Source organism: Microvirgula curvata, assembly GCF_054781615.1.
In genome coordinates this window covers 115,344-169,166 of sequence record NZ_BAAGUB010000013.1, presented here as the reverse complement: position 1 = coordinate 169,166, position 53,823 = coordinate 115,344, and the positions used below count along the sequence as shown (strand labels likewise).

Annotated in this window: 60 protein-coding genes and 1 pseudogene (2 of these 61 running past the window's edge); 31 read left to right on the top strand and 30 right to left on the bottom strand. The window is 62.7% G+C overall.

Going from position 1 to position 53,823, the window contains the following annotated elements; genetic code table 11:
• The 5 genes from ACYVG8_RS08000 to ACYVG8_RS07980 all read left to right on the top strand — a co-directional run.
• Positions 1-388 carry the 3' portion of a nucleotide-binding protein gene (locus tag ACYVG8_RS08000; protein WP_460745339.1) on the top strand. 359 nt of this gene lie to the left of the window's left edge, so 388 of the gene's 747 nt are visible here — the last part of the coding sequence; its start codon lies beyond the left edge, outside the window; its stop codon occupies positions 386-388.
• Positions 385-678 (top strand): hypothetical protein, encoded by a 294-nt coding sequence (locus tag ACYVG8_RS07995; RefSeq protein WP_460745338.1) that lies wholly within the window; start codon positions 385-387, stop codon positions 676-678. The genes ACYVG8_RS08000 and ACYVG8_RS07995 overlap by 4 nt, the downstream gene beginning before the upstream one ends.
• 34 nt (positions 679-712) lie before the next feature.
• Positions 713-886 (top strand): hypothetical protein, encoded by a 174-nt coding sequence (locus ACYVG8_RS07990; protein WP_460745337.1) that lies wholly within the window; start codon positions 713-715, stop codon positions 884-886.
• A gap of 2 nt (positions 887-888) precedes the next feature.
• A complete protein-coding gene (locus ACYVG8_RS07985; protein WP_460745336.1) occupies positions 889-1,548 on the top strand; it encodes a 3'-5' exonuclease in 660 nt (219 codons plus the stop codon).
• 62 nt (positions 1,549-1,610) lie between these two features.
• Positions 1,611-1,874: a hypothetical protein gene (locus ACYVG8_RS07980; RefSeq protein ID WP_460745335.1), complete on the top strand. Its 264-nt coding sequence runs from the start codon at positions 1,611-1,613 to the stop codon at positions 1,872-1,874.
• Positions 1,875-2,551: 677 nt separating this feature from the next.
• Here the strand turns inward: ACYVG8_RS07980 and ACYVG8_RS07975 are convergent.
• Positions 2,552-3,754, bottom strand: coding sequence for a hypothetical protein (locus ACYVG8_RS07975; RefSeq protein ID WP_460745334.1), 1,203 nt, complete (start codon positions 3,752-3,754; stop codon positions 2,552-2,554).
• Positions 3,755-4,184: 430 nt separating this feature from the next.
• Between ACYVG8_RS07975 and ACYVG8_RS07970 the strand changes: the two genes are divergently transcribed.
• The 3 genes from ACYVG8_RS07970 (at position 4,185) to ACYVG8_RS07960 (ending at position 6,436) form a co-directional block, all read left to right on the top strand.
• Complete coding sequence (locus ACYVG8_RS07970) at positions 4,185-4,454, top strand: hypothetical protein (protein ID WP_460745333.1); 270 nt, start codon at positions 4,185-4,187, stop codon at positions 4,452-4,454.
• Between the two features lie 667 nt (positions 4,455-5,121).
• On the top strand, positions 5,122-5,964 hold the full coding sequence (locus ACYVG8_RS07965; RefSeq protein WP_460745332.1) for a DNA adenine methylase: 843 nt from the start codon (positions 5,122-5,124) through the stop codon (positions 5,962-5,964).
• A 241-nt stretch (positions 5,965-6,205) separates the two neighbouring features.
• A complete protein-coding gene (locus ACYVG8_RS07960; RefSeq protein ID WP_460745331.1) occupies positions 6,206-6,436 on the top strand; it encodes a helix-turn-helix transcriptional regulator in 231 nt (76 codons plus the stop codon).
• Positions 6,437-6,680: 244 nt separating this feature from the next.
• Here the strand turns inward: ACYVG8_RS07960 and ACYVG8_RS07955 are convergent, their stop codons facing one another.
• Both ACYVG8_RS07955 and ACYVG8_RS07950 read right to left on the bottom strand, forming a co-directional pair.
• Positions 6,681-7,865, bottom strand: a complete 1,185-nt coding sequence (locus ACYVG8_RS07955) for a hypothetical protein (RefSeq protein WP_460745330.1) — start codon at positions 7,863-7,865, stop codon at positions 6,681-6,683.
• A gap of 347 nt (positions 7,866-8,212) precedes the next feature.
• Positions 8,213-8,650: a hypothetical protein gene (locus ACYVG8_RS07950; protein WP_460745329.1), complete on the bottom strand. Its 438-nt coding sequence runs from the start codon at positions 8,648-8,650 to the stop codon at positions 8,213-8,215.
• Between the two features lie 164 nt (positions 8,651-8,814).
• On the opposite strand from ACYVG8_RS07950, the gene ACYVG8_RS07945 reads away from it, so the two are divergent.
• Both ACYVG8_RS07945 and ACYVG8_RS07940 read left to right on the top strand, forming a co-directional pair.
• Positions 8,815-9,201 carry a VOC family protein gene (locus tag ACYVG8_RS07945; protein ID WP_028499175.1) on the top strand — a complete coding sequence of 129 codons (387 nt, stop codon included), beginning with the start codon at positions 8,815-8,817 and terminating at the stop codon, positions 9,199-9,201.
• A 343-nt stretch (positions 9,202-9,544) separates the two neighbouring features.
• A complete protein-coding gene (locus ACYVG8_RS07940) occupies positions 9,545-9,775 on the top strand; it encodes a hypothetical protein (RefSeq protein ID WP_146745059.1) in 231 nt (76 codons plus the stop codon).
• On the opposite strand, the gene ACYVG8_RS07935 is transcribed toward ACYVG8_RS07940, so the two are convergent.
• A complete protein-coding gene (locus tag ACYVG8_RS07935; protein WP_460745328.1) occupies positions 9,769-10,335 on the bottom strand; it encodes a hypothetical protein in 567 nt (188 codons plus the stop codon). The two genes, ACYVG8_RS07940 and ACYVG8_RS07935, sit on opposite strands and share 7 nt — an antisense overlap.
• 173 nt (positions 10,336-10,508) lie before the next feature.
• Here ACYVG8_RS07935 and ACYVG8_RS07930 point away from each other — a divergent pair, with 173 nt between their 5' ends.
• Positions 10,509-11,552, top strand: a complete 1,044-nt coding sequence (locus ACYVG8_RS07930) for an HD-GYP domain-containing protein (protein ID WP_460745327.1) — start codon at positions 10,509-10,511, stop codon at positions 11,550-11,552.
• 37 nt (positions 11,553-11,589) lie between these two features.
• Here ACYVG8_RS07930 and ACYVG8_RS07925 read toward each other — a convergent pair whose 3' ends face one another.
• Together ACYVG8_RS07925 and ACYVG8_RS07920 are read right to left on the bottom strand one after the other, a co-directional pair.
• Entirely contained in the window at positions 11,590-12,114 is a 525-nt protein-coding gene (locus ACYVG8_RS07925) for a DUF4376 domain-containing protein (RefSeq protein WP_460745326.1), read from the bottom strand.
• Positions 12,114-13,472, bottom strand: coding sequence for a phage tail protein (locus ACYVG8_RS07920; protein ID WP_460745325.1), 1,359 nt, complete (start codon positions 13,470-13,472; stop codon positions 12,114-12,116). The genes ACYVG8_RS07925 and ACYVG8_RS07920 overlap by 1 nt, the downstream gene beginning before the upstream one ends.
• Positions 13,473-13,795: 323 nt before the next feature.
• Here ACYVG8_RS07920 and ACYVG8_RS07915 point away from each other — a divergent pair.
• The 3 genes and pseudogenes from ACYVG8_RS07915 to ACYVG8_RS07905 form a co-directional block, all read left to right on the top strand.
• Positions 13,796-15,409 (top strand): annotated as a pseudogene (locus ACYVG8_RS07915) (methyl-accepting chemotaxis protein); the annotation flags it as partial.
• Positions 15,410-15,653: 244 nt separating this feature from the next.
• Complete coding sequence (locus tag ACYVG8_RS07910) at positions 15,654-16,274, top strand: LexA family protein (protein WP_028499173.1); 621 nt, start codon at positions 15,654-15,656, stop codon at positions 16,272-16,274.
• Between the two features lie 2 nt (positions 16,275-16,276).
• Positions 16,277-17,536 (top strand): Y-family DNA polymerase, encoded by a 1,260-nt coding sequence (locus tag ACYVG8_RS07905; protein WP_107889845.1) that lies wholly within the window; start codon positions 16,277-16,279, stop codon positions 17,534-17,536.
• A gap of 7 nt (positions 17,537-17,543) precedes the next feature.
• Here the strand turns inward: ACYVG8_RS07905 and rlmF are convergent, their stop codons facing one another.
• On the bottom strand, positions 17,544-18,515 hold the full coding sequence (gene rlmF, locus ACYVG8_RS07900; protein ID WP_028499171.1) for a 23S rRNA (adenine(1618)-N(6))-methyltransferase RlmF: 972 nt from the start codon (positions 18,513-18,515) through the stop codon (positions 17,544-17,546).
• An 8-nt stretch (positions 18,516-18,523) separates the two neighbouring features.
• Positions 18,524-19,096 carry a GNAT family N-acetyltransferase gene (locus tag ACYVG8_RS07895; protein ID WP_460745324.1) on the bottom strand — a complete coding sequence of 191 codons (573 nt, stop codon included), beginning with the start codon at positions 19,094-19,096 and terminating at the stop codon, positions 18,524-18,526.
• A 125-nt stretch (positions 19,097-19,221) separates the two neighbouring features.
• On the opposite strand from ACYVG8_RS07895, the gene ACYVG8_RS07890 reads away from it, so the two are divergent.
• Both ACYVG8_RS07890 and ACYVG8_RS07885 read left to right on the top strand, forming a co-directional pair.
• Complete coding sequence (locus ACYVG8_RS07890; RefSeq protein WP_199489811.1) at positions 19,222-19,773, top strand: DUF1003 domain-containing protein; 552 nt, start codon at positions 19,222-19,224, stop codon at positions 19,771-19,773.
• 96 nt (positions 19,774-19,869) lie between these two features.
• The gene (locus ACYVG8_RS07885; protein ID WP_028499168.1) at positions 19,870-20,598 is read left to right on the top strand and encodes a Crp/Fnr family transcriptional regulator; all 729 of its coding nucleotides are present in this window, start codon (positions 19,870-19,872) and stop codon (positions 20,596-20,598) included.
• Between the two features lie 86 nt (positions 20,599-20,684).
• Here ACYVG8_RS07885 and ACYVG8_RS07880 read toward each other — a convergent pair whose 3' ends face one another.
• Complete coding sequence (locus tag ACYVG8_RS07880) at positions 20,685-20,897, bottom strand: CsbD family protein (RefSeq protein WP_028499167.1); 213 nt, start codon at positions 20,895-20,897, stop codon at positions 20,685-20,687.
• Positions 20,894-21,151: a hypothetical protein gene (locus ACYVG8_RS07875; RefSeq protein WP_028499166.1), complete on the bottom strand. Its 258-nt coding sequence runs from the start codon at positions 21,149-21,151 to the stop codon at positions 20,894-20,896. The genes ACYVG8_RS07880 and ACYVG8_RS07875 overlap by 4 nt, the downstream gene beginning before the upstream one ends.
• 182 nt (positions 21,152-21,333) lie before the next feature.
• Between ACYVG8_RS07875 and ACYVG8_RS07870 the strand changes: the two genes are divergently transcribed.
• Complete coding sequence (locus ACYVG8_RS07870; RefSeq protein WP_156952517.1) at positions 21,334-21,630, top strand: hypothetical protein; 297 nt, start codon at positions 21,334-21,336, stop codon at positions 21,628-21,630.
• A 385-nt stretch (positions 21,631-22,015) separates the two neighbouring features.
• The gene (locus tag ACYVG8_RS07865; protein ID WP_107889844.1) at positions 22,016-22,375 is read left to right on the top strand and encodes a COG4315 family predicted lipoprotein; all 360 of its coding nucleotides are present in this window, start codon (positions 22,016-22,018) and stop codon (positions 22,373-22,375) included.
• 54 nt (positions 22,376-22,429) lie between these two features.
• Here ACYVG8_RS07865 and phnF read toward each other — a convergent pair whose 3' ends face one another.
• The 7 genes from phnF to ACYVG8_RS07830 form a co-directional block, all read right to left on the bottom strand.
• Complete coding sequence (phnF, locus tag ACYVG8_RS07860; protein ID WP_051528825.1) at positions 22,430-23,233, bottom strand: phosphonate metabolism transcriptional regulator PhnF; 804 nt, start codon at positions 23,231-23,233, stop codon at positions 22,430-22,432.
• The gene (gene phnX, locus ACYVG8_RS07855) at positions 23,230-24,078 is read right to left on the bottom strand and encodes a phosphonoacetaldehyde hydrolase (protein ID WP_460745323.1); all 849 of its coding nucleotides are present in this window, start codon (positions 24,076-24,078) and stop codon (positions 23,230-23,232) included. Before phnX ends, phnF begins: the two co-directional genes overlap by 4 nt.
• Before the next feature lie 27 nt (positions 24,079-24,105).
• Positions 24,106-25,206, bottom strand: a complete 1,101-nt coding sequence (locus tag ACYVG8_RS07850; RefSeq protein ID WP_460745322.1) for a 2-aminoethylphosphonate--pyruvate transaminase — start codon at positions 25,204-25,206, stop codon at positions 24,106-24,108.
• A gap of 39 nt (positions 25,207-25,245) precedes the next feature.
• Positions 25,246-26,937: a putative 2-aminoethylphosphonate ABC transporter permease subunit gene (locus ACYVG8_RS07845; RefSeq protein ID WP_460745321.1), complete on the bottom strand. Its 1,692-nt coding sequence runs from the start codon at positions 26,935-26,937 to the stop codon at positions 25,246-25,248.
• On the bottom strand, positions 26,934-28,028 hold the full coding sequence (locus ACYVG8_RS07840) for a putative 2-aminoethylphosphonate ABC transporter ATP-binding protein (RefSeq protein ID WP_460745320.1): 1,095 nt from the start codon (positions 28,026-28,028) through the stop codon (positions 26,934-26,936). The genes ACYVG8_RS07845 and ACYVG8_RS07840 overlap by 4 nt, the downstream gene beginning before the upstream one ends.
• Before the next feature lie 64 nt (positions 28,029-28,092).
• Positions 28,093-29,115, bottom strand: coding sequence for a putative 2-aminoethylphosphonate ABC transporter substrate-binding protein (locus tag ACYVG8_RS07835; protein ID WP_107889840.1), 1,023 nt, complete (start codon positions 29,113-29,115; stop codon positions 28,093-28,095).
• 119 nt (positions 29,116-29,234) lie between these two features.
• Positions 29,235-29,696, bottom strand: a complete 462-nt coding sequence (locus ACYVG8_RS07830) for a MaoC family dehydratase (protein WP_028499159.1) — start codon at positions 29,694-29,696, stop codon at positions 29,235-29,237.
• A 120-nt stretch (positions 29,697-29,816) separates the two neighbouring features.
• Here ACYVG8_RS07830 and ACYVG8_RS07825 point away from each other — a divergent pair, with 120 nt between their 5' ends.
• Together ACYVG8_RS07825 and ACYVG8_RS07820 are read left to right on the top strand one after the other, a co-directional pair.
• Positions 29,817-30,155 (top strand): zinc ribbon domain-containing protein YjdM, encoded by a 339-nt coding sequence (locus ACYVG8_RS07825; protein ID WP_028499158.1) that lies wholly within the window; start codon positions 29,817-29,819, stop codon positions 30,153-30,155.
• A 214-nt stretch (positions 30,156-30,369) separates the two neighbouring features.
• Complete coding sequence (locus tag ACYVG8_RS07820; protein WP_028499157.1) at positions 30,370-32,004, top strand: methyl-accepting chemotaxis protein; 1,635 nt, start codon at positions 30,370-30,372, stop codon at positions 32,002-32,004.
• A gap of 20 nt (positions 32,005-32,024) precedes the next feature.
• Here ACYVG8_RS07820 and ACYVG8_RS07815 read toward each other — a convergent pair whose 3' ends face one another.
• Together ACYVG8_RS07815 and ACYVG8_RS07810 are read right to left on the bottom strand one after the other, a co-directional pair.
• Complete coding sequence (locus ACYVG8_RS07815; protein ID WP_028499156.1) at positions 32,025-32,390, bottom strand: VOC family protein; 366 nt, start codon at positions 32,388-32,390, stop codon at positions 32,025-32,027.
• A 103-nt stretch (positions 32,391-32,493) separates the two neighbouring features.
• Complete coding sequence (locus tag ACYVG8_RS07810; RefSeq protein WP_028499155.1) at positions 32,494-33,183, bottom strand: helix-turn-helix transcriptional regulator; 690 nt, start codon at positions 33,181-33,183, stop codon at positions 32,494-32,496.
• Between the two features lie 314 nt (positions 33,184-33,497).
• On the opposite strand from ACYVG8_RS07810, the gene ACYVG8_RS07805 reads away from it, so the two are divergent.
• Positions 33,498-34,478, top strand: a complete 981-nt coding sequence (locus ACYVG8_RS07805) for a pepsin/retropepsin-like aspartic protease family protein (protein WP_460745319.1) — start codon at positions 33,498-33,500, stop codon at positions 34,476-34,478.
• A gap of 52 nt (positions 34,479-34,530) precedes the next feature.
• On the top strand, positions 34,531-34,725 hold the full coding sequence (locus ACYVG8_RS07800; protein WP_028499153.1) for a hypothetical protein: 195 nt from the start codon (positions 34,531-34,533) through the stop codon (positions 34,723-34,725).
• 16 nt (positions 34,726-34,741) lie between these two features.
• On the opposite strand, the gene ACYVG8_RS07795 is transcribed toward ACYVG8_RS07800, so the two are convergent.
• Together ACYVG8_RS07795 and ACYVG8_RS07790 are read right to left on the bottom strand one after the other, a co-directional pair.
• Positions 34,742-35,089 carry a nucleotide pyrophosphohydrolase gene (locus tag ACYVG8_RS07795; RefSeq protein ID WP_028499152.1) on the bottom strand — a complete coding sequence of 116 codons (348 nt, stop codon included), beginning with the start codon at positions 35,087-35,089 and terminating at the stop codon, positions 34,742-34,744.
• Positions 35,090-35,123: 34 nt separating this feature from the next.
• Entirely contained in the window at positions 35,124-35,405 is a 282-nt protein-coding gene (locus ACYVG8_RS07790; protein ID WP_028499151.1) for a DUF1883 domain-containing protein, read from the bottom strand.
• Positions 35,406-35,656: 251 nt separating this feature from the next.
• Between ACYVG8_RS07790 and ACYVG8_RS07785 the strand changes: the two genes are divergently transcribed.
• Complete coding sequence (locus ACYVG8_RS07785; RefSeq protein ID WP_028499150.1) at positions 35,657-35,917, top strand: hypothetical protein; 261 nt, start codon at positions 35,657-35,659, stop codon at positions 35,915-35,917.
• A 9-nt stretch (positions 35,918-35,926) separates the two neighbouring features.
• Here the strand turns inward: ACYVG8_RS07785 and ACYVG8_RS07780 are convergent, their stop codons facing one another.
• On the bottom strand, positions 35,927-36,388 hold the full coding sequence (locus ACYVG8_RS07780; protein ID WP_028499149.1) for a YaiI/YqxD family protein: 462 nt from the start codon (positions 36,386-36,388) through the stop codon (positions 35,927-35,929).
• 348 nt (positions 36,389-36,736) lie between these two features.
• Between ACYVG8_RS07780 and ACYVG8_RS07775 the strand changes: the two genes are divergently transcribed.
• The 3 genes from ACYVG8_RS07775 to ACYVG8_RS07765 all read left to right on the top strand — a co-directional run bounded on the left by ACYVG8_RS07775 (position 36,737) and on the right by ACYVG8_RS07765 (position 40,196).
• Positions 36,737-37,936, top strand: a complete 1,200-nt coding sequence (locus ACYVG8_RS07775; RefSeq protein WP_028499148.1) for a branched-chain amino acid ABC transporter substrate-binding protein — start codon at positions 36,737-36,739, stop codon at positions 37,934-37,936.
• Positions 37,937-38,165: 229 nt separating this feature from the next.
• Positions 38,166-39,362 carry a branched-chain amino acid ABC transporter substrate-binding protein gene (locus tag ACYVG8_RS07770; protein WP_460745318.1) on the top strand — a complete coding sequence of 399 codons (1,197 nt, stop codon included), beginning with the start codon at positions 38,166-38,168 and terminating at the stop codon, positions 39,360-39,362.
• A gap of 156 nt (positions 39,363-39,518) precedes the next feature.
• Positions 39,519-40,196 (top strand): alpha/beta hydrolase, encoded by a 678-nt coding sequence (locus tag ACYVG8_RS07765; RefSeq protein ID WP_199905475.1) that lies wholly within the window; start codon positions 39,519-39,521, stop codon positions 40,194-40,196.
• A 100-nt stretch (positions 40,197-40,296) separates the two neighbouring features.
• Here the strand turns inward: ACYVG8_RS07765 and typA are convergent, their stop codons facing one another.
• The 4 genes from typA to ACYVG8_RS07745 all read right to left on the bottom strand — a co-directional run bounded on the left by typA (position 40,297) and on the right by ACYVG8_RS07745 (position 47,482).
• Positions 40,297-42,114, bottom strand: coding sequence for a translational GTPase TypA (typA, locus tag ACYVG8_RS07760; RefSeq protein ID WP_028499145.1), 1,818 nt, complete (start codon positions 42,112-42,114; stop codon positions 40,297-40,299).
• A 146-nt stretch (positions 42,115-42,260) separates the two neighbouring features.
• On the bottom strand, positions 42,261-43,958 hold the full coding sequence (locus tag ACYVG8_RS07755) for a glutamine--tRNA ligase/YqeY domain fusion protein (protein ID WP_028499144.1): 1,698 nt from the start codon (positions 43,956-43,958) through the stop codon (positions 42,261-42,263).
• Between the two features lie 116 nt (positions 43,959-44,074).
• Positions 44,075-45,781 carry a SulP family inorganic anion transporter gene (locus ACYVG8_RS07750; protein WP_460745317.1) on the bottom strand — a complete coding sequence of 569 codons (1,707 nt, stop codon included), beginning with the start codon at positions 45,779-45,781 and terminating at the stop codon, positions 44,075-44,077.
• A 12-nt stretch (positions 45,782-45,793) separates the two neighbouring features.
• A complete protein-coding gene (locus tag ACYVG8_RS07745) occupies positions 45,794-47,482 on the bottom strand; it encodes a SulP family inorganic anion transporter (RefSeq protein ID WP_460745316.1) in 1,689 nt (562 codons plus the stop codon).
• A 237-nt stretch (positions 47,483-47,719) separates the two neighbouring features.
• On the opposite strand from ACYVG8_RS07745, the gene ACYVG8_RS07740 reads away from it, so the two are divergent.
• From ACYVG8_RS07740 to ACYVG8_RS07730, 3 genes are read left to right on the top strand one after another with little or no spacing between them, the layout of a single operon-like run.
• Positions 47,720-48,280 carry an undecaprenyl-diphosphatase gene (locus ACYVG8_RS07740; protein ID WP_036385850.1) on the top strand — a complete coding sequence of 187 codons (561 nt, stop codon included), beginning with the start codon at positions 47,720-47,722 and terminating at the stop codon, positions 48,278-48,280.
• A gap of 20 nt (positions 48,281-48,300) precedes the next feature.
• The gene (locus ACYVG8_RS07735; protein ID WP_028499142.1) at positions 48,301-48,960 is read left to right on the top strand and encodes a response regulator; all 660 of its coding nucleotides are present in this window, start codon (positions 48,301-48,303) and stop codon (positions 48,958-48,960) included.
• A gap of 1 nt (position 48,961) precedes the next feature.
• Positions 48,962-50,296 (top strand): sensor histidine kinase, encoded by a 1,335-nt coding sequence (locus ACYVG8_RS07730; protein ID WP_028499141.1) that lies wholly within the window; start codon positions 48,962-48,964, stop codon positions 50,294-50,296.
• On the opposite strand, the gene ACYVG8_RS07725 is transcribed toward ACYVG8_RS07730, so the two are convergent.
• The gene (locus tag ACYVG8_RS07725) at positions 50,297-50,761 is read right to left on the bottom strand and encodes an HIT family protein (RefSeq protein ID WP_028499140.1); all 465 of its coding nucleotides are present in this window, start codon (positions 50,759-50,761) and stop codon (positions 50,297-50,299) included.
• Between the two features lie 95 nt (positions 50,762-50,856).
• On the bottom strand, positions 50,857-51,510 hold the full coding sequence (locus ACYVG8_RS07720; RefSeq protein WP_460745315.1) for an ureidoglycolate lyase: 654 nt from the start codon (positions 51,508-51,510) through the stop codon (positions 50,857-50,859).
• 305 nt (positions 51,511-51,815) lie between these two features.
• Between ACYVG8_RS07720 and ACYVG8_RS07715 the strand changes: the two genes are divergently transcribed.
• Together ACYVG8_RS07715 and ACYVG8_RS07710 are read left to right on the top strand one after the other, a co-directional pair.
• Positions 51,816-52,214: a DUF488 domain-containing protein gene (locus ACYVG8_RS07715; RefSeq protein ID WP_028499139.1), complete on the top strand. Its 399-nt coding sequence runs from the start codon at positions 51,816-51,818 to the stop codon at positions 52,212-52,214.
• Complete coding sequence (locus ACYVG8_RS07710; RefSeq protein ID WP_028499138.1) at positions 52,211-52,666, top strand: MarR family transcriptional regulator; 456 nt, start codon at positions 52,211-52,213, stop codon at positions 52,664-52,666. The genes ACYVG8_RS07715 and ACYVG8_RS07710 overlap by 4 nt, the downstream gene beginning before the upstream one ends.
• 13 nt (positions 52,667-52,679) lie before the next feature.
• Here the strand turns inward: ACYVG8_RS07710 and ACYVG8_RS07705 are convergent, their stop codons facing one another.
• Both ACYVG8_RS07705 and ACYVG8_RS07700 read right to left on the bottom strand, forming a co-directional pair.
• The gene (locus ACYVG8_RS07705) at positions 52,680-53,381 is read right to left on the bottom strand and encodes a response regulator transcription factor (RefSeq protein WP_051528823.1); all 702 of its coding nucleotides are present in this window, start codon (positions 53,379-53,381) and stop codon (positions 52,680-52,682) included.
• Between the two features lie 243 nt (positions 53,382-53,624).
• Positions 53,625-53,823, bottom strand: partial view of a CS1-pili formation C-terminal domain-containing protein gene (locus tag ACYVG8_RS07700; RefSeq protein ID WP_460745314.1) — the 3' portion only. 2,288 nt of this gene lie beyond the right edge of the window; the window shows 199 of its 2,487 coding nt (coding positions 2,289-2,487); the start codon falls outside the window, past its right edge; it ends in the stop codon at positions 53,625-53,627.

Below are 53,823 nucleotides of genomic sequence, written 5' to 3'. Positions count from 1 at the left end.
GCATGTGCCGATCATCGGCGGCGAATCGCTGGACGACACCGCCAACGGCTTTACCGCCCTGATGGAAGAGACCGACGCCGATGCCGTGGTGTGGCTGAACCCGTTTTTTGGCCCGGTCGAGCGCGACGGCAAGCGCTTCGTCGACAGCCCGATCTATACCGATGTCGCCCACCGCGTACGCGGCGTGGTCAACCTGCAGGACTGGGACCGGGCCACCTACGGCCAAGACCTGGCCGACATGCGTGCCGCCGGGCTGACCTTTGCCGAGGCGCTGGCGCCGAACAGCACGCTGGGCGCCATGCCCCGCCATCGCCTGCACAAGGTGTGGAACGACATCGCCGGCCAGTTGGCCGGCATCCGGCTGGATCATCAGGGAGCAGCAGCATGACCCGTCTCGAAATCCACAGCAGCCACGAACTGCCCGCCACCGAACGCAAGATCGTCGCCGACATCGGCCTGGCGTTGATTGCGATGCATGAAGCCGGCGTGGACAAACCGGGCGAACTGCCACGGCCTGCCGACGTCGCCCGGCAATTGATCGGCGCGCTGGCCGCCTGCAAGCCTGACAGCAAGATCGACGACATCTACAAGGACCTGATCATCGCCATCACGGCGTTGATGCTGGGGGATGGCGGCATCATCCAGACGCCGGCCCCGCCCACGCAGTCCATGCACTAACGCCGCCAACCGCGGCTTTTTTTACGGACGCATAATGCTCACCACCCGCATTCAACCCAGCCGGCGCCTGATGATCCACAGCCCATCGCCAGCGGTAGAACTGGCAAAGGACATGGCCACCTGGGCGCTGCGCGGCTTCGCCGGCGCCAGCGGCGTGTTCACCTTCCTGTTCCTGTTCGACTTCCTTTATTCCCTTATTGGACATTGACCATGAGTGCCCTGATTTTTGACACCGAAACCACCGGCCTGCGCGAACCGCAGGTCATTGAGGCCGCCTGGCTGCGCATCACCTGCCTGACGCCGCTGGCCACCAGCGACGCCTACGAGCAGCGCTTTCGCCCGAGCAAACCGATCGACTTCGGCGCCATGGCCACCCACCACATCACCGACGAGGATCTGGCCCACTGCCAGCCGTCGAACAGCTTCCGCCTGCCGGACGGTGTGCAGTACCTGATCGGCCACAATATCGACTACGACTGGGGTGTCATCGGCCAGCCGGACGTGCGCCGCATCGACACCCTGGTGCTGAGCCGCCTGCTGTGGCCCGAGACTGACTCGCACAAACAAACCGCGATGCTATACATGCTCGACCGGCCGTTCGCCAAACAGCACGCCCCTGCAGCGCACAGCGCCGCCGCCGACGTGTTCATGCTGGCGCATCTGCTGACCCACATCCTGGACCGCCTCGGCAACCCGACGACGCTCGACGAGCTGTGGCGCCACTCCGAAGCCGCCCGCCTGCCGCGCACCATGACCTTCGGCAAGCACAAGGGCGAGCTGCTCGGCGATGTGCCGGTCGACTACCGGCGCTGGCTGCTGGGTCAGCCCGATCTGGACCCGTATCTGCGCCGAGCGCTGGAAGCGCTGTAGGCCGCGCCCTTACTGACATGACAAACCGCCCACCTGGGCGGTTTCGCCTTTCTGGAGTCACCATGCTCACCATGTTCTATCGCGTCGGCCAGCGCGCCGAGTGCCATTCATTCACCCCGCTGGTCGACGATGCCGCCACCGACCTGGCCGAGCAAGCTGCCGCCGACTACTGGCAGCGTACCAGCATCGCCAACAGCCGCAGGCCACTGCACATTTCCCTGTTCGACGAGCGCGGTCAGCTCTACGGCACATTTAGCGTCGCCGTCGAGCAACCGCCGATCTACCGCGCCACGCCGACCACGGCCATGCAGCGAGCTGCTGCATGATCCTGACCGCTGACCAGGTCCGCCCCGGACCGCACTGGGTGCGGTTGAGCCCTGCGTCAGGGTGGGTGCTGATAGTCATAGAAAACCCATCGGCATTGCTGTACGGACTGGCTGGCGCAGATTTCTACCCGATCGCGATGCCTACTGACTCCAATGGAGATTCGCAATGACTGATCCTGCAGACCTTGTCGGCTGCCAGTTCGGCCGGCTGACTGTATCTGGACCGTCAGACGTCAGGATATTCGGCGGGCGCACTGTTCTCTGCCGGTGTCGCTGCGGCGGCTCCATCAGCGTCCGTCCCGGAGACCTGCGCAAAGGGAAGGTGAAGTCGTGCGGCTGCTACCGGCGCGAATTGGCGCTTGCAGCGCTTCAGCGGGCGAACCAGCCCGAGGCCAGGTCAAGGCAACTGGTTTCAGCCAACAGGACGCGGCATCGAAAACAGATTTTGGCGCTGGGGGCTGTCACCACCATCCGCCAATACATCGATGGTCAACCAGCTCCGCGATGGGCGGGGCGATTCATTTTATCACGATGCAGGACAAAAACAGCCAGCATAACGGTACGTTCGACGTCGCCGTTGCTCGGGCACCGATCGACTGCACCACGCCAGTGACTGTTATCAACCCGAAGCGGACCGTCAAATAATTATGAAATTAGCTCTAAGAAACTAGCCTTTCTCACCGTTGTTTAACCTTCCACCATTCAACCACAGAGCTTATTTCTGTGAACAAAACTCGATTCAAATAGCTCTGTGCTAACGTTACGATCTCAGCTTCCTTATGTGTCAAGCCTGACGAAACGCCGTGTACTATCTTTGAGCGGAGCCGGTATATTCCCTTCATTGCCTCGCGTGTCTTTTTTCTATCTTCTGTTGTTTTGTTTAGTATAAATGCACACCTATCGGCTAGCTGCTCTGTAATTCCTAAATTTTGACTTTGCTCTGCCAAAACGGCTTCTAAGCCGATGCAAGTTTTTACGAAACTCGTAGTCGCATCTTCATCGACTGCTGCATCAAAGGACCACTCTAATGCTCGCCGAATTGATTTTACATTTTCCTCAACTTCCGGGTTATCCATTAAATAAATCGCAAGCTTGATTTGCTGGATTTTTTCTGAAAACTCTGGAGCATCAACCAGAAAGCATAAAAAAAGATTATTTAAATAATTTGAGATTCCAAGTCCAAGCTCAAAATCACCAACCTTCGTTGAGTTTGTTTTGGATTCTACAATTTTGACTAAAAAAATCGACTTTGTTTGAATTCCAAAGAGATCAAAAGCCATCGGAGTGCGTCCAGGTCTACTGCTGAATAGGCCGAAAAGTTGTCCTATTATACAAACCACTTTGAGTTTTGCTAAGGCGTTCCGAGCAGCAGAGTTATGTTGCGAACCATGCGCATAGCCACACGCTTCAACGCTGATCTTTGGCGCTGTGTCCTTTGATTTAAAATTTTCGATATTAATTTCTTTTCCTGGCATCAGACGGACTGAAACACCCAGCTCTAAAATTTTTGAAAGTCCTTCAAGACTCGGCGCTGGAAATTCAAATAAATAGGAACGGGGTAGACTCTCAAGCTTTTCAATAATGCGATTTGTGATCTCCCGAACAACATCTTCATTAAGTATTGTGTCGAGTGCTTTATTATTTTTTCTAAATACATCATCGGACCCCAAGAATTCTACGGTTTGAAAATATATAATTTCCCTTAAATCATCTTCACTGACCCACTCACTTAGTGCTTTCGACGCATTTTTATAAAATATATCTAGATGATTCGAACGCAGATTCAATTGGCCACTTCCCTTTGCGCAATTTCTTAGCGCACCATTTAACTTGTTTGATAGGGATTTTTTCAGATCCGCGTTATTAAGATGTTGATTCATATACCTAACTGCAATTCGCGATTTATGGTTGTTTAGCAAACCTGCAAATGCCGTGGTCTTTGCTGCAATTATTTCTAAATCACGACACTCAGCAATGCTGAGGCAAGTCATAGACGAGGAGGCAAATCAAACCGCAACATATGAACTATAGCGAACTCTGATCAATAATTACGAAAAGTAATTGGTAGTGGCATGAAGTTTCTGCCAAAAGCAACTCGGATGATGTAATTGGACCGTCTGCTTCTGGCCGGCAGCAGCTATCGCATACCTATTTTTGACATTTGCATATCCCACTCTACCACAACGAATTACCAGCTTCCCACCCCGAACCCGCCACCGATGGCGGGTTCGTCGTTTTCGACACCCCGCTGACGCCCGGCACGCTCCCGGCGTGCGGCTGGGAGCCGGCTGAACATATGGAGGTTATTGCATGATCCGCGATCAATTCCTGCTCGGCATGGACAACGAAATCATCGTCGACCTGTTTGCCGGTGGCGGCGGCATGTCCACCGCAATCGAGCAGGCCCTCGGCCGGCACGTCGACATCGCCATTAACCACGACATGGACGCCATCAGCATGCACTGCGCAGGCGCCGATCTACCACGCCACGCCGACCACGGCCACGCAGCGAGCCGTTGCATGATCCTTACAGCAGACAAGGTCCGCCCCGGACCGCACTGGGTGCGGCTGTTGAGATAATTACTGGCACTCACTAACAAACTTAATCCATTGGCCACCAGATGTGGCTTGCACATAAAGTCGAGATTCAGTTCCTGCCCCTGTTGTTGATACATCAACGATGATTAGACGAATTGGTGACCCCGGATCTCCATAGCTAATTGATGTTGCACCACTGTTTCTTTGGGACACATCGATGAATTTACGGGGATAATTATCTTCAAAAGTTTCTCGAATACATGCGGCTACGGTACTTTGATTTTTGGTGCTTTTAAATTTTGCAACCGCGCCCTTCTCTCTCAGCACCCCCGAAGTGGCACAGGCTGTTAGTATAACTGCTACGCATAAAACAAATAATATCTTCATTAAAAAACCCAATTAATTTTCCCGAAAGCAGAGCAAAAAAGGCCAAACGTAGCGACAAATTCAGAATGCATTCAAACACTGCTCGGTAGATTTACGTGACAACCAATAGCTAGATTGCTGGCATTTTAATGGGGGACTTCTGACCAACAGCCGTCGCATACCTACTATTGACATTTGCATAAAGACTCTATCACAACAGATCCACAGCTTTCCACCCCGAACCCGCCCCCGATGGCGGGTTCGTCGTTTTCGACACCCCGCTGACACCCGGCACGCTCCCGGCGTGCGGCTGGGTGCCGGCTGAACATATGGAGGTCATTGCATGAACCGACCCGTCCTGCGCTACCACGGCGGCAAGTTCCGCCTGGCGCCGTGGATTCTTGAATTCTTCCCGCCTCATCAGATCTACGTCGAGCCGTTCGGCGGTGCCGCCGGTGTGCTGATCCAGAAGCCACGCAGCCATGGCGAGGTTTACAACGACCTCGACGGTGACATCGTCAACCTGTTCCGTGTACTGCGATCCCCGGAGCAACGCCAGTTGCTGCTGGAACAACTGGTGTTGACGCCCTACGCACGCGCCGAATTTGATCTGGCCTATGAGGACAGCACAGACCCGGTTGAGCGCGCACGTCGCACCTGCATCCGCGCCACGATGGGATTCGGGTCGGCCGGCGCCACGCGTGGCAAAACCGGATTTCGCCTCGATTGCCAGCGCAAATACGCCACAGCCCAGCAATTGTGGGCGAGTTACCCGGACGGGCTGAGCACCATCGGCTCGCGCCTGGCTGGCGTGCTGATTGAGAACCGGGATGCACTCGACTGCATGCGGGACCACGACACGCCAGACACCCTGCACTACGTTGATCCGCCTTATGTGCTCGACACCCGTTCCACTGGCGGAAACCGCTACTACCGGCACGAAATGACGAACGCCGATCACCAAACGCTGCTGGCCGGCATTCTCGATCTGACCGGGATGGTTGTCGTCAGCGGCTATGCCCACCCCATCTACGACGAGATGCTGGCCAGTTGGGAAACCCACAGCACCAGCTCGCGAATCTCTGCCGGTCGCGGCGGCGCCACGCGCACGGAAACCGTTTGGCTCAACCCCGCCTGCAGCCGAGCACTGCATGCGCAGGGACTTTTCGAGGAATGCACCACATGACCCAATGCCACGACTACGGTCACTACCACCAGGTAATCGCCCTCGATGAGGAACCTGCCGCGCCGCAGGACAGCAGAGGAAGCCAGACCATCATCAACACGCCGCCACATGGCACAGACGAAGAACCGTGCTGGTACTGCAGTGGAACCGGAGAGGACCAGCGGCGACCCTGCCCCTGCTGCCAGCACAACGAACGCCACGCCGCCCACCCGGGCGGCCTTGTTTTTAAGAAGGGACCGCAATGCGTCTGATCAGCATGAAAGAGGTCACGAAGAAGGTCGGCCTGAGCAATGTGACCATCTACAAACGGATGAAGGAAGGGGCTTTTCCACTTCCTCGCCGCGACCGCCGTCGTGTAGCATGGGTCGAGTCGGAGGTTGACCAGTGGATCGCAAGCATCCCGGTTGCGACCTACCCGAACAAGGGCCAAAAAAATCTTGATGGTACGAGTGATGGTATGCCGCGCTGCTAGCGCAATGAATTATTTTTAAAATCATTACACTACATCACACATTCGAATCTCACCGCCTCCGCCAGAGCACAGCGAAAAAGCCCTGATTTTTCAGGGCTTTTTTGTTTTCTCACCTTCTGATATGCCACGCAGCCTGCCATTTGCGCCTGGCTTCCATTAGAGCCTGCTGGACGAGGTTCATGCATGACGTATGCCTGGCATGCCTGCAGGGGGAAGGTCAAAACGTGGCCAGTAATGAAATTCCCTATTTTTTAAATTGAGTTTGAATCCAGAACAGACCAATACCGCTGCCACGGTTATCGGACACAGTTGCATTCAGTTGCCCAGCAGCTAAAAATTCCCCTGGGGTTTTGGTCGGAACGGCAGCATCAAGCCAGATCACCTCTGGTTTATCAATTCTCAATTCCTGGTAGGTGCCATTTTTATCCAGCCGCAATACGTGCTTCTGATAACCAAACAGAGATTTTCGCCCCCCGAACGCCAAAAGTGAATGGTTATTCGCATAAATGAAATTGGCACGACGGTTCTCATGGCCAACATCTAGCGGCCTAAAAGTGACCGGCTCAAGTTGCTTGTTAGCTGTTCTCAATGTATTTAGGGTTGAGTCACCGGGGCGACTTATCCAGAGTGACGCAGCGCTAGTGTCCAGGGCATGAACCCATCGCCATTGACCTGACCAAGTGCGCTGGGCAATCACTTTGCCCGTGGGCTCAATATGGGTCACTTCTGTTTGGTTCTCTGTCGGATAGATAGCCGTAATCATCAGACCACCATCATTAGTGACAGCTGCCTGCAGAAAAATATCAGCATCGTCAAGGTGATAGGGCACAAGCTTTTCCCACTGCTTATGGCCTTGTCTATCCATAAACAGGATCCAGTAATACGATGGACCTGTCCTCGATGCAGGCTGGCCCATGTTGACTTCCCCGACTACGGCGATGCCACCATTCCAGTCCACACAGCGGGCAAAAAACGATCTGAATGGGGCAGACAAGCTCTCTGGTGTCAGACGAAGCTCCGCAAGCACCTTTCCGGATGCATCGATATGCGTCAAGCCGGCAGGTTGTCGGAATTCTGTCCTGGTCGGGGGATAAATAGGTGCTCCGCAAAGCCAGACACTGCCGTTTTCGCCCGCGACTGCGCCAGAAATACGACCATAGGGACGGTCGATGCCATAGTCAGGCTCGACATAGCGCCACAGCTCGCGACCATCGGCATCCACCTTGCTGGCCCAGCCTCGCTGACTGCGCTGTCCGGCCAGTACGAAGCCCTGGTCGGGCATGGCCACGATCTCGTTGACCGTATACCCGGCGAACCCTCCCATCTTCGCGGTCTTCACGATGCGCATGCCATCATCTGCTGCGCATCCTGCTGCCAACAGCACTGGCAGGGTAGCGGCAAGGGCGCTCGCCACACGTTTCAGCTTCATGATCCAGGGGAGCACGGGGCATGCCCTTCTGCGCAATGGTGAAGACACCAGATTATGACAAACACGTACCCAATGTCAGCAAAAATTGATGCCCATGCGACCAATAACCCTTTGCTCCCTGGCCCAGCTGGCAGAGTGTTCTACCCCGGCTACTGGCAGTCTGCAGCCAACGGACCTGCACAATGCTGACGCATTGTCACGGCATGAATTTCAAAGACATGCGAATCAAGGGCACCACATGCCTGCTTTCGATCCGCCACCCGTGCCAGCCCCCCGCTCTCATTCGATTTTCAGGCGATGTGGCCTGCGTCGCCTTGCGTGACTGACACAAGCCTCTGCTTCAGTCATTACAGATTGGCAGGGATGCTGAACGCGCCGTCACCGTCGGTATTGTTTTCCTCGTAGGTAAGACTGCGGAATGTGCCGTTCGCGTTTATTTCAAAACCATCCCAGGCATCGCAAGTAATGGCGACGGTTCCATTCACCCACGCTGCGATGCCATCGCGAATGGCTATTGAAGAGAAGTCCCCGAAATTGCCAATGACATGCACACTCTGTGCCCCACAGGGGCCAAGCAATTGCTGCAGTCGATTCCTGGTGCAAGTGGCAACCCGTGCCCACACAGGGTCTTTTCTGGTCTTGACGGTTGCCCTGCTTTCGATGTGCGCAATAAACCATTTGCCATGATAGATTGCGACGCCGATGCACGGCGCCAGTCCGTTGGTGCCACAGACGGGGTCGGCCGCCATGAGATAACGACCTGGTTTGACAAGCAGTTGGGGCATTTTTCTGGTCCAGGTTCTCAGACAGGAATTCAAATGTCATTTAACGATAGCTCATCTGCCCACCAATTCAATATGACATTGACCTGTCTCGCCGCTGTCAGGCATGCTCCGCCGCAGACATCCCGTCCCACCTGAACGCTTGTCGTTGACCCGATGGAGAAAACATGATCGACCACACCGGTATCGTTTCCAGCGATTTCAAGACCAGCAAGGCGTTTTACACTGCCGCGCTGGCCACCATTGGCTATCGACTGCTTGTCGAGCTGCCCGCCGCGGTCACGGGTCACACTGACGTGGCAGGTTTCGGTGAACCGCCGAAGCCCGATTTCTGGATCAGCCAGGGGACGCCCAACACCCCGCCCGTTCACATTGCATTCCGTGCCCGTTCGCGAGCGGAAGTCGATGACTTTTACGCGGCAGCCGTTGCGGCGGGTGGGCGTGACAACGGGGCACCCGGCTTGCGCCCCCACTACCACCCGGACTATTACGGCGCATTCGTTCTTGATCCGGATGGCCACAATATCGAGGCCGTCTGTCACGACCCGATATAACACGGCCGGATTTTGTCGCAGCCGGAATGCAGCACGGGGGTTTTGAGGATGAACGGCCCTTCAGCGGATTCCGGCAAAAAAATCCGGTAGCGCAATTTGAGAGGAGATCGGCGCTACCGGTGCTGAGATCCCACGGTAGCGGGTGGAAAGCCCGGGCATCTGCCCCTCCGATGGGCGGTGGCGCTTTTGCCCGGCCTGACTTTGCACTTGTCATATCTATTTATGACAAAATCATTAATCGCATGAATCAGTTCACGCCATCCGTATAACTACGAATGGGCGCGACCTTGCCCTGCCGTTATGCTCCCGTTCTGGTAAAAGCCATCCATAAACGGGGAAGGTCATGAAAACCGAGACATCGACACCAAATTTCGCCTGCCCGACCTGCGGCACGAAAATGGAAATGACGATGAAACGCCTGCTCGAAGAAGGCATCACCTGCCCGGCCTGTTCGCAGCAGATTGCACTGCGGGAAGATATCAGCCCGCGCATCCTGGAGCGGCTGCGTGCTCATGTTGCCAGGATGGCGGCGAGGCAAGCAGGACAATCCCGACCGTGGCATCAAGATCAATAGCAGTTTGGCAGGCTGCCAATCCGGTACAGGCTGAAGCGCTTTTCCTGCAATTTGCTTGACAAGTCAGGGTAGTATTGCGTGATGAATTTTCTGGCTGCGTCAAAGTCATAATCGTAATTCAGGAACAGCGACTCTCCCTTCATGTTGGCATTGATATTTCCGCCATAGATTACTTCCCCTGCCTTCACTTCCAGCGAAGGCAGTCTCATGCCTGAACAGTACTTGAAATATTTGTTGCCCACATAACTGAAAACACTCGGTCCAAATCGCGTTCCTGCCGACGTGCTGCCAACCTTCATTACAATAAAGCCATTACTTGGCGGGCTGACATTGGTCGTGAAAAAGAACGCGCTCCCAACAATCGAATTCACTTTTCCATCAGAATAAGCCCATTTGCCCCAACGGCTGGGCAACGGGGAATTCATCCCCACCACCACAATCCCGGCATCTGAGAGATCTTCCAGTTTGACATGCTCACCCGGGCGCATGTTTGCCGACTGACAGCCAGAAACGAGCATTGAAATGCTGCCGAAAACGGCAGCAATATAATATTTTTTCATTTTCTACTTTTTAATATCCGCTTTGCATGGTATTGCATATGAATATGCATTTTAATCCTGCTCAATTGACCAATTGACTTGCCGTACAGCAGTCATGCCGGCCAGATTCTTCACCAAAGGCGCCACGCATTCCTCTACACTTGCTCATCCACCGATCACTGGGCCCACCGCAGATGCCCTCGACATTAGCCAGCGACCTGTTTACCCAGAATCGGATCGTCGAATCCGGCTCGAACCGCTATGCCCTGCCGCAGGCACAGTTGCAGGCACTGCGCACGGCAGCGATCGGCCCGATGCCGCGCCTGGCCGGGCTGGATGCGGGAAACCCGTTCATCTGGTTCGACAGCGCGGCACACCGCCTGGCCGGGTTGTACCGGTGCGCACCCTTTGCCGAAAATTTCACGGCCCAGATCCGCAATATCGCGCTGGCACTGGACAACTGGGTCACCCGGTCGACCGATGCCTGCCTGGCTGCGGCCATGCAGCTGCCGCTCAAGCCCTACACGGCAGCACGCGCCCTGCAGACCGCCACGGTACTGGCGGCGCTGCGCCCGCTGGTACCATGGGACGACCAGCAGCATCAGACGCTGCTGTGTGCCGCCCTGAGCATGAATGTGGCGATATGGGCCTTCCAGGATGCACTCGGCAGTCAGTCAGTACCGCTGAGCAGCGGACAGCAGCGGGAGCTGCACCTGCACCCGCTGCTGTCCAGCGCCTGGCTGTCGGAAATGGGGGTCGACGACGACGACTGGCATGCGCTGGTCCAGCAACAGCATGAACGGCCGGATGGCACCGGTTATCCGTTCCATCTGCGCGGCAACGAGGTCGAGCCGCTGGCGCACCAGTTGCAACTGGTGGACGAAGTGATGGCAAAGCTCAGTCCCCGCGGAGCACGGCGGGCCATGTCCACCGACCATGTGCTGCGCGAGCTGTTCTTCCAGTGCGACGATCCTGACGACGCGCGGCTGAACGCGGCGCTGATCAAGACGCTGGGGTTCTATCCGCCGGGGATGTTTGTCCGGCTGGCCAACAGGCAACTGGCCATCGTGGTGCGACGAAGCGAGCATATCTCGCATCCGTACGTTGCCTGGCTCGACCGGGACGGGTCATTTACCGAACGCAGCTGCCTGGAACCCGGCTACGAGGTGGCCGAAGTGGCCGAACTGCGCGCCAGGGACGACCGGTTTACCGATCTGGCCCGGGCGTGGGGGTATTAGGAGGCAACGAACCAAGAGCTTCGCACCTCCCTCCGCCTTACTGGTCGTGATCCCGCACTGGCGAAAATGCCGCCAGCTGTTCTGCATCCATCTCTGCGACTTCCCTTTCCATGGCCAGCCGCTGCTGCCTGACCAACGCCACGCGTGCAGTGATTGCCTGCCACAGCATCTGCAGCTCCGCGAGCGTCATGGGGACGGCCTGCCGGGCAGCAGTCACCCATACCCCGCCAGGCACAGCCCCGGCCAGCAGCACATCGCGCAAGTCCTGCAGCGCATCGGCCGTGGTCAGCCAGTGCTGCCCGGCATGATCGATGCCCGCATCGCGCTCCCTCTGTTCCCACACCGACAGCAGGGCTGAAGCACGGGCCTGCAAGGCTTCGATCGGCGGCAGGACAGGCCGGAGCGGATCATCGATCAATTGCCCACCGGCCAGCCGCAGATCGAATCGTCGCCGCCACTGATCCGCATCCAGCTCGAATGCCCCATCCGGCAGCGTGCCAACCGTGTCGTCATTATGGGCTTCTGCCACCCGGCCATTCAGATCAAAAAATGCGTATTGCATTACAGCTCCTTGATGATTTCAACCGACACATAAATTTCCGAACCACCATTGCCCACGGCCGTCCCCAACCCGGTACCTGCAAGTGTCAGCTCGGTGTAATGCCGCAATTCAAAGCTCCGGGGGCCAGGCAGCGTGATCCGCCCGAGCAAATGACTGATGGTGCTGATGGCATCGCCCGTGATGCTGCCCGTTGCATTGAGCCCCATCCCCTGAATGGCCAGCGCGCTGTCGGTCACGTTGTAGAACGAGGCCCGATGGCAGTTGACATTCCCTGCCTGCGCCCAGGCATTGATGCGATAGATCCCTGCCGGCAGCGTGATCTGGTTGTTGCTCAATCCCGCGCCAGGAATCGTGTTGGCAACCACGGTGTTCAGGGTGCGCGTCACCGTGGCGCCGCCGGTCGAGGCACCACCATCAGTGCCTTTCGCCTTTTCATCGCGAACCAGCAGGTAGCCGGCCCCCAGCACGTCCTGGCGCTCGGCCTTGCTCGCACGCAGCACCGCAACCTCGGTCGCCAGTTGTGCGGCATCGGCCGCACCGGGATTGACCGCCGCACCAAACAGTTTGATGACCCAGCAGCCGGTGACGTTGAGAGGGCGGGTTTCAGCTCCACCAGCCTCATATGTCCGAGATCCTCCCCCGAGCGCACCAGCACCACCAGCCTGATTCAACAGCCCGATCCGAGTGGTAACAGAGCCAGCCGCAGCATTGACCGGATGGTCATGAGCCCTAATCTCATCGGTCTGAATCACCCCGGCTATGCCGGCACTACTGGCTCCATCCCCCCGCAGAAACACCGCCCCGGGGCTCCCCGCCGACTTGCCGTTGTAATCCGGCAACCGGAACGTGCTCGCTCCATCCCCGGCCGTGTACTTGCCACGCTCGCTTGCGGCCGACAGCCATGCGGCTTCACTGGTGATGGGCACATTGCCGGCCGAGATGGCCGTCCACGCATCCGGGTACAGTCCGCGCGACAGCCACTGCCCGTCCGCCGGCGCATAACCGGCAGGGATGGTGGCGCGGTTCGGGCACCACAGCGGAAACAGAAGCGGCAGGCCACCGGACTGCTCGCCGGCTTTCGCAAAGTACGATGCCGGGTGACCATCCAGCGCAGCGCTGTCACGCGCCTTGCCATCCCGGCTCAGGAACAGGGCGGTCAGGGCTTGCAGCCACTGATCCTTCCGTGCCGGCTCCGGTTGCAGGCCGGCAGCAGCCAGCATGGCAACCGCTTCGGCCTGCAGGTCGAGGATGCTCGACTGCACGGCATTCAGGTGAGTGGCCGTCACGAGGGTGCCCGCTTCGCCGGTCGCGGGGTTACCGTCGTGAAACAGGCCGTCCGGGGTGTCGATCGTGGACATGGGGGGGTGCATGGTCATTCTCCTGTCAGTGAACAAGTGGTTCCGTGACAGAAGTCTGCTATTGCTCGTCCCTCGCAGCCATGGGCGGGATTTCAGTGGTTTTCCACTTCGGCGACGCAGGCGGCTGCAGTCATGGGCCGGGTGAACAGCCTGCCCGGCAGGCTTTCCGGCGACCGCCCGTCATGTCATCCAGATACGAAAAAGCATGAAAAAAACCCATGCACTATGCTGCAGAGGCGTGTCCGGCCTGCGGAGCCCCCCGGGCGGCACATCGATTCCAGTCCCAACTTGTTCTGTGGAAGGTGTCAGGCATGAAAATTTCGACCAAGTTGTACGGCATGGCCCTGGTCAGCCTGATCGGGCTGCTGGCCATGCTGTTTACGCTGAACACCCAGCTCGACGTGATCAAGGACAAGGTCGCCGACGTCACCGGGAACACCATCCCGTCGATCATCATGGTCGGCAAGGTCAAGGCCCTGTTCATCGAAGCACGCCGGCAGACGCTGATGCACGCGGCAGCGACGACGGCGGAGGAGAAGCGTGTCACCCAGACGGCAATGGAGGACGCGCTGGAGCAAACCCGGCAGGGGCTGGCCAATTACAAGACCGCGCTGATATCGAACGATGAAGACCGCCGCCTTGCCGCGGACACCATTGCTGCGGTCGACAAGTGGAAGGCGCTGGTCCCCGGCTTCCTGGCACTGTCCAATCTCAATACGCCGGAAGGCAATATCGAGGCGCAGAAATACGTCAGGGACGTCAATCTGCCGGCGTCGAACCTGGCCATCGAGCAAATGGACAAGATGGTCGCCTTCAATAACCGGCTCGGCGACGAAACCGGTTCCAGTGCCCTGAAAACCGCGGAGCGCACCAAGTGGATCCTGGTCGGGCTGGACCTGACCCTGCTGGTCATCGTCGGCGGCTCGAGCCTGTGGGTGCTGCTGAGTGTGCGCCGCTCGCTGACGCGGCTGGATCAGGGCATCGGCGGCATCACCAGCAACCGGAACCTGACACAGCGGGTCGATGAGGGAGGCCGGGACGAAATTGCCGTGATTGCCCGGCGCTTCAACCAGTTGCTGGAAATGCTGCAATCCAGCTTTGTCGAGCTGAAGCAGATCGGCGAAGCCGTCGGCGGCCATGCCACCGAAGTCTCGGAATCCTCGAAACAGATGTCGCTGGCGGTCGAGCAGGTCAGCGAATCGACCGCCAATATGTCGGCAGCCGTCGAACAGATGACGGTCAGCGTCAACCACGTGGCCGATCGTTCCGAGCAGGCCGACCAGAGTGGCCGGGCGGCCGGCGAGGAGGCCACGGCCGGCGCCGCCGTCATCAACGACACCATCGACATGATTCGCCGGACCTCGGACAGCGTAAAGCGCGCCGCAACCCAGGTCGAACAGCTGAAGGAAAAGACGTCGTCGATCGGCGCCGTGGTCGACGTGATCAAGGATATTGCCGACCAGACCAACCTGCTGGCGCTGAATGCCGCCATCGAGGCGGCGCGGGCCGGCGAAACCGGCCGTGGCTTCGCCGTGGTCGCCGACGAGGTGCGCAAGCTGGCCGAGCGCACCGCGCAATCGACACAGGAAATCACCGGCACCGTCTCGTCGATGCAGCAGGACGCCAGCCAGACCATGGTCTCGATGCAGGGCGTGGTCGAGCAGGTCGAAAGCGGCATGCAGTCGGCCGGTCAGGCCACGCAGGCCATGCAGCGCATTCTGGAACGCACGGGTGGAGCCGTTGACCAGATTGCCGACATCTCGCATGCCATGCGCGAGCAGTCGCGCGCCAGCACCAGCATCGCCCAGCAGATCGAACGCGTGGCGCAGATGGCGGAGCAGAGCCATTCCAGCTCGCAGAGCAACTCCGCCACAGCGGAGAGTCTGGATCTGCAGGCGCAGAAGATGCTGGGCACCATCGCCCGGTTCCAGGTGTGACCCCCTGTCCCGCAACGAGGCCGGCCCCGGACACTGCAGTGTCCGGGGCCGGCGGGAATTGGTGCAGGGCATTTCGGACTCAGCCCCGCGCAAGTCATCCGTTCAGTGGATGGGGGCATCATAGCCAGCGCTTGTGACAGCGCGGTTAAACGGGTAACGGCTCGCCCACCGACGCCGGCAGTCATTTCCTGCTCCACGATTTGATTATTGATGCAATAATCAACACAACGATCAGGAGTCCCACATGACACACCCCACGCACGGCGGCAAGCGCGACGGCGCCGGCCGCCCGGCCGGCAGCGGCCGCATCGATACGTCCGAACCGCTGACGCAGACCCGCATACCGGTGGCGGACAAGGAAGCGGTCATCGACTTCGTCATCCAGCGCCAGGCACGGCGTCTGGCCAGAACGCCTTCGCCGGCCGAACTGGCCCGGCGCTATCCCGGCACGGTCATGCTGCCGGCCGCCGATGCCCCGCGCATCGGCGTACCGCTGTTCGGCTCCGGCGTGCGCGCCGGTTTTCCGTCTCCGGCCGATGATTACGTCGATGTCGTGCTCGACCTGAACAGTTACATGGTCGACGACGCCCCGTCGACCTTCATGGTCCGCGCCAATGGCGACTCGATGACCGGTGCCCATATCTTCAACAACGACGTACTGGTGGTCGACAAGGGCCGCTCGCCCTCCAGCGGCGACATTGTTGTCGCGTCGGTCGAGGGCGAATTCACCGTCAAGCGCCTGCAGATGGACCGGGGCCGTCCGGTCCTCCGTGCCGAAAATCCCGCCTACCCCGACATCGTGCCGACCTATGACCAGGAAATGGTGATCTGGGGCGTCGTGACCGGGTCGCTGCGCAAGTTCTGAGCATGACCACTTTTGCGCTGGTCGACGGCAACACCTTCTACGCCAGCTGCGAGCGCGTGTTCCGGCCCGACCTGGCCGGACGGCCGATCGTGGTGCTGTCGAACAACGATGGCTGCGTGGTCGCCCGCTCGGCCGAGGCCCGCGCGCTGGGCATCAAGGGCTTCGTGCCGTATTTCGAGGTGGCCGGACTGTGCCGCCGGCATGGCGTCGAAGTGTTCTCCAGCAACTATGCACTCTATGGCGACATGAGCCGGCGCATGATGGCCATCCTCGCCGAACACGTGCCGGCGCAGGACGTGTACTCGATCGACGAATGCTTTCTCGACCTGAGCGGCCTCCCGGACCGGGATGTGCTGACCCGCCGCCTGCGCAGCGATGTCTGGCGCCGCATCGGCATTCCGACCTGCGTCGGCGTCGGTGCCAGCAAGACCCTGGCCAAGCTGGCCAACCATATTGCCAAGAGCCGGCCCGAATGGGACGGCGTATTCGATTGGGACTGGGCCGGCACCGCCGAGCGCGAACGACTGCTGGCCGGTATCGAAGCACGCCGGATCTGGGGCGTCGGCCGCCATCTCGGCACGCGACTGGCCGACATGGGCATCCACTCCGCGCTCGATCTGGCCCGCGCCGACCCGCACCGGATCAAGCGCGCGTTCAATGTCGTGGTCGAACGCATTGTCGCCGAACTTGGCGGCGTGTCCTGTCTGGACATGGAAGACGTGGCGCCGCCCCGGCAGCAGATCATCAGCAGCCGCTCGTTCGCCCGTCCGCTCAACGACTACACCGCCGTTCACGCCAGCGTGTCCCACCACGTGGCCCGCGCCGCCGAGAAATTGCGCCGGCAGGGCTCGGTGGCCGGGTCGATCGGCGTGTCGATCCGGAGCAGCCCGTTTCGTGACGCGCCCTGTCATGGCTGGCGCGTCATGCCGCTGATCTATCCGAGTGACGACACCCTGACCCTGGCCGATGCGGCGGCGCGCGCGCTGCGCACCATCTGGCGCGATGGACCGCTCTACCAGAAAGCCGGGGTGGTCCTGATGGACCTCGGCCCGCGCACGGTACAGCAGCAGGACCTGCTGCTCGCCCCGCCGGACCCGCGCCGCGCCCGGCTGATGGCGGCACTGGATGCCGTCAACCGCCAGTTCGGCCGCGACACGCTGCGGCTGGCCGCCGAACAGGCCAGCGAGCAGTGGCACATGCGCCAGCAGTGGCGCTCGCCACGCTATACGACACGCTGGGATGAGTTGCTGGTGGTGCGCTGACGGATGCTTACCCGCGTCGCCACCACGCGGCCCGCTGCGCCGGGTCGAGATAGGTCCACGCCACCAGCCGGCTCTGCTTCTGCCCCTGTGCCATGGTGATGGTGCGGCTGTCGTACACGCCGGCCTGCCTGAGAGCGCGATACACCGCGGGCAGGCTGGCCGAGCGGGAAATCAGACTGCTGAACCACAGGCAGTGCCCGGGGATATGCGCACTCTCGGCGATCATGCGGCCGACAAAGGCTTCCTCGCCGCCGGGATACCACAGCTCGGCCTGCTGCCCGCCGAAATTCAGCGTCGGCGCCCGCCCGCCCCGCGCGGCCTTGCCGAGGTTCTGCCATTTCCGCCGCGAACCGGCGCTGGCGTCGGCTTCGGAGGCATGGAATGGCGGATTGCACAGCGTCAGTCCGAATCGCTCACCGGCCTGCACGACATGCTCGAACATGGCATCGTCCGCCGGCTGGCGGCGCAGTGTGATCGCCTGCGCCAGCCCGGGATTGGCATCGATGATCGCCTGGGCACAGGTCAGCGCCCTCCGGTCGACATCCGTGCCGACAAAACGCCAGCCATACTCGGCATGGCCGATCAGCGGGTAGACGCAATTCGCTCCCACGCCGATATCCAGCGCACGCACCGCCGGTCCGCGCGGAATCTCCCCCCCGTTGTCGGTCGCCAGCAGATCAGCCAGACAGTGCAGGTAGTCGGCGCGGCCGGGGATGGGCGGACACAGGTAGCCGGGCGGGATATCCCAGTTGCCGATCCCGTAGACCTGCTTCAGCAAGGCACGATTCAGTGCCTTGACCGCAACCGGATCGGCAAAGTCGATCGACTCGTCGCCATGGGCATTGCGCGAGACAAAAGCCGCCAGTTCGGGACTGGACGCCACCAGCGCCGGGAAGTCATAACGGCCCTGGTGCCGGTTGCGCGGGTGCAGGCGGGCGACCGGGCTGGCCGGCGCGGCAGGGTGCGGCTTGGCGCGCATGAAAACTCCTAACGGGTAACGGGGGGGGCGGCGCGCCATGACTCGCGCGACAGCCGGTACAGGCAATGCTCGCGCAGCGGGCTGTCGGCAGGCACGGCCGGGTGGAGGAAGGTGTCGGCCGACGGTTCCATGCCAAGACGCGTCATGACCGCACGCGAGCGGGTGTTGCCAATGGCGGTAAACGCCACGATCCCGGTCAGGTCCAGATGTTCGAAGCCGACATGCAGCGCAGCGGTGGCGGCCTCGGTGGCCAGGCCCTGGCCCCAGAATGGCCGGGCCAGCCGCCAGCCAATTTCCACGCAGGGCGAAAACGGCAGGTCGGCAGCCGGGATATTCAGGCCGACAAAGCCGATAAAGCGCCCGCCGGCCCGCTCCTCCACGGCCCAGAATCCCCATCCGCGTTCGGCGATCAGTGTCTGGCAGCGATCGGCCATCGCATCGCTGGCCGCACGCACCAGCGGAGCGGGGAAACATTCCATCACCCGGGGGTCCGCATTCAGCGCGGCAAATGGCCCACGGTCGGTCGCTCGCCACTGACGCAGCTTCAGCCGCGCTGTTTCGGGTTCGATCAGGGCAACCATGTCCAGCCTCCTTTGTGTGACGACCGTCGGGCCAGTGCCGTCGGGGGCCGACATGCTACCCGTCGGCGGGCATCCTGTCGCTGCCATGGTCTAGGCTGACGCATGACAGCCCCTTCAGGAATGGCATGATGCCCCCCGCCAGCACCACCCCGCCACCGGCAACCGCCGATCACCCACCGGTCGACCACCTGCGTTTCCATCGCCCCCACGCGCATCTCGCTCCGACCTTCGGCAACGACCGTTTCGCCCTCCGGGCGGAAGCCTTCGCCCGCTTCTTCGGTACGCCAGTCTTTCTGTTCGGACAGACCCTGGTGGTTGCAATCTGGATCGGCATCAATGCCGCCGGTCTGACCCGTTTCGACGCCTACCCGTTCATTCTGCTGAACCTGGCATTCAGCCTGCAGGCCGCCTATGCCGCGCCGCTGATCCTGCTGGCGCAGACCCGGCAGGCGGCACGGGACAAGGCGCATGCCGAAGCCGATGCCCAGCACCGCGAGGCGCTGGCGGTAGCCAATGAACAGCGCCTGGCGATCGCCGCACAGAATGCAGCGCAGCTGATGGCCCTGCTGGAGCAGAACACCCGGTTGACCACTCTGACCAAGCAGCTGACAGAACGCATAGAGACACTGACGGTCGAGATGCATGCCGAGTTCATGCGCAAGGGCGACAAGCCGTAAGCGTGCCCTGCCCCCGCCGTGCCGGCAGTGTGTCATAGTATGCGCGCGGTTTCCGCCCCGTTCCGGGGCTCAGCCATCAAAGGAAAGGCGTCTGGCATGCCCGATACGCCATCACCCCTGCAGAATCACCTGCTGGCTGCCCTGCCAGCCGAAGTCCGCGAGCGCCTGTTCCCCTATCTCGAGCCGATGCCGATGCCGCTGGGCAAGGTGCTGTACGAATCCGGAGATACCCTGCGCCATGTGTATTTTCCGACCAATGCCATCGTGTCGCTGCTGTATGTAATGGAAAGTGGCGCGTCGGCCGAAATCTCGGTAGTCGGCAACGAAGGGCTGATCGGCGTGGCCGTATTCATGGGCGGCGAGAGCACGCCGAGCCGCGCCATCGTGCAGAGCGCCGGCCATGCGTTCCGGCTGCCGGGGCAGCGACTCAAGGACGAGTTCAACCGTCATGGTGAAATGCTGCTGCTGATGCTGCGCTATACCCAGTCGCTGATCACGCAGATGGCGCAGACGGCCGTGTGCAACCGCCATCATTCGATCGACCAGCAATTGTGCCGCTGGCTGCTGCTGTCACTTGACCGGCTGCAGGGCAATGAGCTGGTCATGACCCAGGAGCTGATCGCCAACATGCTTGGCGTCCGCCGCGAAGGCGTGACCGAGGCGGCCGGCAAGCTGCAGAAGCTTGGCCTGATCGAATACAGCCGCGGGCGGATCACGGTACTGGACCGGCCCGGCATCGAACAGCTGTGCTGTGAATGCTATGCCGTGGTCAAGAAGGAAACCGATCGCCTGCTGCCGTACGTGCCGGTACGTCCCGCGAACTGACTTCGCAGGCAAAATTTGACCCGGGTTATGCCCGGGTCGCCCGCCATTTGTCAGAACTCAGAAATGTCGGGGGTTATCAAGCCTGATCAGGCCTTGCACTTTTCCAGAAAACCCTTGACCTGCTTGTCTGCCTCGTCACGCGAGATCGCGTAACGTTCCTGCACCAGGCCCACCAGCTTCTGCTCGTGGCCGTCGGACTTCCGCAACTCGTCTTCGGTCAGCTTGTCCCAGGTCGTCCGGGCAGTGCCGACATGTTGCTCCCACTTGCTCTTGATATCGCCGGCATAGGGTTGGCTCATGTGGATTTGCGCTCCGGCGTTGCGGCAACATTACCGTCCTTGGCTGCAGCGTGCGGCGGGGAGCCGGCTTCCTTGACCGGAGCCGGTGCCGGCGTCGGGCTGACCGGCGTCACCGGGGTCGGGGCATGACCGTTTCCGGTTTGCGGGCTGGCGCTCTGGCCCGGCTTGGTGAAGGGCTGGGTGCCCGGCTTGTGGGCCGGGGCTGCGGTTTTGTCGATACCGTTGTTCGTGCTTTGATTGCTGGACTTTTCCATGATGGCCTCTGCGTGAATTCCGTCACCCGCGAAATTGCGAACTGCCGGTATGGACGAATATGAACATCCCGGAAGCAGGTGTCGGTGCGCCGGCGCGCTTATGCAAACCGGGTGAGGGTGCGCCCTGCCCCGGCGCCGGCGATGGGCTAGGCTGAAAGCCCAACCCTGCCCGGGAGAGCCCCATGGCAAGACAAGAGATGAACGAAGCCCTTGACTGCTGGAACGACGAGGGTGGCGCACAGTTCCTGGCACAGACCGCGGGCTACGACGCCGAGGGGCTGGCACAAAACGAACGCCGTCTTCTTGAATGCCTTGGTGTCGCCGTGGTCGGCCTATGGCGCGAACTGCCGACCGCCGTGCAGCGCGCACTGTTCCAGTATGCGGTCCGCGACCAGGCCAGCGATGCCGCCGAGCTCAAGGCGCAGATTGCCCGCTTCCTGCACGACCATGCCGGCCAGCAGACCCGCTCGCCGGGCTGATTGTTGAGCCGCAGGCGAGCGCCCTCCACGCACCGGGGCCATCGGGCAGACCGCAGCCCAAACCTGTCAGTTCAGGGAAGTGTCCCCCAGCACACTGACCTGATATCTGGCAGGGAGTGAAAATGGGCATGCTGTACGCACGCAGCAAGCTGCATCTCGTCGATGAGGCAACAGGCCGGCAGGGCGTCAGGGAAAGCCGGCTCGCCACTGGTCAGCAAACCGGTCACGTTCTCTCGCAGAAACAAGGGATTGCCCCCCTTGTTTCGCCCCGTCTCGCTATAACGAGACTGGGCCGTCGATTCAACCGGTGGGGGTGCCGGTTCTGCTGTCTGGTCCCGTCTGTCCATGACCGTGATCGTCAAGCAACAGCAGAAGGAGTCGATCGATGAGATTTGCACTGATCTGGCTGGCCGTAGCCGGCAGCCTGTCCGCAGGCGTGCAGGCCGAGCCGCCGAAAATCATGAATGACCGGGTGGTGGACGAGCACGGCATGACGCTGTACGTGTTCGACAAGGACTCGCCGGGAAAAAGCGCCTGCATGGACGCCTGTGCCAGCAAATGGCCGGCCGCCATGGTGGATTCGTACGACAAGGCCAGCGCCCCATGGAGCACCCTGACCCGTGATGCGGGCCAGAAGCAGTGGGCGTACAAGGGACGGCCGCTGTATCGCTGGTCGATGGACAAGAAGCCCGGCGACACGCTCGGCGACGGCATGTACGGCGTCTGGCACGCAGCCCGACCCTGAGCCCCGGCAAGACGGCACCGACGGCAGCCGTGGCGCCGGTGCCGGTGGTCCATGCTACGGCTCGATCACGACCTGGACCGTCGTGCTGCCGAAGTGGGAAATGCCGTATTCGATCGGGCAGCCCGACGCGTCTTCATAAACGGTCTCGACACACAGGATCGGCATCGAGACCGACTGGTTCAGTTGCCGTGCCACGTCCTTGTCCGGCAAACGGGCCGTCACCCGGCTGACACGGCGATGAAACTCGTCGACCCCGAAGCGGGCCAGCGCCAGATGCGTCTTGCCGGTCTCGCAATAGATTTCCGCAATGCCATGGAAGCGCGGCAGCGGAAAATACTGGACGCAGACACCGATGACCTTGTCGTCGACCACGTCCAGCGAGTCGACCCGGACCACACGGGTCCCGTCGGCCAGCGACAGCATCTCGACCACGGTGGCATCGGGTGCCATGTCGCAATAACCGGTGATCCGGCTGCGGCCGACCCGGCGCGCCTTGGCCACGCTGTGGGCAAAGCGGGTGCGACGGCCGACCTCGTAATCGATCATGTCTTCGCGCACGAAGGTGCCACGGCCATGCAGCACCTCGACCAGCCCGCGCTCGGCCAGTGCCCTGGTCGCCTGGCGAACGGTATGCCGGTTCACGCCGAAGCGCTCGGCCAGTCCGGTTTCATTGGCCAGTCGGCCGGTCAGCCGGCCGGCCAGAATCTCGGCCGCCAGCGTGGCTTCGATCTGGCGCCAGACTGGTGTGCCGGTGCGGCGGGTCACGGGAGCATCGGTCATCGGGTCACCGGTCAGAAGGGAAACAACGGCATCTTGGGCAGTGCTGGCCCGTTTGGCCAGCACCGGCGTGCCACTCATGGCCGTTCACCCCGGGCCAGCCGCACTTCGATCGCATCCAGAATCACCGGCAGGTCGGCAATGCTGTCGATCACATAGTGGGCGCCGGCGCGCGACAGCCGGTCGACGGCGAACAGGCGGTGGCGCTCCCGGTCATCGGTATCCAGTGCGGCCAGTTCGGCCCGGGTCAGGCCGACTTCGTTGCCTGACAGCGACAGCCCCACCGTCCACATGCCGGCAGACAGGCCTTCGGCAATGCCGGGTACGGTGTCGTCGACCTTGACGCAGGCAGCCAGCTCGGTCACGCCGAGTTCGATCACATTGGCCAGCGCCATCCACGGACCGGGACGCCCGCCCGGCCGCAGGTCGTCGGCTGCCACGGCATGATCGACGTGCACGCCCTGTGCGGCGGCGTGCGGCAGCAGCCGGTCCATCACCACGCGCGGGTAGCCGGAGCAGGAACCGATGCGGATGTGGCGTTCGCGCAATCCGTCCAGCACCGCCTGGGCACCGGGGATCGGGTCCGAGTACTCACCGACCCGCTCGATCTGCAGCGGCATGAACGCCGCGTACAGCGCATCAACGTCTTCCCGGCTCATGCAACGACCGAAACGTGCCCGCCAGCGCGCCTCGACGGCAGTCAGCCGGCCCAGTGCATGGATATGGTCCCACTTGGCCAGCCCCATCGGCACCCGCGCCTCGGCCAGCGTGATGTCGATGCCGAAGCCGGCAAAAGCGTCGATCAGCACCTGGGTCGGCGCAAAGGAACCAAAGTCGACCAGGGTACCGGCCCAGTCGAAGATGACGGCCTGGAGCGGACCGTGATACTGGCGGGTATAGCGATAGGCGTCGGGGGTGTGCGGCATGATCGTGTCCATGGAGGAAAAGGAAAGTCAGACGGCAAGACCGGTTTCGGCCAGTGCCCGGCCAATGGCATCGATGGCCATGTCGATCTCGGTGCGGCCAATGGCGCCGATGCAGCCAATGCGGAAGGTCTCGATCTTTGTCAGCTTGCCCGGATACAGCACCACGCCATGAGCCTTGACCCGCTGGTAGAAGGTGTCGAAATGCCAGTCCGGGCGGGCCGGGGCCTTGACGGTGACGATGATCGGCGCCTGGATGTCGGCGGGCAGGAATGACTGCAGGCCCAGCGCGTGCAGACCGTCGAGCAGCGCCGCGCAGTTGGCGCGGTAGCGGGCCAACCTGGCCGGACGTCCGCCCTCGGCATCGAACTGGTCCAGGGCGGCCAGCAGGGCGGCAACCACGTGGGTCGGCGGCGTAAAGCGCCACTGGCCGGTCCGCTGCAGGTAGCGCCACTGCGCATGCAGATCCAGCGACAGCGAGTGCGAATTGCCCTCCCCGGCCACCAGTGCATCGCGGCGCGCCAGCACGAAGCCCATGCCGGGCACGCCTTCCAGGCATTTGTTGCCGCTGGCGATCACCGCATCGAATGCCAGATTCGCCGCCGACAGTGGCAGCGCGCCCAGCGCGCTCATCGCATCGATGATCAGGCGGCGGCCGGCGCGGTCCACCACGTCAGCGATCGCATCCAGCGGATTGAGAATGCCGGTGCTGGTCTCGCAGTAGATCACGCCGACGTGGCTGATCGACGGATCGCGGGCCAGCACCTCGGCCAGCCGCTGCGGATCGACCGGTGCGGTTTCGCCAAAGTCCAGTGTCACCACGGCCCGGCCCATCACCTCGGCCAGCTGTGCCATGCGCTGGCCATAGGCGCCATTGGCCAGGACCAGCAGCTTGCCGTCACGCGGCAGCAGCGTGCCGATGGCGGCCTCGACCGCAAAAGAACCGGAGCCCTGCAGCGGAACGCAGACGATATCGTCGCCGCCGTCGACCAGCGCCTCCAGCCGGCGGCACAGATCGGCGGTCATGGCGTTGAAATCACTGTCCCACGAGCCACGGTCATGCAGCATCGCGGTGCGGGTTGCCAGGGAGGTGGTCAGCGGACCGGGGGTCAGCAGGATGGGATCACGCATGGATTCTGTCCGGTTGGAAGGGAGGAAGCGGCGGGCGCATCAGACGCCGCGCCAGGCCTGGGCACGGCGATCAAGCCAGCTGCCCAGGGCGTTGAGGATCAGGGTGCCGAGCAGCGAGCTGGCGACGATCAGTGTGGCCATGGCCGCCGCCGCTGCGGTATCACCGGCGTCGTCCATGTTCAGCACCGCGACCGAGGCCAGCACGGTGTCCGGCGTGTAGAGGAAAATCACGCAACTGACCGTGGTCATGCTCGACACGAACAGATAGCGGGCGACATCGAACAGGGCCGGCAGGCTGATCGGCAGCGTCACCCGCATGCAGCAGGTCCACCAGGGCCGTTTCAGGCTGCGGGCCACCGCCTCGATTTCCGGATCGATCTGCCGCAGCGCAGTGGCCATCGTCAGATGGGCGGTGGTGTAGCTGTGGACCACGGTCGCCGCGACCAGCAGCGTCATGCCGCCATACAGGGCATGCAGCGGATTGCCGGGATCGTTGAAGCAGAAAATGTAGCCAAGGCCCAGTACCAGCCCCGGCACGGCCATCGGCAGCAGCACCAGCCCGCGAATCAGTCCGGCCGCCAGCCGGGGCGCCAGCGTTTTGGCCATCAGGTAGGCAGTGCCGAACACCACCACCACACCGGACGCCGTGGTCAGCGTCGCCAGTTTCAGGCTGTTGGCAAACGCCAGCCAGCCCCCGCCATCGACCTGGTCAAAATCGAAGTGCGCCAGGGTGAGATCCAGGTTGTATGGCCACAACGTCATCAGCGACGCTGCCATCGCCACGCCGAGCAGGGCCAGCAGGAACACCGACACCACCGCGCAGAATCCCCACAGCAGGCTGTCCCGCCACGGATTGCGGCCCGGCCGGTAGGCCACCGAACGGCCACTCATGCCGCCACCGTGGCGGCGTGCCAGCCAGCGTTCGACGGCAAAGCTGAGCAGCGCCGGCAGCAGCAGCACCAGCCCTATCGCAGCCCCCTTGCCGAAATCCTGCTGGCCGATGACCTGCTTGTACGCTTCCAGTGCCAGCACATTGGTCTGGCCACCGATCACCTTCGGCACGCCGAAATCGGTCACCGCCAGGGTGAACACCACCATGCCGGCCGAGATCAGGCCGTAACGGGCATTCGGCAGCGTGACCGTCAGCAGGCGGCGCAGGCGGCTGGCGCCGAGGCTCTCGGCCGCCTCGTACAGCCGGGCATCGGCAACCGCCAGTGCGGTGACCAGAATCAGCAGCGCATGCGGGAAGGTGTAGAACACTTCACCGAGCACAATGCCCAGCGGCCCATAGATCGACATCCCGCCCAGCCAGTGCTTCAGCAGGCCCTGATTGCCGAACAGGTAGACCAGCGAGATCGCCGGCATCAGTGACGGCGCCAGCAGCGGCGCGCCGGCGATCAGCCGGAACAGTGCCCGCCCCCACAGCCGTGAACGGGTCAGCGCAAAGGCGAAGGTCAGTGCCAGCGGCAGCACGATGGCCACGGTGATCGCAGCCAGGTTGATGCTGTTGGCCGTGGCGGTACGCAGTCTCGGTTCGGCAGCCAGCACCAGCAGATTGCCCAGGCCGGCAAAGCTGCCGTCGCGGGCCTGCAGGGCCTTGACCAGGATGCTGGCCAGCGGCCAGGCCAGAAACACCAGCAGCGCAGCGGCCAGCAGCCAGGTCAGCACGGCGGCAAGCCATTCGTCGCCACTGCGCCGCAGCCGGATCGGGGCCAGGAGGGTCGCACTCATGCCGATGGCTCCGCAAACACCCGCAGGCGATCGGCCGGCAGAAACACCGGCACCCGCTGGCCGGGCACCAGCGCGGCAAAGCCGGCGTCATTGGGGCTGACATCGGCCAGCAGGCGAAGATCGCCGGCACCGCACAGCGACAGGCTGGCGCGTCGCAGCCCGCCCAGGAAATCGACCCGCTCGACCAGCGCCAGCAGGGTGTTGTCGCCGGACTGCCAGCTCGGTGCCACCCGCACATCCTCCGGGCGGCAGAATACGCTGGCCGGTCCGGTCGGCACGCTGCCGGCGGGCAGGCTGATCGCCATCGCGCCGGCGATCCGGCACACGCCCTGCGCGTCCACCTGCAGCGGCAGCCAGTTGGCATGGCCGACAAAGTCGGCAACAAAGCGACTGGCCGGCTCGCGGTAGATCTGCTCCGGCGTTCCGACCTGCTCGATGCGCCCGGCACGCATCACGGCAATGGTGTCGGCCAGCGCCAGCGCTTCTTCCTGGTCATGCGTGACCATCAGCGTAGTAACGCCGAGCTTCTGCTGCAGCAGGCGCAGCTCGCGCCGCAGGTGCTCGCGCACCTGGGCGTCGAGCGCCGACAGCGGCTCGTCGAGCAGCAGCAGGCTGGGCGAGGTGGCCAGCGCCCGGGCCAGCGCCACCCGCTGCTGCTGGCCGCCGGACAACTGCGCCGGATACTTGCGCCCGGCGCCCGGCAACCCGACCAGATCAAGCAGCTCCGATACCCGGCGGGCCTTTTCCATGCGGCCGGTGCGCAGCCCGTAAGCAATGTTGGCAGCGACATCCAGGTTCGGAAACAGTGCATAGGACTGGAACACGATGCCGTAGTCGCGCCGGCCGGCAGGCAGGTGGCCGATATCACGTCCGCCAAGACTCAGGCTGCCGGCATCGTGCTTTTCCAGACCGGCCAGAATGCGCAGCAGCGTGGTCTTGCCGCATCCTGACGGGCCGAGCAGGCAGACGAATTCGCCCTTGCGAATACCCAGATCGATGCCGTCAAGCGCGCGAAACGCACCAAACCGTTTGTGGATACCGGCAAAGCGCAGCCAGTCGTGTGCCGGCGGTGCGGGAGGCGGGAAAATCATGGAGGGATCCTTGTCACCGGCAAGCGGTCAGCGAAGCCGGGCGCCCGGCGCCCGGCGGGACGACTTATTTGCGCGGTTCCGACTTGCCGTCGTAGCGGCGGGTCCACTCGGTCAGGATCCGGTCCCGGTTGGCAGCCGACCACTTCAGATCCTGCCTGACCAGCAACTGCTCGTAGTTGGCCGGAATCAGCGGATTCGGTCTGGCCACGCCCGGATAGGCGACAATGGCGAAATTTTTCTCGTACAACTCGTTGGCGCTGCGCGACGCCGACCAGTCGGCCAGCTTGCGCGCGGCCTCGAGGTTGCGGGTGCCCTTCATGATGGCGGTGGCTTCCACATCCCAGCCCAGGCCTTCCTTCGGGAACACCAGGTCGATCGGCGCCCCGCTCTCCTTGAGCTTGGCGGCGCGGTACTCGAAGGCGATGCCAATCGGGAACTCGCCGGCAGCGGCCTGCTTGCACGGCTTGGAACCGGAGTGGGTGTACTGGGCGATGTTGTCGTGCAGGCGGTCCATATAGGCCCAGCCGTCCTTCTCGCCGAACAGCTTCAGCCAGGCGGTCACGTCAAAGTAACCGGTCCCGCTGGAGGCCGGGTTCGGCATGACGATCCTGCCCTTGTACTCCGGCTTCAGCAGGTCTTTCCAGCTCGTCGGCTTGCGGATGCCCAGCCTGGCCGCCTCGACCGTGTTGAAGCACAGCGTCGCACCCCACACATCCATGCCGACCCAGTTCGGCGGACGGCTGGTGTCGACATAACGCGGTGTCAGCTTGTCGATCCCCTTTGGCGCATACGGCTGCAGCATGCCTTCCTTTTCCAGCACCAGCAGCGAGCTGGCGGCCACACCCATGACCACGTCGGCCTGCGGAGCCGCCTTCTCCGCCAGCAGCTTGGCGGTGATGATCCCGGTCGAGTCGCGCACCCACTTGATCTTCACATCGGGATAGTCGCTTTCAAAGCGGGCCTGGTAGGCCTTCAGCTGGTCGGCTTCGAGCGCGGTGTACACGGTCAGGGTCGTTGCGGCATGGGCGGTGCCGGCAAGCAGGGCGACCAGCGCGGCCAGCGGCATCAGGACGGGGCGGAATGGCATGGGAACTCCTCGTGGGTGGAATCGGCTGGCTGTCTTCCTGGCCAGCGCGATGCACTGTAGAGGGGTTGCGTTACATCGCCATGACGTCTAGATGACTTGTGTATCTCATTGAAAAGACACTAGTCGCCCCGGCGCATCACCACCATTTTCGACACCAGCCGCTGCACGACTTCGTCACGCTGGTTCCGCGTCACGCTTTCGACCGTGACGATGCCGCGGTCCGGTCGGGAACGCGACGGCACAATCCCGAGCACGGTGCTGTCGACATGCAGGACGTCGCCCGGCCGGGTCGGCTGCGGCCAGTGGATCTCGACGCCGGCGCCGATCAGGCCGCCGGACAGCGGCAGCCCGCTGGTCACCAGCAGGCGCATGGTGATGGCGGCGGTATGCCAGCCGCTGGCAGCCAGTCCGTCGAACAGGGTCAGTCGCGCAGCCTCTTCATCCAGATGGAACGGCTGCGGGTCGAACTGACCGGCAAAGGCCTTGATCTGCGCGACATCGATCGCGTGTTCGCCGCTGCGGAAGTGATCGCCGACAGCCAGATCTTCAAGGTGCAGTGCTACGGGGTCCGGAATCGTCATCGGGGGGCTCCATAAGGGAAAAAGGAAACGGAAACGTGCATCCGTTCCCGGTTGCCGGGTCGCAGGGCAGTCCGGGCGGCTATAATGCCGCCCTTTCAATGCCCTGCCGTGAAAGGAATCATGTCCGCTCTGCCCGCCTGCCCGCAATGTTCCCTGGAAAACACCTACCCTGACGCCGACAACTATGTGTGTGCCGACTGTGGCCATGAGTGGCCGATGGTGGCGCCCGCGTCCGCCGGGGAAGACTCGGCCGTCATCCGCGACGCCAATGGCAATGTGCTCGCCGACGGCGATGCCGTGGTGCTGATCAAGGATCTGAAGGTCAAGGGCTCGTCGATTACGCTGAAGATGGGCACCAAGGTCAAGAGCATCCGCCTGGTCGATGGCGACCACGAAGTCGACTGCCGGATGGATGCCGGCAATTTCATGCTGAAGGCCTGCTACCTGAAAAAAGTCTGACCGCCAGCGCGCCGGTCTCCCTGCGGAAGGCACCATTCTGGTGCCTTCCTGCCGTTTGGGCCTTTGCCGAGCCTTCTTCTGCCTTTGCTGGCGGGCACCGCCCGCCTGACCTGGCGCAAACCCGGTCCATCCAGTTTGAGAAATTTGTTAAAGGCTCTTAATATTTCACAATTCATTACAGAAGCATGACTTTTACGTCATGACAGAGAAATTCATGCCGCACCGCCTTTCCCTCAAGGCCCGCCTGATTCTGATGATCGTCAGCGTCGCGATTCTGGTCTGCATACTGGGCGGTCTGATGCTGCGCAGCATGCATGCACAGATGATGGAAGACCGAGAAACGGCCATTCGTGGCCAGGTCGAAAATGCCATCAGCCTGGTCGCCAGTTATGAAGCCCTGGCGGAAAAAAAGGAAATGAATGAAGCCGAGGCCCAGCGGCATGCGCTGCGGGCGCTGACCGGACTGCGCTTTGACGACAAGGAATATTTCTTCATCCTCGACAAGCGCCTGCAATGGATCGCCCACGGCGTGAATCCGAAGCTGATCGGCAAGAACATGCACGATGTCAGCGCCGCCGACGGCACCAATATGGGCACCCTGTTCGACAATACCCTGCGCGATGGCAATGGTCGCGGTCTGGTGTCCTTCGTCTGGGACAAGCCGGGCTCGTCCACGCCGCAGCCGAAACTGTCGTATATCCAGACCAGCCCGCGCTGGGGCTGGGTGGTCGGTACCGGTCTGTATATCGATGACATCAATACCGTGCTCAAGCGCCAGTTGCTCAGCATGGGCGGTCAGATGCTGCTGATCGTGCTGGTCACTGCCGCGCTCGGCCTGTACATCCTGAAGAGCGTGATGGGCCAGCTTGGCGCCGAACCGGCCGAAGCGGCCCGGGTGGTGCGTGAAATCGCGTCCGGCCGGCTGGATACCCGCGTGCCCTTGCGTGACGGCGACAGGACCAGTCTGATGGCCAGCATCAGTGACATGCGTGATCGCCTGCGCAGCATGGTTGGCGAGATCGTGTCCAGCGCCGACGAGCTGGCCACACTGACCGGCGAGATGGTCAGCGATACCGACACGGTGGCGCACAACTCGCTGCAGCAGAGCGAAAGCGCGACGTCGATGGCGGCCTTTATCGAGCAGATGACAGTCAGCATCAGCCAGATTTCCGATCATGCCCGCGAAGCGCGCCAGGTCTCCGAGGAGTCGGGCCAGCTGTCCGAACAGGGCGGCAGCGTGATCGCCCGCGCGGTCGGTGAAATGAAGGAAATCGGCGATGTCGTCGACCAGGCTGCCGGTCATATCGGTGAACTGGTCGACAAGACCCGCACCATCTCCAGCATCATGCAGGTGATTTCCGATATTGCCGACCAGACCAATCTGCTGGCGCTGAACGCGGCGATCGAAGCCGCCCGTGCCGGTGAACAGGGACGCGGCTTTGCCGTCGTCGCCGATGAAGTCCGCAAGCTGTCCGAGCGGACCGGCAAGGCCACGCAGGAGATCGCGGCCATGATCGATCAGGTCCAGCAGACATCCAGCCAGTCGCAGGAAACCATGGCCGAAGTCGTCAACCGGGTCCACACCGGTCGCGAGCTGGCCGAGGCCGGCGGTGACGCGATCGCCAGAATCCGTTCCAGTGCCGGCCAGGTGGTGACGGCCGTGCTGGACATTTCCCAGGCACTGAACGAGCAGGACTCGGCCAGCCAGGACATCGCCCGCAACGTGGAACGGATCGCCCAGGTCGCCAGCAGCAATGCCGACTCCGCCAACCTCGCCTCGACCACGGTCACGCGGGTCAGCGAACTGACCGATGGCCTGCGCAGCAGCGTCTCGCACTTCACCGTCTAGGCCGGCGCCCGGCCCCGGCATCAACTGGCGTTGAAGACCCGCAGCCGATGGCCGTCCGGGTCAACCGCCAGGAAGGTGTGGCCGAACGACATGTCGGTCAGCGGCTGCACGATGGTCAGTCCGCGCCGGATCCAGTCTTCATGCATCGCGCGGACGGCATCGACGCCCTCGACCGAGAAGGCCAGTTCCCCGGCGCCGGGCCCGGCCGCCGGTGCGGGCCGTACCGTGTGCCGGGACCACAGCCCGAGCATGGCACCGGAATCCAGCGCAAACAGCGCAAAGGTGGCCGACTGTTCGACCGGGGGCTTGCCAAGCAGATCGGCATAGAAGCCGGCACTGGCCGCCGGATTGTCCACGTACAGCAGGGTAAGGTTCGGGTCGGTCATGAGGATTCTCCACGGGTTGAAAAAATCGGTGCAGGGCGATGTCCCTGCCCGATGTCCGCCATGGTAAACACCCCCTGCTGACAGTTTCCGTCAGCAGCAAACCTCATTGTGTGGAAATGCCTTCGGTCTCGCGCCACGTTTTCAACAGCGTCTGACGCCGGCGTGGATAGCGCTGCCCGCTGTCGGCCAGCGCGATCATTCTGTCAGCCCGGAAATGACGAAAAGTCTGCCGCAGCTCGCACCAGGCGACCACGACCCGGGCGCGATCGAAATAACCGAGCGCAAACGGCCAGATGGTGCGTACCGACTCGGCGCCGCCGACATCCCGGTAACGGATCTCCAGCTTGTGCTCGGAGCGGATGGCCTGCCGGATCAGCGCCAGCCCGCCGTCCTCGGCCACGGTCGGCTGGCCAGGGCCGACCAGCAGGGCGGAGGCATCCAGCGTATCGCGCAGATCGGGCGGCAGGACGGCGGCGATCTTGGCCAGGGCATCACGGGCCGCAGCGCCCAGCCGCCTGTCACCGCGCTGTGCAACCCAGCGCGACCCCAGCACCAGCGCCTCGACCTCGTCCTCGGAAAACATCAGGGGCGGCAGCATGAAGCCGGGCTGCAGCACATAGCCGAGACCGGGTGCGCCGTCGATATGGGCGCCCTGCTCCTGCAGCGTGGCGATATCGCGGTACAGGGTGCGCAGGCTGATGCCGAGTTCCGCCGCCAGTCCGGCGCCGGTAACCGGATAGCGGTGCCGCCGCAATAACTGCATCAGATCCAGCAGGCGTTGGGAACGGGACACGGTCGATTTCTCCGGAGCGAAAGGCAGCCGACAGTATCGCAGGATAGCGCAGCAGGCTGTCGCCAGCCGCCAATCCAATATCCGGGTACATCATGCGCTGGCTGCACTCGCCCTCGCCTGCCAGCCGCCGCGTCTGTATGCAGGACGCAACAGCAGCGCCCGTTCCCGGTCGCGGGATTCGCGCCGGCCGACAATCGTCCCGTAGCCTGTCTCCTTCGATGGTCAGGCCCACCCGGGGCGAATGACCCGTCACGGAGAACTTGCGAATGGGCAGTGCCTGCCTGAGAAAAATCACTTTGGCGTGCGGCCTCGCCATGATCGGCCCCGCCTTGTCCGCGTGCGATTCCGCGGACAAACCGGTCGCCGTGATCCGCATCGGCACGACGCCGAATGACCCGCTGATGCTGGAAGTCGCGCGGGACAAGAAAATACTGCACCTGCTGTTCGATACCGGCTCGGCCGGCACGGTCATGGACCTGGACCTTGCCCACCGGCATCTGCAACCGCTGTCGGGCAGCGAGCGGCTGCAGCATGACGGCCTGCCGGACACGGTGGGCGGTCTGTATGGCGAGCTGCCGGTCACCTATTTCAGATCCCGGCCGCTCCGCTATCAGGAGTGGGACATCCCGCAGGCCGACATCACGCCGGCGATCAGCATGAGCGCAACGGCCGTCGCCCTGGGGCGCCCGGTGGACGGCGTGATCGGCATGCCGGCCATCTCGAAGCAGACCTGGGTATGGGAACGCCAGCTCGGCAGCCTGATGGGATACCGCCGCCTGCCGCCGGCATTCTCAGGCCAGCCGGGCGGCATGTCATGCACGGCGCTCGGCACCAGCTCCAGCGGTGCGGCGGTCGTGCGGGTCGAGGTCGCCGGCAAGCCGAGCTGGTTCGCGCTGGATACCGGCTATACCGGCGACCTCAGCGGCAGCCTGTCGCGCCAGGACCTCGATCAACTGCGTGAGCTGCAGCAGATCGGCAAGGAAGTGGTGTACCGCGGCACCCTGGGCCAGGACGGAACGCCGGCGGGGCCGCGCGCGCTGGCCCGGGTCAAGGACATCGTTATTGCCGGCCATCATTTTGACGGCCTTGCTTTTCAGGAAACGGACGGTGCGTCCCGCTTCGGCCTGGCCTTCCTGCACAAGCTGGAGCGCGCACTGCTCGATTTCGCCGGTGAGCGCTTCTGCTTCACCCCGCCAGCGACGCCGATGCCCGACCGGCTGCCGTCACAGCAGGAGCTCGACGACAGGGCCGCGGGGAAGAAACTCCCCGCGGCCGGCCTTCAGGCAGTAAAATGAATGCTCGAAATTTGATCCACGACAACTCGTTTCATTCATTTAAGGTGTAGCCATGAACGCACTGACTGTCCTGAAGCTTCTGATTGCCGCCGTTGTTTCCGTATCCTGCCTGCTGGTGATCCCGGTTGCCAATGCCTTTGTCCGGGTGAAATCCGACGAGCTGGTCTGCCTGCAAAGCGGCAAGCAGCCCAGCACCATCGCGGCGCTGGAAGCCTGCCAGGCCCGCACGCCGAAGGCGCGCGTCTGATCCGGTTGCCCGCCCGCTAGCGATTGTATTTGCGGGCCGAGCCATAGAAGGCATCTACCGGGTACCTGGCGGCGTTGCCTGCCATCTTGTCATGGCAGGCCGCTTCCAGGTCAACCCCCAGCCGGTCGGCCAGCCGCAGCAGGTACAGGGTGATATCGGCCATTTCCTCACGCACCCGCCTGGCCTGCCCGGCCTCGGCCATCACGTTTTCAGCCTGCTCCGGCGTCAGCCACTGAAATTCCTCGACCAGTTCCGCGCATTCGACCGACAGGGCCATGACCAGATTTTTCGGATTGTGAAACTGGCTCCAGTTGCGTGCTTCTGCAAAGTCATCAAGCGCACGCTGCAGTTTTTCGACGTCCATGCTGCCATTCCCTGTCGCCTGACGGCGGATAAAGCTACAGTATATAGCTGGCGGCAGCCTGGAATACCTGCACCGAATGGGTGACCGGCACATTGGGGAAACTCAGGTCGATGACGATATTCCAGTTACCGCCGTTCGGGACTACCAAGCGGGTTTCCAGTCGTGCAGTTTCGTCACCAAGATACTGATAGCGCCGGCCGGATTCGAAGGCGCGAAAATTGGGATCGTCAATGAGTTTGACCTTGCTCTTGTGCGAGCAGCGAACAACGACCGCGTCCCCCTGATTCAGACTGCGGCGTTGATGAAAAAACTCCATTTGGCCTTCCTTTCCACAGGTTTTCTCGCGAATACAATACCGGCCACATTGTTTTGACCGGCAGTGGATCAGTGCTTTCCGGTACTGCGGGGCGGGACTCTACCGGCATTGGCTGCGCCACGTTCTGCGCCAGCGCAAGCCCGTGACAAAGTCATGCCGCGAGCGATTTTCCGGGTCTGCACCAGACCGGAGCACGCACAGGTGCTACCCTGTCCAGGTACCCGAACATTTACGCAAAAGAAAGACACCACATGACCCGCAACCCGATCAGCTTCCTGCTGCTGGAAGATGCCCTTGAAGTCATCAGCAAGCAGGAACTCAGCGAACTCTTCGGCGAGGATTTCCTGCTGCCGGAAGGCTTCCCCGTTCCGGCCCAGGGCGACCTGCTGTATTTCTACCCGGATGACCAGCCGGTGGAACTGATTGTCGTCGAACGCCGCTTCGCACTGACGTCCAATGGCAGCAAGCTGATTCTCGCCCTTGGCGTGCCGGAAGACGAAGCACCGCAGTAAGCACTCTCATCACGCGGGCGGCAGCTTGCTGACCCGCGCGAGCCAGCGGTCCAGCTGCCCGGCAAACGCCTTGCCGTCACGGGCGCTGTACGGGTCCGGTCCCCCGGTCTCGATACCGCTTGCCCGCAACTGCTCCATCACCGCACGCAGGGTCAGCCGCTCGGCGATCGTGCCGGCATCGAACCACTCTCCACGCGGGTCGAGCACCTGTGCGCCCTTCTCCAGCGCACCGGCCGCCAGTGGAATATCGGCGGTAATGACCAGATCGCCGGCCTCGGCCAGCTCGACAATGCGCTGATCGGCCACATCGAAGCCTGCCGGCACCTGCATGGCCCGCACATGGCGTGAAGGCGGCGTGCGCAACAATCGGTTTGCCACCAGCGTGACCGTCACCTGCGACCGTTCCGCTGCCCGGAACAGCATGTCCTTGACCACGACCGGACAGGCATCCGCATCGACCCAGATCTGCATGCCATACTTTCGTCTATAAAGAGTGACATGATACCGCCGAACGCTTCGGCTTCCTGTTTGTTCCAATTTCACCGCCGCCGGCAACGCCAGGCGCAATCAAATGCCAGTATTGACGGAATTTCATGCAGAAAGCACGTCTTCACCCCAAATCACGTCCCGGATTGACAGTCCGTGCCGCCAGCAGGAACAACGCCAGCACATTCAATTATCAATGGCGGAAAGTACGCGGATTTATCCCGCGCCAGCACTTTGACATGGAAATCCGCCTTCCAGATACTCGCTGATACTGACCGGCCTTTCAGAGCCGGCCGCAGAACCCGAAGATTCGCATAATCAGGAGTTGTACCCATGCAAGCACGCCGCCTCTTGCTCGCGTCCGCCGTCGCGGTCGCCTTGACCGCCTGCGGTCAGAAAGCCGAACAACCGAAGGACCAGGCCGCCGCCGCGCCCGCCGAAACCGTGGTCAAGATCGGCCATGCCGCCCCGCTGTCCGGCCCGATCGGCCATATCGGCAAGGATACCGAGTACGGCGTCGCCATTGCGCTGGACGAAGCCAACGCCGAACACCTGACCATTGGCGGTCAGAAGGTGAAGTTCGAAATGGTCAGCGAAGACGACCAGGGCGACCCGAAGGCCGCCACCCAGGTTGCCCAGCGCTTTGTCGACCAGAAGATTGCCGGCATCGTCGGCCACCTGACTTCCGGCCCGACCATCACCGCATCCAAGATCTACGCTGACGCCGGCATCCCGCAGATCACGCCGTCGTCGACCAACCCGGCCTACACCGCCCAGGGCTTCAAGACCGCGTTCCGACTGATCGCCGACGACTCCCAGCAGGGCAAGGCCATCGCCAATTACGTGGTGAACAAGCTCGGCATGAAGAAGCTGGCCATCATCGATGACCGCACCGCCTACGGCCAGGGTCTGGCCGACGAGTTCGAGAAAGCCGCCAAGGCGCTCGGTGCCGACATCGTCAAACGCGAGTTCACCAACGACAAGGCGACCGACTTCACCGCCATCCTGACCTCGATCAAGGGCGTGAACCCGGATGCAATCTTCTACGGCGGCATGGATGCCCAGGGCGGCCCGATGGCGCGCCAGATGCAGAAGCTCGGCATCAAGTCGCGCCTGATCGGCGGCGACGGCCTGCAATCGCCGGTGTTCCTGCAACTGGCCGGCGATGCAGCCGAAGGCCAGTTCTCGACCCAGGCCGGTGCCCCGAAGGACCAGCAGCCGGGCTATACCGCCTTTGCCGACAAGCTGAAGGCCAAGTACAAGCAGGAAATCCAGATGTACGCGACTTATGCGTACGACTCGGCCAAGGTGCTGATCGAAGCGATGAAGAAAGCCGATTCGGTCGATCCGGCCAAATACCTGCCTGCCTTGGCACAAACCCAATATAGCGGTGCCACCGGCGACATTGCCTTCGACAACAAGGGCGACCGCAAGAACGCTGCCGTGACCGTCTATCAGGTCAAGGCCGGCAAATGGGAAGTGGTGGACGTGGTGGGCGGCAGTGCAGCAAATGCACCGGAAAAGAGCCAATAACTGTTCCATACTGATAATTAAAGAAAAAAAACGGCACTATAAAAGTGCCGTTTTTTCTTTTCCGAATCGCTGAAAAATAGTGCAAAAAGCGCGTTGACACTCGCAAATGCCGTAACCATAATCAAAAACGCTATGGTGTGAGAACGCGGTTACCCAAAAGTAAATAACACGCGATTCATCGCCTAGACAAAATCAGAAACTTTGCAAAACGATCAGGGGAAACACTTTCATGAACTATGCGCGTCTGAGTTTGATTGCCGCCGCCATTGCCACGCTGGCCGCCTGCGGTCAAAAGACCGAAGCACCGAAAGCTGCCGACCAGGGCAGCGCCGCACCGGCGGCGGCGGAAGAAACCGTCGTCAAGATCGGTACCGTGGCCCCGCTGACCGGCCCGATCGCCCACCTCGGCAAGGACATCGAGTCGGGCGTCAAGCTGGCGGTCGATGAAATCAATGCCGAAGGCACGACCATCGACGGCAAGAAGGTGAAGTTCGAAGTCGAATCGGAAGACGACCAGGCCGACCCGAAGATCGCTACCCAGGTCGCCCAGCGCCTGGTCGACAAGAAGGTCGTCGGCATCATCGGCCACCTGAACTCGGGCACGTCGATTCCGGCCTCGAAGATCTATGCCGACGCCGGTATTCCGCAGGTCTCCCCTGCCTCGACCAACCCCGGCTACACCACGCAGGGTTTCAAGACCACCTACCGTGACATCGCCAACGACGTCCAGCAGGGCAAGGCGCTGGGCGCATTTGCCGTCGACAAGCTGGCCGCCAAGACCGTGGCCGTCATTGACGACCGCACCGCCTATGGTCAGGGCATTGCCGACGAGTTCGTCAAGGCGGCGGAAGCCAAGGGCGCCAAGGTCGTCAAGCGCGAGTTCACCACCAACACCGCCACCGACTTCATGGCCATCCTGACCTCGATCAAGGGGGCGAAGCCGGACCTGGTGTTCTACGGCGGCATGGATGCCCAGGGCGGCCCGCTGGCCAAGCAGATGAACAAGCTCGGCATGAAGAGCAAGCTGCTCGGCGCCGACGGCCTGCAGTCGCCGGAGTTCCTGAAGCTGGCCGGCGATACCGCCGAGGGCGTGTACGCGTCGTCGGTCGGCATGCCGAAGGACAAGATGCCGGGCTTCGCGTCGTTCAACGAGAAGTTCGCGGCCAAGTATGGCGAAGTCCAGATCTACTCGCCGTATGCCTATGACGCAACCAAGCTGCTGGTGGCCGCCATGAAGCGCGCGAACTCGACCGACCCGGCCAAGTACATCGCCGAGCTGCCGAAGACCGACTACAAGGGCGTGACCGGCACCATCGCCTTCGACGACAAGGGCGACATCAAGAACGGCGCCGTGACCGTGTTCCAGGTCAAGGGCGGCAAGTGGGAAACGCTGGAAACCGTGGGCGGCGACGCCCCGGCCAAGTAAGGGTTGCCTGAAGCCGACATCATCGGCTGACTGAGGTAAGATAAGGTCGACATGGCATGAGCATGACGCATGCGGTGTCCGACCTTCGAACGGAAACCCGCCGTTCGACGGCGCCGGCAGCAACCGGCGCCGTTTTCATTACCGACTGGAGAACTGATGTCTGCCATCGAACTGCCGGATTGCGTCGAAGTCCTGACTGGCCCGTCGCCAGCACACAGTGTCATCTGGTTGCATGGACTGGGTGCCGACGGACACGATTTCGAGCCGGTGGTGCCCGCGCTGATCCGCCCCGGCCTGCCGGTGATCCGTTTCGTGTTTCCCCATGCGCCGCTGATCCCGGTCACACTGAACAACGGCCATGTCATGCGCGCCTGGTACGACATCCTGTCCATTGATGGCGATCAGCGCCAGGTCGACCTGCAGGGCATCCTGCACACCCGCGAGCTGGTCAATGCCCTGATCGAACAGGAGAAGGCCCGTGGCGTGCCGAGCGGCAATATCGTGCTGGCCGGCTTCTCGCAGGGCGGCGTCATTGCCTACATGGCCGGCCTCAGCCATGACGAGCGTCTGGCCGGCGTCATCGGCCTGTCGACCTACCTGCCCGACCGCAGCTGGCTGGCGGCCAACCGCAGCCCGCTGAACCTGTCCACGCCGGTATTCGCCGGCCATGGCGACGACGACGATGTCGTCCCGTCCAGCCTCGGTCGCACAGCGGCAGACGCACTGCTGGCGGCAGGCTACCCGCTGCAATGGCATTCGTACCCGATGCCGCACACGGTCTGCCCGGAAGAGCTGGACGACATTGCCGACTTCCTGCTGGCCGTGCTGCGCTGATTCCCCCCGGCCAGCCTGAAAAAAATCCCCGCCACGGTGATCCGTGACGGGGATTTTGCCTGTCGCCGGCGCCCGGAGGCGTCTGGCACTGGCCAGCAGCTTACAGCAGGCCGCGCAGCGACTTCTTGCGATCCTGCTCGTTCAGGAAACGCTTGCGGATACGGATCGACTGCGGGGTGATTTCCACCAGTTCGTCGTCGTCGATGAACTCGACGGCGTATTCCAGCGTCAGGCGGATCGGCGTGGTCAGACGCACGGCTTCGTCGGTACCCGACGCGCGCACGTTGGTCAGCTTCTTGCCCTTGATCGGGTTGACCACCAGGTCGTTTTCACGCGAGTGAATGCCGATGATCATGCCTTCGTACAGGCGCTCGCCCGGGACCACGAACATGCGGCCGCGATCTTCCAGGTTCCACAGCGCATAGGCCACGGCTTCGCCGTTTTCCTGGCTGATCAGCACGCCGTTGCGACGTCCCGGCATGTCGGCCTTCATCGGTGCGTATTCGTCGAACACGTGGGCCATCAGGCCGGTGCCGCGGGTCATGGTCAGGAACTCGCCCTGGAAACCGATCAGGCCACGGGCCGGGATGCGGTATTCGAGGCGGGTACGGCCATTGCCGTCACTGACCATGTCCTGCAGTTCGCCGCGACGGCGACCGAGTTCTTCCATCACGCCACCCTGGGTGTCGTCTTCGACATCCACGGTCAGCATTTCATACGGCTCGCACTTCACGCCGTCGATTTCCTTGACCACAACACGCGGCTTGGACACCGAAAGTTCGTAACCTTCACGACGCATGTTTTCCAGCAGGATGGTCAGGTGAAGTTCACCACGGCCGGAAACCAGGAACACGTCGGCATCGCCGGTGTCCTCGACGCGCAGCGCGACGTTGGTCAGCAGTTCCTTCTGCAGGCGGTCACGCAGCTGGCGCGAGGTCACGAACTTGCCTTCGGTGCCGGCCAGCGGGCTGGAGTTCACCTGGAAGTTCATGGTCAGCGTCGGTTCGTCCACGCTCAGCATCGGCAGCGCTTCCGGGTTTTCCCGGTCGCACAGGGTGACGCCGATACCGATATCCTCGATACCGTTGATCAGCACGATGTCGCCGGCTTCAGCCTGATCGACCAGCACGCGCTCAAGGCCCTGGAAGCCGAGCACCTGGTTGATCTTGGCGGTCTTCGGCGTACCGTCGACACCGGCCATGACCACGACCTGCTGGCCCGGCTTGACGCGGCCGCGGGCGATACGGCCCACACCGATGCGACCGGTGTAGGTCGAGTAGTCGAGCGCGGAGATCTGCAGTTGCAGCGGTTCGTCCGGGTTGCCCTTCGGCGGTTCGACGTGGCGCAGAATGGTTTCGAACAGCGGACGCAGGTCGTCGGACTCGTCGGCGAGTTCCAGCTTGGCGAAGCCGTTCAGGCCCGAGGCATACACCACCGGGAAGTCGAGCTGTTCTTCGGTCGCGCCGAGCTTGTCGAACAGGTCGAAGGTCTGGTCGATCACCCAGTTCGGACGGGCGCCCGGACGGTCGATCTTGTTGATCACCACAATCGGCTTCAGCCCCAGTGCCAGCGCTTTCTTGGTCACGAAGCGCGTTTGCGGCATCGGGCCTTCCTGCGCGTCGACCAGCAGCACGACACCGTCCACCATGCCCAGCACGCGTTCCACTTCACCACCGAAGTCGGCGTGTCCCGGGGTGTCGACGATATTGATATGGGTGCCGTTGTAATCAACGGCGGTGTTCTTGGCCAGAATGGTAATGCCGCGTTCACGCTCGAGATCGTTCGAGTCCATGACGCGCTCGGCGATGTGCTGGTTGTCGCGGAAGGTGCCTGCCTGATGCAGCAGCTTGTCGACCAGCGTGGTTTTGCCGTGGTCGACGTGAGCAATGATGGCGATGTTGCGGAGATTGCGGGACATGGGTTTTAAGGAGCAATTCGGTCTCGGAAAGACAGGAATTGTATCAGCATTGCCCCGCAGGTTCATAACTGATTGTTTTATATTGGCTATGCATGTTACCCGGGCGGGCGGGCCCGCCGCCCGCCCGGGTATCCCGCTTTTCCGGCCTATTTCGACCAGGTATCGCGCAGGCTGACGGTGCGGTTGAACACCACGCGCTCACCCGGTACATGGTCGATACGGTCGGTAACAAAATAACCGACGCGTTCGAACTGGTAACGCGTCTCCGGCTCGGCCGTTTTCACGCAGGCTTCGATAAAGCCGGTCACCGTGCGCAGCGATGCCGGATTCAGGAACCGGGTGAAATCGACATACTGGCCGTCCTCGCCGCGCACCGCATCCGGACGCTCTTCGGTGAACAGGCGGTCGTACAGCCGCACCTCGGCCTCGACCGCGTGCCCGGCGCTGACCCAGTGGATCACACCCTTGACCTTGCGACCGACCGGGTTCTGACCCAGCGTATCCGGGTCGATCGAGCACTTGAGTTCAACCACGCGGCCGTCGGCGTCCTTGATCACCTCGTCGCACTTGATCACGTAGCTGTAGCGCAGGCGGACTTCGCCGCCCGGCGTCAGCCGCTGCCACTTCGGCGGCGGCACTTCGGCGAAATCGTCGCGGTCGATCCAGATCTCGCGCGAGATCGGCACGTCGCGCTCGCCGAACTCGGGATGATGCGGATGGAACGGCGCGCTGCGCGATGCGGTCACGCCGTCCTGGAAATTGCTCAGCGTGACCTTGATCGGGTCCAGCACCGCCATCACCCGCGGCGACGCATTTTCCAGGTCTTCCCGCACGGCGCCTTCCAGCACCGACAGGTCGACCACGTTCTCGCTCTTGGAAATGCCGATCCGCTGCGCGAACAGGCGAATCCCGCCCGGCGTGTAGCCACGGCGACGCATGCCGGAAATGGTCGGCATGCGCGGATCGTCCCAGCCGCCGACCAGGCCTTCGGTCACCAGCTGGTTCAGCTTGCGCTTGGAGGTCATGGTCGACAGCAGTTCCAGTCGCGAGAACTCGATCTGCTGCGGGTGATGTTCGATATCGAGATTGTCGAGCACCCAGTCGTACAGCGGACGGTGGTCTTCGAACTCCAGCGTGCACAGCGAGTGGGTAATGCCTTCGATCGCGTCGGAGATGCAGTGCGTGTAGTCGTACATCGGGTAGATGCACCACGTGTCGCCGGTCCGGTGATGGTGGGCACGACGGATGCGGTAGATCACCGGGTCGCGCAGGTTCACGTTGCCCGACGCCATGTCGATCTTCAGCCGCAGCGTCTTGGCGCCATCGGCAAACTCGCCGGCCCGCATGCGACGGAACAGGTCGAGGTTTTCCTCGACCGAACGCGTGCGGTACGGGCTTTCGCGCCCCGGGCTGGTCAGCGAGCCGCGGTATTCGCGCATCTGTTCGGCGTTCAGGTCATCGACAAACGCCTTGCCGGCCATGATCAGCGCTTCGGCGTACTGGTACAGCTGCTCGAAATAGTCGGAAGCGAACCGGACCGCGCCGTCCCAGTGGAAACCGAGCCAGGTGATGTCACGCTGGATCGCCTGCACGTATTCGTCGTTTTCCTTCTCGGGATTGGTATCGTCCATGCGCAGCTTGCAGCTGCCGCCGAACTCGTCGGCAATGCCGAAGTTCAGGCAGATCGACTTGGCGTGCCCGACGTGCAGATAACCGTTCGGTTCGGGCGGGAAACGGGTGGCGACATGGTCACGCTTGCCGCTTTCCAGGTCCGCCTCGATGATGGATTTGATGAAATGCTTCACCTCCGGCGTGGCCGGGGCGGAATGGTCATTGTGGCTCATGGCTTCGATAATCAACGTCAATGGGCGCAGCGCCAGGGTGGCGCTGTGCGAAATACGGAATGGCTGTGATTGTAACGGATTCCCTTCCGGCGCGAGCGACCGTGCCGGAAGGGGGGTCAGTCGCCGGCGCCCACCTCCATGTGGAACGCCGCCAGCGCCGCGCTGCGGTTGGGGAAAAAGCGCAGGCCGGTCTGGTCCGGCGTCACGCCGTGCGTGCTCATGCGGCTCATGAATTCCCCCATGCGCCCGGCCATCGCCAGCACTACGCCCTTCTCGGCCAGCGCCTTGCACAGCTCGCCGACCGCCAGGGCCCCGGTATAGTCGACATCGCCGATCGACAGCGCGTCGATCACCACCCAGCGCACCGGCGCGTCGGCCCGCTCGACCAGCTCCAGCACCCGGCGGCGGAAGTAGTCGGCATTGAAAAAGATCAGCGGCGACTCGAAACGGAACAGCATCAGCCCAGGCACACTGCGCGCGTTCGGATAGTCGGTCAGTTCGTAGAAGCCGTCACTGCCCGGCATGCGGCCCAGCAGGTGATCGGCCGGCCGCGACACCTTGAGCAGAAAGCGCAGCAGCGCCAGCGTCACCGCAAGTACGATGCCCGGCATCACGCCGATCAGCAGCACGCCGACCAGCGTGATCAGCCCGATATGGAATTCGGCCCGGTCGATGCGTCGCAGCAGCAGCAGCCCCGGCAGGTTCATCAGGCCGATCGCCGACGCCACCAGAATGGCGCCCAGCGACGCGATCGGCAGCCAGGCCAGCACCGGCGTAAACAGCAGCAGCACTACCAGAATGGCGGCAGCGGCCACCAGCGACACCATGCGTGTCTGGCCACCGGCCGCATCGTTGACGGCGGTGCGCGAGTCCGCACCGCTGATGGCAAAGCCCTGCGACATCGCCGACACCACATTGGCCACGCCGAGGGCGCGGAATTCGCGGTCGGCGTCGATGTCGTAGCCGTTCTTGGCCGCAAAGCTGCGGCCGGTCAGCATGGCGCTGGAAAAGCTGATCAGCGCCAGCGCCGCCGCGGCCGGGACCAGCGTGCCGAGCGCTTCGTGCGGCATGGCCGGCCAGCGCAGCGGCGGGAAGCCGGCCTGCACCACGCCGACCAGCGACACGCCGTAGCGCGACAGGTCCATGCCCCAGGACAGCGCGGTCGCCGCCACCATCGCCACCAGTGCCGCCGGTGAGCGCGGCCAGCGCCGCGCCACCCACGCATAGATCAGCAGCGTGAACGCCGACACCCCGAGCGTCACCAGGCTGGCCGATGACCACTGCCGGTACAGCGACAGCAACTGCCCGATCGCATCCTTGCCGGTCAGCGACAGGCCGCTGACCTTGCCCAGCTGGCCGATGATGATGTTGATCGCCACCCCGTTCAGCAGCCCGGCCAGAATCGGCCGGGACAGGAAGTCAGCCAGAAAGCCGAGCCGGAAACGGCTCGCCAGCAGGCAGAACAGCCCGGTAAACAGCGTCAGCGAAATGGCCAGCGACTGATACAGCGCGGCATTGCCGGCCGCCAGCGGAATCAGCGTGGCCGAAATCATCGCGCAGGTGGCGGCGTCCGGCCCGACGATCAGCTGCCGCGACGAACCGAACAGCGCATACACCACCATCGGCAGCATCGAACTGTACAGACCGGCCACCGGACTGAAACCGGCCAGCTGCGCATAGGCAACGCCGACCGGCAGCGCCACGGCGGCGACCGACAGGCCAGCGGCCAGATCCTGGCGCCAGGCCGAACGCGGATAGGCCAGCAGCTCGGGCAGGCCCGGCATCCAGCGGGACAGTCTGACTCGCCAGCGGCGTCCGGTCATGACCAGCACCGGTCAGATCGCCATCAGCGGGGCTTTGGGCTGCTCGGCCTGCACGGCTTCCGCCCGCAGGATGGCGGCCACCAGGTCCGGTTGCACATTGTCGTCCCGCATGTGCATGTGCGGCTGCGCCCGGGTCAGCCGGCGCGCGGCCTCGCCGCCGGCACCACACAGGATCAGCGTGCGCCCTTCCTCGGCCAGCTTGTCGTTCAGCGCGCCGATCGCCATCAGGCCGGTCGCATCGAGCAGCACCATGCGGTGCAGCTGCAGGATGATGATCTGCGCATCATCGGCTTCGGCCAGCAGCGCATCCAGCCGGTCAGCGGCACCAAAGAACAGCGCCCCTTCGACCCGGAATGCCGCCACCCCTGCCGGCAGGGTCTTGCCGCTGATCGAATGGCGCTCGAACAGCCGCGCGTGCTCGGGCCGCAGTCGGGCGATGACCGAGGCACCGGCCATGCGCTGGATAAAGAATACGGCTGCCAGCAGCAGGCCGATCTCGACGGCGATGGTCAGGTCGAACACCACGGTCAGCACGAAGGTGACGGCCATCACCACCAGGTCGCGCCACGGGTAGGTCGAGAATTCGCGCCAGTTCCAGTCGCCCATGCGCAGTGACACCGCGATCAGGATCGCCGCCAGCACCGCCAGCGGGATGTACTGCGCCAGTGGCGCCGCCACCAGCACCACACCGAGCAGCAGCAGCGCATGCACGATGCCGGCCACCGGCGAGCGGCCGCCGTTCTGGATATTGGTACCGGTCCGGGCAATGGCACCGGTCGCCGGAATGCCGCCGAAGAACGGCACCACCATATTGGCGATGCCCTGGGCGATCAGTTCCTGGTTGGAGTCATGCTTGTCGCCGATCATCTGGTCCGCCGCCACCGCGCACAGCAGCGACTCGATCGCCCCGAGCAGGGCGATGGTGAAGGCCGGCGCCAGCAGTTCGGAGAAGCTGGCCGGATCGAAATGCAGCGGCTGGAAGTCCGGCAGCCCCTGCGGAATGCCGCCGAACTTGCTGCCGATGGTTTCCACCGGCAGCGAAAACAGTGCGGCGACCACGGTCGCCGTCAGCAGCGCCACGAACGGCGATGGCAGGTATTTGTTCAGCTTTTTCGGCCAGGCCAGAATCAGTGCCAGCGAGGCGCCGGCCAGCGCCAGCGTGACCGGCTGGAAGTCCTGGATATGCGTGCGCAGCGTCGCCATGGTCGGGAAGAAGCCGGACGGCATCGCGACCTGCAGGCCGAAGAAATCCTTTAGCTGGGTAAAGAAGATCATCACCGCAATACCGTTGGTGAAGCCGATCACCAGCGGCATCGGGAAGTACTTGATCACCTGCCCCAGTCGCAGCATGCCCATCAGCACCAGCAGCACGCCGGCCATGAAGGTACACAGCATCAGGTTGGTAAACCCGTATTTGCTGACGATGCCGAACAGGATGACGATGTAGGCGCCGGTCGGACCGCCGATGCAGACCCGGGTCCCGCCCAGCGCGGACACGATGAAGCCGGCGATGATGGCGGTAAAGATCCCCGACTGCGGGCTGACCCCGGACGCAATGGCAAACGCCATGGCCAGCGGCAGGGCGACAATGCCGACGGTCAGGCCGGCCAGTGTGTCGTCGCGCAGCGACGCGCGGCTGTAGCCGCGCAGGGTGGAAAGCAGGCGGGGACGAAAACGGAACAATAAAGCGATGTCGGACATGTCGGTTCTTAGCGTGACCTCATTCGGGCGCGGCGCGCACAAAAAAGAGGGGATTATCTCGCCGTGCGCATTCCCGCACCATGGGCAGGGTCAAATGAGTGGCCCTGTTTCACTGGCAAATCAGGCGCAGCGGGCAATGACAATCCGTTTAAGTCCGGATTAAGTACATATTCACGAGCATGTGTCCACAGGGCGGCCCGAATCCGGCCCCCCACTATCGACGACACGAGGCCGTGGATGAACGAACACCTGTTTCTGCTGATCAATGCCGCTCCCGGCCTGAACGGCATTCCGTTGCTGCTGTCCCTGTTCCTGGCCCGCTATGCCGGCTATCTGGTGCCGCTGCTGATGGCAGTCATCTGGATGCGTGAAGGCACCGAGGGCCGGCGTGACCTGCTGCAGATGCTGTATGCGATGGCGATCTCGATGCTGATTGCCCATCTGGTCCGCCTGAGCTTTCCGCACCCGCGCCCCTTCGTGCTGCACCTGGGCCAGCAATACCTGGCGCACGGTCCCAGTTCCAGCCTGCCCAGCAGCCATACCACCTTCGTCTGGAGCATTGCGGTCGCCGCCTTCTTCACCCGCCGGCTGGCCATTTTCGGCTTTCCGCTGCTGACGCTGGGCCTGCTGGTCGGCTGGAGCCGGGTCTATCTTGGCGTCCACTTTCCGTTCGACATCGCCGCTGCCTTGCCGGTGTCGATTGCCGGCGCCTTCCTGGCATGGAAATGCCGCACCTGGAGTGACCTGCGTATATCCAGCCGCGTGCTGAGGATTTACGATAGCGCCGTCAGGGTCTGAAGCGGCCCGGAAAGGGGCGTATGCGGATACTGCTGGTGGAAGACGATGCCATGATTGGCAAGGCGGTGAAGGCCGGACTGGAGCATGCCGGCTTCGCCGTCGACTGGGTGCAGGACGGCCGTGCCGCCGCACTGGCGCTGACGCAACCGGTCTACGACCTGATGCTGCTCGATCTGGGCCTGCCACAGCAGGACGGCATGTCGGTACTGCTTGGCGCGCGCCGCCAGGGCAACAAGCTGCCGGTACTGGTGGTGACGGCACGGGATGCGGTCGCCGATCGCATCGCCGGACTGAATGCCGGCGCCGACGACTACGTACTGAAGCCGTTCGATCTCGACGAGCTGATCGCCCGCATTCATGCCGTGCACCGCCGTCATTCCGGCAATGCCGACTCCGCCATCCGCCATGGTGCGCTGACCCTCGATCTGGTCGAGAAGACCGTGCGCCTGCACGATCAGCCGGTTGCGCTGTCCGCCCGCGAGTACGCACTGCTGGCCGCGCTGATGCAGCGCCCGGGCGCGGTCCTGTCGCGGGAAAAGCTGGAAGAATCGATCTACGGCTGGGGCGACGAGATCGGCAGCAACGTGATCGAGGTCTATCTGCACCATTTGCGCAAGAAACTCGGGCCGGACATCATCGTCAACGTGCGCGGCGTCGGCTACCGGGTTGCGGAGGTCTGAGGTGCGCTCGCTGCACCGCCATCTGCAACTGTGGGTACTGGGCGCACTGAGCCTCGGCGCGCTGCTGCTGCTGTTCAGCGTCTATCTGTTCCTGCTCGAAGAGCTGAACGAGGTCTTCGACGAAAACCTGAAACAGGTCGCACTGGCAGTCGCCACCTATCCGTACCAGCCGAACACCGAACACCTGCGCCAGCCGATCCGGCTGGCGCCCATTCTCGAAGCGCACCAGCAGTTCGACTTCGTGACCCAGGCCTGGGCCGCCGACGGCACCCGCATCTTCAGTACCGAACCCGACGTCCATATCCCCCTGCGTCACAGCGACGGCATCTCGACCACCTTCCTCGGCTGGGAGCAATGGCGCATCTACACCATCGTCACCGAGCGTGGCGTGGCCCAGGCGGCGCAGCGGGTGTCGCTGCGCAGCGATGTGGCAGTGGAAGTGGCGATCAAGCTGATCGCCATCCTGATCCTGCTGGTCCTGCTGATTGCCGTACTGCTGTACGTGTCGCTGCGCCGCGGCCTGTACCCGCTGCAGCAGACCGCCGACGAGGTGGCCGCGCGCAGCGCCGCCTCGCTGACCCCGCTGCCGCTGGACGAGCTGCCGCACGAGGTCCATCCGCTGGTCAGCGCCATCAACAGTCTGATGGCACGGCTGGACCAGGTGCTGGACCGGCAGCGCTGTTTTATCGCCGATGCCGCGCATGAGCTGCGCACGCCGATTACCGCAATGAAATTGCAACTTCGCCTGTTGCAGCAGGCGCACAGTGCCGGCGACCGGCAGGCAGCGGCCGAGGATCTGGCCGCCGGCGTCGCCCGGGCCGGCCATCTGGTCAACCAGTTGCTGGATCTGTCACGGCTGGAACCCGACGGCGGCAGCCTGCGCCTGGAAACCGTCGACCTGGCCGAGCTGGCGCGTTCGGTCGTCGCCATGGCCAGCGCACAGGCAGTGCAGGCCGGGATCGACCTCGGCGCCGAGGTCCGGGAACCGGTCACGCTGCAGGCCGACCCGCAACAGCTGCGCATCCTGCTCAACAATCTGGTCGACAACGCGTTGCACCATACCCCGCCCGGCGGCCGGGTCGATGTCGCCGCCGAGCGGGTCGACGGCTGCCCGCAGCTGGTCGTGCGCGATACCGGCTGCGGTATTCCGGTCGACGAGCGCGAACGCGTGCTGGACCGCTTCTACCGGGTCGCGCACAGCCAGCAGACCATCGGCAGCGGGCTCGGTCTGGCCATCGTCAAGACCATCGCCACGCTGCACCAGGCCAGCCTGCGCCTGGACAGCGGTACAGACGGCATCGGCCTGTGTGTCAGCGTGCGTTTCCCGCCGGCGTGACTAGCATGAGACAGGCGGGTCGCCGGCGCCGCGCAACAGGGCGGCGGTCTGCGCCAGCGCGCCGTCATCGAGAATGTCCGGCGTCCTGAACGTCAGGTCGCGCTCGACGATATAGGCCGGCGAGGTCAGGTCATTGCGGGTAAACATCGGCACCACGTGGCCGTGGGTGTGTGGTACATGGATGCCGGTAAAGAAGAAGCCGACCCGTTCCACACCGTAGTGCGTCTTCATCCACCGCGCATAGTGCTGGCCGGTCTGCACGATATGCGCCGCCAGCGCCGGCGGCAGGTCCTCGAAATACGGATAGTGGCCCTTGGCCAGGATCAGCAGATGGCCGGGACCGATCGGCGCGCGATCGGGAAAGACCAGGATCTGTTCATCCTCGTACACGGTATGCACCGGGATGTCGCCACGGGCGACACGGCAGAACAGGCAATCGGGATCATGCGGTTCGGGCTGCGACATCGGGACGTCCTCTCTGTGGGTGAAGAAACGTCCCGACCATAGCAGGAAGCCGGGCGCCGGTGGACGGGAAAACCGCCCGACCAACCGGCCCGCGCTCAGTAGCGACCCAGCATGTAGGTTTTCGGCATGCCGATTTCCTGGCAGTTCGGCTCATCGCCGCTGCGGTCGACAATCAGGTAGTTCGTGGTCTTGCCAAGCGTCAGCACCGGATGGTGCCAGACCCCGGCGTGGTAGTTCACGCCCTGCTTGCCATCGGTGATGAAGGCCTTGATCGTCGACGGGTCGAGCTTGTCGCCCGGCGCCGCCACCACTACCAGGAAGGTCTGCCCGTCCAGCGGAACAAAGGCCTGGCTGCCATACGGGTGCCGTTCCAGCAGGTGGACATTGATGCTGCCGCGTACCGGCTTCGACTCGAAGATGCTGACGATCGGTCTGGCATTGCTGCCATTGGCCTGGATGGCGGCCATGTCGTGGTAGCGCATGGTCTCGCCATTGTTGATCGGATAGGTCTTGCTGGCCGATGCCGGTTCGATCACGTCGCCATACGGCGCAAATGCCGCCTTGGTCAGCGGCTCCACCTTCAGCGGCACGCGCGCAGCCGGTTCGACCGTCAGTCCGTAGACCCCGCAGGCCATCGGTGTTCTCGGGATCGGTTTGGTCAGCACGGGCTGGCCGTCGGCCCAGGCCAGGGAGGCCAGTCCGGTCGACAGCACACATACGGTCAGCAGATTGCGCAGCGGGGTGTTCATTTCCTCATCCTCATACGATTTAAAAGACGGAGCGACCGGACGCCTGGGCAAAAAGAACCCGCCCCGGTCAGGGCGGGCAAAGGTATTGCAGCAGGAGAAACGTCGACGGTCCTCGCGGGCCGCAGGACTGTTGTACCCCGCCCCGCCCCCGGCGGGATTGGGATTGCGTGCCAAGTCATTGTCATCGGGCGACGGCGACGGAATGGCTTGCAAATAGATCGCAATGCGATATATTTACCAGTACCCGCCCGTCGTGCACCCGATTCGCGACATCCAGCCGCCCCCTTTCCAAGGAGACCCTTGCCGTGACGTTCCCCATTACTGTCGTCCATGTCGCCAATCTCAGTCCCGACATGGAGAATCTGTACATCGTCGATGCCAAATGGCCAAAAGAGCTGTCACGCTATGCTTCAGGCGTGACCCAGTGGCTGAAAGCGGCCGCGCCGGCCGAAGGACTGGTCACCTGGCTGCGACAGGATCCGCTGCGCTGGCCGACCTTCTGTGAGGTGTACTGGAGCGATCTGGCCAACAACCCGCACCGCTGGGAAGCGCTGCGCGAGGCTGCCTCCCGGCAGCCCGTTATCCTGGTGCATGCCAATGACAGCGACAGGTACAATCCGGCCATGGCGCTGGCACGCTTTATCGAGCAACAGCTGGCAACGCCGGATGACTCCACCCCGCAAGCCAACAAGGCCCTGTCGTGATTCCTGCCTCTCCTGCCTCACCCCCGCTGAGCAAAAACGATTTTGAACGCCTGGCGGATTTCCGCTATCGGCTGCGCCGCTTCCTGCGCTTCAGCGAAGAGCAGGCCCAGGCCCATGACATCACCCCGCTGCAATATCTGTTGCTGCTGCAGATCCGCGGTTACCCGGGGCGGGAATGGGCAACGGTCGCCGAGCTGGCGGAACGCCTGCAGTCACACCACCACAGCGTGGTCGGTCTGGTGACGCGCTGCGTGACACAGGGACTGGTTCGGCGCAGCGCGGGACGTGACGACAAGCGCTGCGTGGAAATCACGCTGCTGCCCAAGGGAGAGGCGCTGGTCGAGCAGCTGGCGCAGGCGCATCGCGACGAGCTGCTGGCGCTGAAGACCGATAGCGGCCACCTGTCCCTGGACCTGCTGCTGCATACCCAGCAGGCCCTGTCGGGCAAGTAGCGGCAAGGCCGGACTACTCGACCAGATTGTTGCGGTGAGCCCAGTTGATCAAGTCCGCCAGCGTTTCCAGATGGAGCTTTTCCAGGATCCTGATCTTGTAAGTGCTTATGGTTTTCTGGCTCAGAAACAGGGTCTGACCGATTTCCTTGTTCGACTGCCCCTTGACCAGTCCGAGCAAAACCGACATTTCCCGGCGCGTCAGGCTGGGCTGGCCGGCATCGCCGGCCAGCCCCTCCGGACCGACCTGCATGGCGACCAGCGGGAAGCAGATGTAACCGCCGGACACCATGCGGACAGCATGGAGAAGCTCCTCCATGCCCTTCCCCTTGCTGATGAAACCGCTGGCGCCGAGGCCCATCGCCCGGGGAGCGTAAATTCTTTCGTCCAGCCCGGACAGGACCAGTACCCGCGGCGGCAGCGGCAGGGACACCAGGCTGTTCAGCAACTGCAGGCCATCGATATCCGGCAGATTCAGGTCCACCACGACCATGTCGGGCTGTACGCCCCTGACCAGGTCCAGGCCGCCGGCCCCGGTATCCGCTTCACCGACAACGCTGAACTCGCCGCCCTCTTCGACCATGTGCCGGACGGCAAAGCGGACGGCCGGATGGTCTTCGATCAGGACAATGCGTACGGCCTCGTGCGGCGCCTCGGCTGTTCCCTGCGAACCATGAGCACGGTCGACCGAAACCGGGAGACGCTTGACAATATTCATATTGAATAACCATTTAGCACAAGGGGTTTAAGCAGCGCATGAATGGTTCTGATCGGATAAAAAGATTCGCAGTCATGCACTACCGTATATTTGGCAAGTATCATGAACAATATACCTGCGCCATATCCACCCAGGCACATATGAAAAGTCTATTCTGCCAATTGAATAACGGGGGATCGTCAGACAGGACAGGCCCGGGCAGGCGCCATTCGGCAATCAGGGAAACATCCTGTTTCCCCGCGGCTAATGACAGCCGACATCGCCCAGCAAGACCAGATCACGGTCTTTGTACCCCTTGATCAACCGATCCTGCAAATCGACCTGGCAGACGCGCCCGTCCGCCTGCACGACCTCGAGAACCGGGTGCGCCTGGCTCAGCTCCAGCGTAAACAGGCCATCGGATTCGGCCACGGCCTGCATGGTCAGGTGCCGGACCCTGGCC

What these genes read in the sequence shown, in the direction of transcription:
- ACYVG8_RS07995 (WP_460745338.1), top strand. Translation starts at nt 385, where the DNA reads ATGACCCGTCTCGAAATCCACAGCAGCCACGAACTGCCCGCCACCGAA.
- ACYVG8_RS07990 (WP_460745337.1), top strand. Translation starts at nt 713, where the DNA reads ATGCTCACCACCCGCATTCAACCCAGCCGGCGCCTGATGATCCACAGC.
- ACYVG8_RS07985 (WP_460745336.1), top strand. Translation starts at nt 889, where the DNA reads ATGAGTGCCCTGATTTTTGACACCGAAACCACCGGCCTGCGCGAACCG.
- ACYVG8_RS07980 (WP_460745335.1), top strand. Translation starts at nt 1,611, where the DNA reads ATGCTCACCATGTTCTATCGCGTCGGCCAGCGCGCCGAGTGCCATTCA.
- ACYVG8_RS07975 (WP_460745334.1), bottom strand. Translation starts at nt 3,754, where the DNA reads ATGAATCAACATCTTAATAACGCGGATCTGAAAAAATCCCTATCAAAC.
- ACYVG8_RS07970 (WP_460745333.1), top strand. Translation starts at nt 4,185, where the DNA reads ATGATCCGCGATCAATTCCTGCTCGGCATGGACAACGAAATCATCGTC.
- ACYVG8_RS07965 (WP_460745332.1), top strand. Translation starts at nt 5,122, where the DNA reads ATGAACCGACCCGTCCTGCGCTACCACGGCGGCAAGTTCCGCCTGGCG.
- ACYVG8_RS07960 (WP_460745331.1), top strand. Translation starts at nt 6,206, where the DNA reads ATGCGTCTGATCAGCATGAAAGAGGTCACGAAGAAGGTCGGCCTGAGC.
- ACYVG8_RS07955 (WP_460745330.1), bottom strand. Translation starts at nt 7,865, where the DNA reads ATGAAGCTGAAACGTGTGGCGAGCGCCCTTGCCGCTACCCTGCCAGTG.
- ACYVG8_RS07950 (WP_460745329.1), bottom strand. Translation starts at nt 8,650, where the DNA reads ATGCCCCAACTGCTTGTCAAACCAGGTCGTTATCTCATGGCGGCCGAC.
- ACYVG8_RS07945 (WP_028499175.1), top strand. Translation starts at nt 8,815, where the DNA reads ATGATCGACCACACCGGTATCGTTTCCAGCGATTTCAAGACCAGCAAG.
- ACYVG8_RS07940 (WP_146745059.1), top strand. Translation starts at nt 9,545, where the DNA reads ATGAAAACCGAGACATCGACACCAAATTTCGCCTGCCCGACCTGCGGC.
- ACYVG8_RS07935 (WP_460745328.1), bottom strand. Translation starts at nt 10,335, where the DNA reads ATGAAAAAATATTATATTGCTGCCGTTTTCGGCAGCATTTCAATGCTC.
- ACYVG8_RS07930 (WP_460745327.1), top strand. Translation starts at nt 10,509, where the DNA reads ATGCCCTCGACATTAGCCAGCGACCTGTTTACCCAGAATCGGATCGTC.
- ACYVG8_RS07925 (WP_460745326.1), bottom strand. Translation starts at nt 12,114, where the DNA reads ATGCAATACGCATTTTTTGATCTGAATGGCCGGGTGGCAGAAGCCCAT.
- ACYVG8_RS07920 (WP_460745325.1), bottom strand. Translation starts at nt 13,472, where the DNA reads ATGTCCACGATCGACACCCCGGACGGCCTGTTTCACGACGGTAACCCC.
- ACYVG8_RS07910 (WP_028499173.1), top strand. Translation starts at nt 15,654, where the DNA reads ATGACACACCCCACGCACGGCGGCAAGCGCGACGGCGCCGGCCGCCCG.
- ACYVG8_RS07905 (WP_107889845.1), top strand. Translation starts at nt 16,277, where the DNA reads ATGACCACTTTTGCGCTGGTCGACGGCAACACCTTCTACGCCAGCTGC.
- rlmF (WP_028499171.1), bottom strand. Translation starts at nt 18,515, where the DNA reads ATGCGCGCCAAGCCGCACCCTGCCGCGCCGGCCAGCCCGGTCGCCCGC.
- ACYVG8_RS07895 (WP_460745324.1), bottom strand. Translation starts at nt 19,096, where the DNA reads ATGGTTGCCCTGATCGAACCCGAAACAGCGCGGCTGAAGCTGCGTCAG.
- ACYVG8_RS07890 (WP_199489811.1), top strand. Translation starts at nt 19,222, where the DNA reads ATGATGCCCCCCGCCAGCACCACCCCGCCACCGGCAACCGCCGATCAC.
- ACYVG8_RS07885 (WP_028499168.1), top strand. Translation starts at nt 19,870, where the DNA reads ATGCCCGATACGCCATCACCCCTGCAGAATCACCTGCTGGCTGCCCTG.
- ACYVG8_RS07880 (WP_028499167.1), bottom strand. Translation starts at nt 20,897, where the DNA reads ATGAGCCAACCCTATGCCGGCGATATCAAGAGCAAGTGGGAGCAACAT.
- ACYVG8_RS07875 (WP_028499166.1), bottom strand. Translation starts at nt 21,151, where the DNA reads ATGGAAAAGTCCAGCAATCAAAGCACGAACAACGGTATCGACAAAACC.
- ACYVG8_RS07870 (WP_156952517.1), top strand. Translation starts at nt 21,334, where the DNA reads ATGGCAAGACAAGAGATGAACGAAGCCCTTGACTGCTGGAACGACGAG.
- ACYVG8_RS07865 (WP_107889844.1), top strand. Translation starts at nt 22,016, where the DNA reads ATGAGATTTGCACTGATCTGGCTGGCCGTAGCCGGCAGCCTGTCCGCA.
- phnF (WP_051528825.1), bottom strand. Translation starts at nt 23,233, where the DNA reads ATGAGTGGCACGCCGGTGCTGGCCAAACGGGCCAGCACTGCCCAAGAT.
- phnX (WP_460745323.1), bottom strand. Translation starts at nt 24,078, where the DNA reads ATGCCGCACACCCCCGACGCCTATCGCTATACCCGCCAGTATCACGGT.
- ACYVG8_RS07850 (WP_460745322.1), bottom strand. Translation starts at nt 25,206, where the DNA reads ATGCGTGATCCCATCCTGCTGACCCCCGGTCCGCTGACCACCTCCCTG.
- ACYVG8_RS07845 (WP_460745321.1), bottom strand. Translation starts at nt 26,937, where the DNA reads ATGAGTGCGACCCTCCTGGCCCCGATCCGGCTGCGGCGCAGTGGCGAC.
- ACYVG8_RS07840 (WP_460745320.1), bottom strand. Translation starts at nt 28,028, where the DNA reads ATGATTTTCCCGCCTCCCGCACCGCCGGCACACGACTGGCTGCGCTTT.
- ACYVG8_RS07835 (WP_107889840.1), bottom strand. Translation starts at nt 29,115, where the DNA reads ATGCCATTCCGCCCCGTCCTGATGCCGCTGGCCGCGCTGGTCGCCCTG.
- ACYVG8_RS07830 (WP_028499159.1), bottom strand. Translation starts at nt 29,696, where the DNA reads ATGACGATTCCGGACCCCGTAGCACTGCACCTTGAAGATCTGGCTGTC.
- ACYVG8_RS07825 (WP_028499158.1), top strand. Translation starts at nt 29,817, where the DNA reads ATGTCCGCTCTGCCCGCCTGCCCGCAATGTTCCCTGGAAAACACCTAC.
- ACYVG8_RS07820 (WP_028499157.1), top strand. Translation starts at nt 30,370, where the DNA reads ATGCCGCACCGCCTTTCCCTCAAGGCCCGCCTGATTCTGATGATCGTC.
- ACYVG8_RS07815 (WP_028499156.1), bottom strand. Translation starts at nt 32,390, where the DNA reads ATGACCGACCCGAACCTTACCCTGCTGTACGTGGACAATCCGGCGGCC.
- ACYVG8_RS07805 (WP_460745319.1), top strand. Translation starts at nt 33,498, where the DNA reads ATGATCGGCCCCGCCTTGTCCGCGTGCGATTCCGCGGACAAACCGGTC.
- ACYVG8_RS07800 (WP_028499153.1), top strand. Translation starts at nt 34,531, where the DNA reads ATGAACGCACTGACTGTCCTGAAGCTTCTGATTGCCGCCGTTGTTTCC.
- ACYVG8_RS07795 (WP_028499152.1), bottom strand. Translation starts at nt 35,089, where the DNA reads ATGGACGTCGAAAAACTGCAGCGTGCGCTTGATGACTTTGCAGAAGCA.
- ACYVG8_RS07790 (WP_028499151.1), bottom strand. Translation starts at nt 35,405, where the DNA reads ATGGAGTTTTTTCATCAACGCCGCAGTCTGAATCAGGGGGACGCGGTC.
- ACYVG8_RS07785 (WP_028499150.1), top strand. Translation starts at nt 35,657, where the DNA reads ATGACCCGCAACCCGATCAGCTTCCTGCTGCTGGAAGATGCCCTTGAA.
- ACYVG8_RS07780 (WP_028499149.1), bottom strand. Translation starts at nt 36,388, where the DNA reads ATGCAGATCTGGGTCGATGCGGATGCCTGTCCGGTCGTGGTCAAGGAC.
- ACYVG8_RS07775 (WP_028499148.1), top strand. Translation starts at nt 36,737, where the DNA reads ATGCAAGCACGCCGCCTCTTGCTCGCGTCCGCCGTCGCGGTCGCCTTG.
- ACYVG8_RS07770 (WP_460745318.1), top strand. Translation starts at nt 38,166, where the DNA reads ATGAACTATGCGCGTCTGAGTTTGATTGCCGCCGCCATTGCCACGCTG.
- ACYVG8_RS07765 (WP_199905475.1), top strand. Translation starts at nt 39,519, where the DNA reads ATGTCTGCCATCGAACTGCCGGATTGCGTCGAAGTCCTGACTGGCCCG.
- typA (WP_028499145.1), bottom strand. Translation starts at nt 42,114, where the DNA reads ATGTCCCGCAATCTCCGCAACATCGCCATCATTGCTCACGTCGACCAC.
- ACYVG8_RS07755 (WP_028499144.1), bottom strand. Translation starts at nt 43,958, where the DNA reads ATGAGCCACAATGACCATTCCGCCCCGGCCACGCCGGAGGTGAAGCAT.
- ACYVG8_RS07750 (WP_460745317.1), bottom strand. Translation starts at nt 45,781, where the DNA reads ATGACCGGACGCCGCTGGCGAGTCAGACTGTCCCGCTGGATGCCGGGC.
- ACYVG8_RS07745 (WP_460745316.1), bottom strand. Translation starts at nt 47,482, where the DNA reads ATGTCCGACATCGCTTTATTGTTCCGTTTTCGTCCCCGCCTGCTTTCC.
- ACYVG8_RS07740 (WP_036385850.1), top strand. Translation starts at nt 47,720, where the DNA reads ATGAACGAACACCTGTTTCTGCTGATCAATGCCGCTCCCGGCCTGAAC.
- ACYVG8_RS07735 (WP_028499142.1), top strand. Translation starts at nt 48,301, where the DNA reads ATGCGGATACTGCTGGTGGAAGACGATGCCATGATTGGCAAGGCGGTG.
- ACYVG8_RS07725 (WP_028499140.1), bottom strand. Translation starts at nt 50,761, where the DNA reads ATGTCGCAGCCCGAACCGCATGATCCCGATTGCCTGTTCTGCCGTGTC.
- ACYVG8_RS07720 (WP_460745315.1), bottom strand. Translation starts at nt 51,510, where the DNA reads ATGAACACCCCGCTGCGCAATCTGCTGACCGTATGTGTGCTGTCGACC.
- ACYVG8_RS07705 (WP_051528823.1), bottom strand. Translation starts at nt 53,381, where the DNA reads ATGAATATTGTCAAGCGTCTCCCGGTTTCGGTCGACCGTGCTCATGGT.